Origin of the sequence: Streptomyces iranensis (assembly GCF_017874715.1) — a bacterium.
Classification (GTDB): Bacteria; Actinomycetota; Actinomycetes; order Streptomycetales; family Streptomycetaceae; genus Streptomyces; species Streptomyces iranensis.
Genome location: NZ_JAGGLR010000035.1, coordinates 1 through 54,235, shown reverse-complemented (window position 1 = coordinate 54,235; position 54,235 = coordinate 1). Strand labels below are relative to the sequence as shown.

The window sequence follows — 54,235 nt, the reverse complement described above, 5'->3', positions numbered from 1 at the left end:
GCTCAGGCGCAGGCTCAGGCGCAGGCTCAGGCGCAGACCCCGGCGCAGGCTCAAGCAGCGACCGCGACCGCCGAGCCGCCCGCCCCGCAGCCGGACCGGCCGCTCACCGCCGCCGAAAAGGCCAGGGCCGAGGGCCGTCCGCAGATCCTCCATCCGGGGTTCGTCCCCGCCGCCCTGACCTCCGTGCTCGCCGCCCTGCTCGCGGCCACCGCGCCGCTGGGCCGCCCGGCCGTCGCCGTCGCGGTGGCGGCGCTTCAGGCGGTCACGGCGGCGGGCTGGTTCCGGCTGAACGGCATGTGGCCCGCCCGGCAGGGCATCGCGCTCGCCTTCGCGGGCGGTCTGGCCGCCGACATCGGCCTGCTCGCCACCGAGCCGTCACACGCCCCTACGGTCGTCATCGGCACCATCGGCGTCTGGCTGCTGCTGGTGCTGATCCTCCAGCTCCGCAGCCACGCCTCCCCGGACGAGCGGCTGTACGGCCTTACGGCCGCCGTGGCGGCCACGGCCCTCGCCGTGCTCGCGGCCGGCCATCTGGCCGCCGTCGCCGAGTCCTCGGACGCCGTGGTGGTGGGGGCGGCCGCCGTCGCCGTGGCCGTGCTCGTCCGGGCCCTGCCGCTGCCGACGGCCGTCGCGGTCGTGGTCGCGCTGGCGGCCGCCACGGGGGCCGGGGTCGGAGCCGGGCAGCTCACCGGAACGGGCACGTCCACCGCCGCCCTGCTCGGGTTCGCGGCCGGGGCGTGCGCGCTGATCGGCCACCGGGTCGCCAGCTACGACTACCCCTCGCGCTTCGTCCACATGACGGCCGGCGTGGCGCTGCCGCTCGCGGCCGCCGCCCCCGTGGTCTATGTGATCGGCCGCGCTCTGGGCTGACTCCCCGGCTCCCGCTCACCCGCTCCGGATAGGCTCGCAGCCTCAGGCGCGAGGGCCTGAGCGAGAGCCTGGGGGACCCACTCACATGCGCGCACTACGCATCACACTGATCGTCGTCGTGATACTCGGCGGCCTCTTCGTGGCCGCCGACCGCATCGCGGTGTACATGGCCGAGTCCAAGGCGGCCGACAAGATCAAGAGTTCTCAGGGCCTGACCACCACGCCCAATGTCTCGATCAAGGGCTTCCCGTTCCTCACCCAGGTCGTGGGCAAGGAGCTGGACGAGGTCGACGTCGGCGTGGACGGGCTGACGACGGACGCGGGCGACGGCCGCAGCGTCCGGGTCACCGAGCTCGACGCCCAGCTGCACAACGTCCGCATCTCGGGGAACTTCTCGTCGGCCAGCGCCGACCGCGCCACCGGCTCGGCCCACATCAGCTACGCGGATCTCTCACAGGCCGCCGGTCCGGGCATCACGGTCGCCTACGACCCCTCGGGCACCAACAAGGTCAAGATCACCGGCAGCCTGCTGGGCTTCAGCCTCACCGCCCACTCCCAGGTCACCATCGTGAACGGCAACACCATCCGGCTGCACGCCGAGTCCATCCCGGGCGGGAGCATCCCCCAGTGGGAGGACAAGGTGCGCGAGAAGGCCGACATGGAGCGGAAGATCGAGGGACTGCCCACCGGTATGCGGCTGGACAAGGTGGAGACCTCCAAGGACGGCATAGACGTCTCGGTCGCGGGAAACAACGTCCAGCTGACGGGCTGACGCGACCAGTACCAGGGGCGTCGGATCCCGTCCCTGGTCCATTCACTGAGACGATCATGTCCGCGTATATGGATGTTCCTGCCCACCGCGAACCCCTCCGGCCGCGCCTCCCGGCCGTTCACGCGTCTCTCATCTCACACTCCGGACGATAACGTCTCATCATGCGACACACCGGTGACATGCCCGCCTGTCCGTCCCTACGATCGGACCCATGAAGCGACAGGCGGATCTCACGAAGCGGCGGGCAGTCGACCTGTGCCGCGTCGCCGCCATGCTCTGTCGCCCCGTCTGAATGGGACGCGGTCCGTACACGCCACGGACCGGCCCCCTCTTCGGCCCGTCAGCCGGGCCTTCCCGCACCTTCGCTCGTACGCTCGCCGCACGCCCCCGCGCGGCGCCGCGTCGTGAGCGTGCCCGTACCGCCGCAACTGCCCCGGAGGAGAGAAACATGAGCCGCAGTGACGTCCTGGTGGACGCCGACTGGGTCCAGGCCCGTATCGACGACCCCAAGACGGTCATCGTCGAGGTGGACGAGGACACCTCGGCCTACGACAAGAACCACATCAAGAACGCCATCCGGATCGACTGGAAGCAGGATCTCCAGGACCCGGTGCGCCGTGACTTCGTCGACCAGGACGGCTTCGAGAAGCTCCTGTCGGAGAAGGGCATCGGCAACGACGACACGGTCGTCCTCTACGGCGGCAACAACAACTGGTTCGCGGCGTACGCCTACTGGTACTTCAAGCTCTACGGCCACCAGGACGTCAAGCTGCTCGACGGCGGCCGCAAGAAGTGGGAGCTCGACTCCCGCGACCTGGTCGCCGAGGTGCCGACCCGCGCGCAGACCGAGTACAAGGCCAAGCCGCAGGACACCGCCATCCGTGCCTTCCGCGACGAGGTCGTGGACGCCATCGGCTCGCTGAACCTGGTCGACGTGCGCTCCCCCGACGAGTTCTCCGGCAAGCTGCTCGCCCCGGCCCACCTCCCGCAGGAGCAGTCGCAGCGTCCGGGCCACGTCCCGAGCGCCCGCAACATCCCGTGGTCGAAGTCGGCCAACGACGACGGCACCTTCAGGTCCGACGACGAGCTCAAGGAGATCTACGAGGGCGCGGGCGTGGACCTGTCGAAGGACACCATCGCCTACTGCCGCATCGGTGAGCGCTCCGCTCACACCTGGTTCGTCCTGCACGAGCTCCTGGGCCAGGCCAACGTCAAGAACTACGACGGCTCCTGGACCGAGTACGGCTCGCTGGTGGGCGTGCCGGTCGAGCTCGGCTCCGACAGCTGACCCCTCTCCCCCGAACGTAAGGACAGACATCCATGTGTGGAGCCAAGGCCGGCGGCCCCGACGCCTCGACGATCAAGCCCGGTGAGACCACGATCCAGGGTTCGGTGACCCGCGACGGCGAGCCCGTCGCCGGTTACGTCCGGCTGCTGGACAGCACCGGCGAGTTCACCGCCGAGGTCCCCACCTCCGCGACCGGGCAGTTCCGCTTCTACGCCGCGGAGGGCACGTGGACGCTGCGCGCCCTGGTTCCCGGCGGCACCGCGGACCGCACCGTCGTCGCCCAGAAGGGCGGGCTGGCGGAGGTCGCCATCGCCGTCTGACGCGCTACGACGCGTCGTGACTCACGGCCGGAGGGCCGCACCCCGGGGTTGGACGCCTCGGCGGGGTGCGGCCCTCCGTACTGTCGGTGCGGGGGCTTTCGTCCGTCGGCGCCAGGGTCTTCCGTCTGTCGGTGCGGCGGTCCCGGACGTACGCTGGACATATGTACGCGCGACGCCGCCACGCATACTTCTTCCTGATGGGCGCGTGTCTGACGCTCTTCATCTCGGCATGGGCCTTTGTGCGCCTGTGGTCCGTCCCCGCCGCGGTCGCGATGTGCATCGTCGCCATGGTGATACCGCCCCTGGCGGCGATCGTCGCCAATCGCCGGGGCCCGGACGACCGGTGGTGGGACGAATCGGGGGACGAGGAGTCCGACCGGTGGTGGCGGGAGCTGGACGAACACAACCACCGGCATTGACCTGCCCGCAGCATCGATATGCGGCTCCGCCGCGTGGCCCGCCGCAGGCGCCAAGACCCGCCGGACACCCCCTGGTACACGGGCATACCCGAGCTAGTACACGAGCGCCTGGACGCCGTCCGGCATGATCTCGCTCACGAAGACCTGAGCGCCCGCGATCCGGGCACCTTCGATCAGATCCTTCTCCTCGATCTCCCGCCGCGCGGCGCACTGTGTGCACACCGTGATCGTTCCGCCGCCCGTAAGGATGCCGTCGATCAGATCCGGAAGCAGCGCGGCATGCGGAAGCTCGAACTCCGCGGCCCGGCCCGGCAGCGCGAACCACGTCGACTCCCCGGTCAGCCAGAGCGAGACCTCGACCCCGCTCGCCGCGGCCACCGCCGCCACCGTGAACGCCTGGGAACAGCGCTCGGGAGCGTCCGCGCCCGCCGTCACCTTGATCACCAGCTTCTTCGCCATGCGTCAACCTTAGGCTCGGCACCCGGGGCCCGGCGCCGCACGGCCACCTGTCTCCACCGGCCGCCCCGGCGGCGACTAGACTCGGTGCCGTCCGTCATCTGTTCCGAGGAGCGCGCTCGTGCTTGAGGCAGTCTTCACCACCCTGATGATCCTGGTCGCCGTGGCCACGCTCGGCTTCGCCGCGCTGACCTGGAAGAAGCTGTACCAGGGCCAGCGCTGAACCGCTCCCGCCCCGCCACCACGGCTCGACTCTCGACAGATCGCCTGAATTCATGATCCAGATTCCGTCCGACCTCCACCCGGACCTCGTGCCGCTCGCCTTCCTCCTGGGCAACTGGGAAGGGGCCGGCGTCTCGGACTTCCCCGGCGCCGAGAAGTGCAACTTCGGCCAGGAGGCCACCTTCACGCACGACGGCCGTGACTTCATCGAGTACATCTCGCACACCTGGGTGCTGGACTCCGAGGGCAAGAAGGTCCGCCCCCTGGAGACCGAATCCGGCTACTGGCGGATCGGCAAGGACCGCAAGGTCGAGGTCGTGATGAGCCGGGACCAGGGCATCATCGAGGTCTGGTACGGCGAGCTCGCGGAGGGCAAGCCGCAGATCGACCTGGCGACGGACGCGGTGGCGCGCACCGCCCACGCGGCGCCGTACTCGGGCGGCAAGCGGCTGTACGGCTACGTCAACAGCGATCTGATGTGGGTCGGCGAGAAGGCCACCCCCGAGGTCGAGCTGCGCCCGTACATGTCCGCGCATCTGAAGAAGGTCGTGGACCCCCGGGAGTGGGCCAAGGACCTCAAGGACCTGCCGGACGACGGGATCGCCTTCTTCCGCTGAGCTCCCCCGGCTTCCGCCCTCCGCCCTCCGCCCTCCGCCCTCCGCCGAGTCAGGCTCTCGCGTACCGCGTCCGGTTCTCCCCCGTGCGTCCGGCCGGTCACCGCGGGCCCGCCTACACTTGCACCGTGGCGACCACCGACTGGAAGAGCGATCTGCGGGAGCGCGGCTACCGTCTGACCCCGCAGCGCCAGCTCGTACTCGAAGCCGTCGATCATCTGGAGCACGCCACTCCGGACGAGATCCTCACCGAGGTGCGCCGCACCGCGAGCGGCGTCAACATCTCCACGGTCTATCGCACGCTGGAGCTGCTGGAGGAGCTGGGCCTGGTCAGCCATGCCCATCTCGGCCACGGCGCCCCCACGTACCACCTGGCCGACCGGCACCATCACATCCATATGGTGTGCCGGGACTGCACGGATGTGATCGAGGCCGATGTCTCCGTGGCCGACGCCTTCACCCGGCAGCTCCGGGCGGACTTCGGCTTCGACACCGATCTGAAGCACTTCGCGATCTTCGGCCGGTGTGCCTCCTGCTCCGCCCGGCAGCGCGCCGGAGAGGCCGGTGGAGACCCCGGACAGCTCGCTGGAGACGGTGCCGGGAACCGCTCCGGTGAGGGCCGAGCCCGCAGGTCGTAGGCTGAGTTCATGAAGAGCCCTTTGCTGTCGCTGCCCGGCGCCGTCCCCGGCGAGGGCCCCGACGAAGGCGTCGCCGCCCACTACGGCGACCTGTTCCGCGAGCAGCGCGCGCTCGCCGACGGCACCGGCTTCGTGGACCTCTCGCACCGCGGAGTGGTCACGGTCAGCGGTGCCGACCGGCTCAGCTGGCTGCATCTGCTGCTCACCCAGCACGTCAGCGAGCTCCCGCCGGGCCAGGCCACCGAAGCCCTGATCCTCTCCGCCCACGGCCACATCGAACACGCGCTCTACCTCGTCGACGACGGCGAGACCACCTGGGCCCATGTGGAGCCCGACAGCCAGGGCGATCTGATCGCCTACCTGGAGAGCATGAAGTTCTTCTACCGGGTGGACATCGCGGACCGCACCGACGACTACGCGGTCGTCCATCTCCCGGCCGGCAGCATCACCGAGGCCCCCGAGGGCGCCGTCGTCCGCGAGACCCCGCACGGCCGCGACCTCTTCCTGCCGCGTGAGCGCCTTACCGCCTTCGCCGAGGAGAGCGGCCCGCCGATCGGGGTGCTGGCGTACGAGGCGCTGCGGGTCGAGGCCCACCGGCCGCGGGTCGGCCTGGAGACCGACCACCGCACCATCCCGCACGAGCTGGGCTGGATCGGCTCCGCCGTCCATCTCCAGAAGGGCTGCTACCGCGGCCAGGAGACCGTCGCCCGGGTGCAGAACCTGGGGAAGCCACCGCGCCGGCTGGTCTTCCTCCACCTCGACGGCAGCGAGGTGACGCTGCCGTCCCACGGCGCGCCCATACGGCTGGCCTCGGAGGGCGAGGAGGGCCGCCAGCTGGGGTTCATCACCTCCTCGGCCCGCCACCACGAGCTGGGGCCGATCGCACTGGCGCTGGTCAAGCGCAATGTGCCGGTGGACGCGGACCTGATCGCGGACTCCACGGCCGCCGCACAGGAGACGGTCGTGGAGCCGTGAACCCGCTGCCGGTCCGCCGGGCCCCGCGGTTCGGCTAGACCTCGACGAGCACCGTGAACGGGCCGTCGTTCGTGAGCGAGACCTTCATGGCCGCTCCGAACCGGCCCGTTTCCACGTGTGCGCCCAGCTTCCGCAGCTGGGCCACCACCTCGTCGACGAGCGGTTCGGCGACCCCGCCGGGCGCCGCCGCGTTCCAGGTGGGACGGCGCCCCTTACGGGCGTCGCCGTAGAGCGTGAACTGGCTGATGACCAGCAGCGGAGCATCCAGGTCCGAGCAGGACCTCTCGTCGTGGAGCATCCTTACGGACCACAGCTTGCGGGCGAGCTGGGCCGCCTTCTCCGGGGTGTCGTCATGCGTCACCCCGACCAGTACGCACAGCCCCTCACCGACGATCTCGCCGACCGTCTCGCCGTCCACGACGACGCTCGCCCCGTCCACTCTCTGTACCACAGCACGCATGGCGACCATCATGCCGTGCGTCCATCCGGGGCCGATCGGGTGGAGAGCCGCTGCACAGGGAGCATCACTGGTGGCACGATGCGTGCAGGCGGTGCAGGCGGGCAGGAACTGCGGGAACGACGCATCGCTGGAGGGGACGGACATCAATGACCACATCGGGCACCGGCCAGCCCATGGCCACCGAGGGCCTGCTGCCGCCACGGCCGCCGAGCCAGCGCGGCGGGCGGCTGGCCGACTCCGCCGCCGTGACGGCGTCGGCCGTGACGTCCACGTCGGCGGCGGCGGCGGCGGCGAGCGATCTGAACGCATTGCGGCTGCCGGAGCTGCGGGCGCTGCGCCGCTCGGCACAGCGCGAGGAGGCGGATCTGAGCTATCTGCGCAGACTGCTCCAGGGGCGGATCGACATCCTCCGCGCCGAGCTGGGCCACCGCCGTGACCCGGCGCCCGCGGCGGCCGCGGCCCAGCCGCCCGCCGCGCTGGTGGACCGGCTGCCGGAGATCCTCGCCGATCTCCCCTCACGGCACCGCTCCTCGGCCCGGCATGTCACGCTCGGGACGCCACAGGACGCGGAGTACGAGCGGCTGGCCGAGGAGATGCTGGCCGAGGTGGGCCTGTCCGATCTGCGGGCCCGTACGGACGAGGAGCTGCACGGCGCGACGGCTCGCCTCGTCGGCCATGAGCAGCAGGTGTCGCGGCGGCGGCAGGAGCTGCAGCGCACGGCGGACGGCTGCAGCGCGGAGATCGCCCGCCGGTACCGCGAGGGAGAGGCGCAGGTGGACGATCTGCTGGCGTAGCCATCCGCAGGGTGCGGTGTGATGAAAGTACCTGGTCCGAGGGCTGTGGAAATCGGCGTGCGGCCGGTGGCGGCCGACGCTTAGCGTGTGCGCATGGCCCTCGAACTCCGCACCCCACTCCCCGATTCCGACCTCGCCAACTGGACCGTCGCGCTCAACACCGGCTTTCTGCGTCCGCCGGAGGCGCCGAAGGAGGAGGTGGAGCTGCGGCGGGAGCACATCGATCTGTCCCGTACGCAGGGGGTCTTCGACGGGGACCGCTGCGTGGCCACCTTCCGCAGCTTCGCACAGCGGCTGACGGCGGTCGGCGGGGCGGATGTCCCGGCCGACGCGATCAGCAATGTCGCGGTGTCGGCCACCCACCGCCGCCGGGGCCTGCTCAGCCGGATGATGGAGCACGATCTGCGCGCCGCCAAGGAGCGGGGCGAGGCGGTGGCCACCCTGATCGCGGCCGAGTACCCCATCTATGGGCGGTACGGCTTCGGACCGGCCACCTGGATCACCGAATGGCAGGTGGACGTCCCCCGGGCCGGTCTCGACCCGCGCCACTCGGCTCCGGTGGACGGCGGCCGGGTCGACTTCGCGGACGCCGACGAGGTGCGGAAGCTGGGCCCCGCCCTGCATGAGCGGCTGCGCGCCACGCAGCACGGCGTCATCGACCGCCCGGACCACTGGTGGCGGACCAACACCGGTCAGCGGCAGTACCCCAACCGCCCCTGGACCGAGCCGTTCTATGCGCTCTACCGCTCCCCCGACGGCTCGGTGGACGGGCTGCTCGCCTATACGGCGGACGACCGCTGGGAGGGCAACAAACGACCGCACAACACCGCCACCGTGCACGAGCTGACCGCGGTCACCCCGGCCGCCGAGCGGGCGCTGTGGCACTTCCTGCTCTCGGTCGACTGGGTGACCCGGGTCAACACCGGCCAGCGCGCCCCGGACGATCTGCTTCCGCTGCTGCTCGGCGATCCCCGCGCGGCCCAGGTCACCATGTATGCCGACTGGCTGTGGCTGCGCCCGCTGGATGTGCCCCAGCTGCTGGAGACCCGTACGTACCCGGCCGAGGGCTCGCTGGTGCTCGAGCTGCGCGACGCCGCCGGGCTGGCCGGGGGCCGCTACTTCCTGGAGGCGGGCCCCGACGGCGCGGCATGCGCGACCACGGGCCGTACGGCCGATCTGACCATGGACATCGGCGAGCTGAGCACCCTGTGGCTGGGCGACGAGTCGGCGGTCCGGCTCGCCTCGCTGGGCCGGATAGCCGAGGAGCGGCCGGGCGCCGCGGCGCTGGCGGACCGGCTGCTGAGGACCCCGCGCCGCCCCTGGTGCCCCGATGTCTTCTGAGGCGCCGGGTGTTCAGCAGCTGGACTTGAGCAGCCGGCGGGCGCCCGTGCCCTGCTCGCCCAGCCGGTCGTAGGGGTTCGCCAGCGCGCACTTGTCGATCGACAGACAGCCGCAGCCGATGCAGTCGGTGAGGTGGTCGCGGAGGTTCTCCAGCTGTTCGATGCGCTCGTTGAGGTCCGCGTGCCAGCACTCCGAGATCCGGGCCCAGTCCTCCTTGGTCAGGACGTGGTCCTCGGAGAAGAGCCCGAGGACCTCCCGGATCCTCGCCAGCGGGATGCCGACGCGCTGCGAGGAGCGGACAAAGGCCACGCGGCGGAGGGTGTCGCGGGTGTAGCGGCGCTGATTGCCGGAGGTGCGGCGGCTGTGGATCAGCCCCTCGCGCTCATAGAAGCGCAGCGCGGAGGCGGGCACCCCGCTGCGCTGCGCGAGATCGCCGACCGTGAGCTCATGGGTCTTCCAGGTCAGTTGCGTCATAGCGCCGAGGGTAGCTTGACTTCAACCTTTGTTTAAGTCCGAGGCTCGTCCCATGACGACAGACACCGCCGTCGTGACGGCAACCAACACGCCCGCATCCGCCACCGACACCGACTCCCCCATCCGGCTCGCCATCATCATCGGCAGCACCCGCGACGGCCGCTTCGGGCCGAAGGTCGCGGACTGGTTCGCCGGCCATGCGACGCTTCGCTCCGATATGACCGTCGACATCGTGGACCTGGCCGAGACCCCGCTGCCCACGGCCCTCACCCACCGGCCCGGCCCCGAGGACGTCGCGGCCCTGGAGGCCGTGGCACCCCGGCTGGACGCGGCCGACGCGTTCACCGTGGTCACGCCCGAGTACAACCACAGCTACCCCGCCTCCCTGAAGAACGCGATCGACTGGCACTTCACCCAGTGGCAGGCCAAGCCGGTCGGCTTCGTCTCGTACGGCGGCATCTCCGGGGGGCTGCGCGCGGTCGAGCATCTGCGGCCGGTCTTCGCCGAGGTCCACGCCGTGACCGTCCGGGACACCGTCAGCTTCCACAACGCGGGCGGGCTCTTCGAAGAGGACGGCCGGCTGAAGGACCCCGAGGGCCCGGACACCGCCGCCGGGGCGATGCTCGACCAGCTCACCTGGTGGGCGCGGGCCCTGCGCACGGCCCGCACCACCCACCCGTACGGCAGCTGATCCGCCCGGCGGCGCCGACCCCCGTTGACGGCGCCGCCGGAACGCGGCTCAGCGGCTCAGCAGTTCAGCCGGTGCGGTGGCTCCGCGGCTCAGCCGGTGCGGCGGCGGAAGAGCGCGCCCGACAGTCCGGTCGCCACCACCAGGATTCCGCCGCACCAGACCAGGGCCTGCCAGGCGCTGTCGCCGACCGGCCGGTCCAGCAGCAGCCCTCGCAGGGCCTCGATGACCGGGGTGACCGGCTGGTGCTCCGCGAACCCGTGCAGCCAGCCCGGCATGGTGTCGATGGGCACGAACGCGCTGCTGGGATACGGCAGGAACATCATCATGAAGGTGAACCCGCCCGCCGCCTCCGGTGACCTGGCGATCAGGCCGAAGCAGGCCGACAGCCAGGAGATCGCGAGGATGAACATCAGCAGGATCCCGGCCACGGCCAGCCAGTCGAGCGGACCGGCGGCCGGACGGAAGCCGATGAGGAAGGCCACCCCGAAGACGATCGCGGTCGCGACCGTGTTGCGCAGCACGCTCGCGGCCACATGGCCCGCCAGGATCGGGGTGCCGCCGATGTCCAGCGACCGGAAGCGGTCGATGATGCCACCGGCCATGTCATTGGTGACGGTGACCGCCGTATTGGCCGAGCCGAAGCCCGCGCACAGCAGCATCACCCCGGGGACGACATAGGTGACGTACTCGGTGCCGGTGTGAATGGCGCCACCGAAAAAGTAGACGAAGACCAGCATCAGCATGATCGGCAGCAGCATGGCGGTGAGAACCGCGTCGAGATTGCGCCTGCTCAGCCGGATGGTGCGGCCGGTCAGAACGATCGCGTCAGACACCGGCCGTCTCCCTCTCTCCCGTGTTCCCGCCCGTAGCGGTACGGCCCTCCCCCTCGCCGGTACGGCTCCCGCCCCCGGCGTCATGGCCGGTCAGGGCCATGAAGACATCGTCGAGCGTGGCGCTGTGGACGGTGAAGCGGTCCACAGCGCGGCGCTCGGGGTCGATCTCGTCGAGCAGGGTCCGCACATGGGCGGCGCCGCCGTCCGTCGCGACGCCCAGCGTCAGCCGGTCGGCGTCGCTCCAGACGAGCCGTACACCGAGTTGGCGCGCGACCGCCTCGTACGCCGCGACATCGCCGAGCGTCAGGTCCAGCCGCTGCCCGGCCACGCGCTCCTTGAGCTGGGCCGGGGTGCCCTCGGCCACCACCCGGCCGCCGTCCACCACGGCGATGCGATCGGCGAGTTGATCGGCCTCCTCCAGGTACTGGGTGGTGAGGAAGACCGTCACCCCGTCCGTCACCAGCCCCTTGACCACCTCCCACATGGCCTGTCGGCTGCGCGGGTCGAGTCCGGTGGTCGGCTCGTCGAGGAAGATCACCTCGGGGTGGCCGACCAGGCCCGCGGCGAGGTCGAGTCGGCGGCGCATCCCGCCCGAGTAGGTGCCCACGGTGCGGCGGGCGGCGCCGGTGAGGTCGAAGCGATCGAGCAGTTCGTGTGCTCGGCCGCGGGCCTCGGCACGGCCGAGCCGGGTCAGCCGCCCCATCATCCGCAGGTTCTCCTCGCCGGTCTGCATCTCGTCCACCGCGGCGTACTGGCCGGTGAGGCTGATGGCGCGGCGGACCCGGCGGCGGTCGGCGACGACGTCGAAGCCCGCGACGCGGGCCCGCCCGGCGTCCGGTGGCGTCAGCGTGGCCAGGATCCGCACGGTCGTGGTCTTGCCCGCCCCGTTGGGGCCGAGCAGCGCGAAGACGCTGCCGGGCGCGACCGACAGATCGACGCCCCTGAGCACCCGCACCGCCCCGTAGGACTTCTCGAGGCCGCTCGCCTCGATGGCTGGTCGATGGGCCATGATTCCCCCGCTCCTCTTTCTGCGTATGCCATACACGCTACTGCGTAGGGTATACACAACTCTAGGATGGCGGTCAATCAAGCCACCATCAGCGCACGTAGATACGGAGGGCCCCGAGGCCATGGCCACCGAGGACAGCGGCACCGGCCTGCCGGCGAGCATCGAGGCCGCCTGGGGACTGCGGGAACGCGCGGGCAAGGGGCCCCGCCCCGGCCTGACCCTGGGCCGGATCGTCGACGCCGCCGTCGGCATCGCCTCGGCGGACGGCCTCGGCGCCGTCTCCATGAGCCGGGTCGCGTCCGAGCTGGGCGTCTCCACGATGTCCCTGTACCGCTATGTCTCGGCCAAGGACGAGCTGCTGACGCTGATGGAGGACGCGGCCTACGGCCCACCCCCGCCCGGCGAACCGGCGAAGGACTGGCGGACCGGGTTCACCGACTGGGCCTGGGCACTGCGCACCAGCGTCGCCCGCCACCCGTGGGTGGTGAACGTCCCGATCAGCACCCCGCCCTCGACACCCAACTCGGTGGCCTGGATGGAGCGCGGACTGGCCTGTCTGCGCCGCACCAACCTCAGCGAGGGCGAGAAGATCTCCGTGCTGATGCTGGTCAGCGGCTTCGTCCGGAACGAGGCGCGGATGACCTTCGACATTCTGGCGGCCCACCGGCGCAAGGGGCAGAGCCTCGAGTCCTCGATGGCGTCCTGGGCCAAGCTGCTGGAGAAGCTGACCGACGCCGAGCGCTTCCCGGCGGTGACGGCGGCGCTGCGGACGGGTGATCTCGATATCCCGGGCGGCCCCGACGACGAGTTCGTCTTCGGCCTGGAACGGATCCTCGACGGTGTGGAGGCGCTGATCAGCGCGCGGAGCTGACCACCCGGCTCAGGGACTGGCCAGATTCTTGTACATCCTGGCCATCCGGCCACTCGTCGGCCCCGGGGCCGGTTTCCGAGCATGGTGGGCATGAACGTGCTGTGGATATTCGCCCACCCCGAACAGCGCTCCCTCAGCGGGGCGTTGCGCGACGAGGGGCTGCGCGCCCTGCGCGAGGCGGGCCATGAGTACCGGCTGTCCGATCTCTACGCGATGCGCTGGAACCCCGTGGTGGACGGCGCGGACTTCCGGCATGACGCGGACGAACGCCTCATCGTCGGGGCCGCCTCGCGACGCGCCCATGACGCGGGGACGCTCAGCGAGGACATCCGCGCCGAGCAGGAGAAGATCGCCTGGGCTGATGCGCTCGTCGTGCAGTTCCCACTGTGGTGGTACGGCATGCCCGCCATCCTCAAGGGCTGGTTCGACCGCGTCTTCGTCAAGGGCTTCGCCTACGGGGTCATCGGGCCGGATGGCCGCACCCTGCGCTACGGGGACGGCAAGCTGGCCGGTAAGCGCGCCATGGTGGTGCTGACCGCCGGGGCGCCCGAGGCCACCATGGGCCCGCGCGGCGTCAACGGCGAGCTCGGCGACCTGCTGTTCCCCCTGCACCACGGCACCTTCTGGTACAGCGGGATGTCCGTGCTGCCGCCGTATGTGGTGTACGGCGCGGACCGGGTCCCGGCCGAGGCCTACGAAACCCATGCCGCCGAGCTGCGGAAGCGGCTGGCCGCCCTGCCGACCGAGGAGCCGATTCCGTTCCGCCGGCAGAACGGCGGGGACTACGACGAGCGCCTGGTGCTCCGCCCCGACCTCCTGCCGGGCCGCACCGGCCTCTCCGTGCACTACGTACCACCCCGCACCCCCGCCGCCGAAGGCGCCCAGGACACCGAGAGCGCCCTGAACGGCTAGGAGGCGGGCCACAGCTCCAGCCGCCAGTCGTTGCACCGCATCATCGTCCCCACCGGATACTCGAACTCGCACTCGCCGAGCAGCGTGAACCCGGCCTTGCGGCACACCCCGTTCGACGCGGGGTGGCCGACGGACGGATAGGCGTGCAGATGCCGATGGGTCCGCTGCGCCGCGGCCGCCCGCGCCACCTCCCTCGCGGCCGCGGCCGCGATCCCCCGCCCCTGGAACGGCGGCAGCACGGCCCAGCCGGTCTCGTACACCGACTCACCCCGCCACTCCCGCTCCCAGTACCCGATGCTGCCCGCCGTCTCGTCCTCCTCGTTCCCCTCGTCCCTCTCGTCCCCCTCCGGCAGCACGATCCGGTACATCCGCCCGGCGCCCGGCCCGGTCAGCTCGGCATACCGCCGGTGGCGGACCAGGATCTGCTCCTCGCTCTCCGGCCCGCCCAGGTGGCTCGTCATCTCCGGGCTGTTGACGCGGCGCAGCAGCTCGAGGCAGAGCGCGCTGTCCTCCCACGGCTCGAGCCGCACCCGCACCCCGCTCACCCCACCGGACATCGGCCACCTCCCGCCGTCGGCGCACTCCGCGCCCGCCTTCCGTCATTCGACCACGGGGGTACGACAACGGCCCCGCGCCCAGGTCACGGCCCGTCCCACCCGTCCCACCCGTCCCGCCCGTCCGCCCCGGCCACAAGATCAGCCCAGCCCGGCGAGAACGGACCAGCCCCACAAGGTCGGCTCAGCCCGACGACCGCTCCAGCAGCAGCGCCCGCTCACGGGCGTTACGGGTCAGGGCCGCCGCACGGGCGAACTCCGCCCGTGCCTCCTCATGCCGCCCCAGCCGTTCCAGCAGATCCCCGCGGACGCTCGGCAGCAGGTGGTAGTCCCTGAGGGCCGGTTCCTCCGCCAGCGCCTCGACCAGTTTCAGACCCGCCGCGGGCCCCTCCGCCATCGCGACGGCGACCGCCCGGTTGAGCTCCACCACGGGGGACGGGGCCAGCGCCATCAGCCGGCCGTAGAGGGCGGCGATGGCCGTCCAGTCGGTGTCCGCGTACCGGATCGCCCGTGCGTGACAGGCGGCGATGGCGGCCTGGAGGGAGTACGGGCCCTGGCCCGCCCGCTGGAGCGCCTCGACACCCCGGCGGATGAGCAGGCGGTTCCACTTGGTGCGGTTCTGGTCGGCGAGCAGCACCGGCTCACCGCCGGGGCCGGTGCGGGCCGCGGTCCGGGAGGACTGGAACTCCAGCAGCGAGACCAGCCCGTGCGCTTCGGGCTCCTGGGGCAGCAGCCCCGCCAGCACCCGTGCCAGGCGCAGCGCGTCCTCGCACAGGGCCGGGCGCACCAGATCGTCGCCCGCGGTCGCGGAGTAGCCCTCGTTGAAGACGAGGTAGATGACCTCCAGGACCGAGGAGAGCCGGGCGGTCCGGTCGTCGCCGTACGGCACCTCGAAGGGGACCTCGGCCTTGGCGAGGGTCCGCTTGGCCCGGACGATGCGCTGGGCGACCGTCGGCTCCGGGACCAGGAACGCGCGGGCGATCTCCTCCGTCGTCAGCCCGCCCAGCAGCCGCAGCGTGAGCGCGACCCGGGCCTGGGTGGACAGCACGGGATGGCACGCGGTGAAGATCAAGCGCAGCAGATCGTCGTCGATGTCCTCGGTGGTCCCGGCGAGATCCGCCGGGTCGGGCGGTGAGACGTCCTCCAGGGCCCGCCCGACCTCCGCCAACTTGCGTGCGTAGGTCTCCTTACGGCGTACGAGATCGATCGCGCGGTGCTTGGCGGTGACCATGAGCCAGGCGCCCGGATTGTCCGGCACACCCGACTCCGGCCACCGCTCCAGCGCGGTGACCAGGGCGTCCTGCGCGAGTTCCTCGGCCATTCCGACGTCCCGCACGATGCGGGCGACGCCTGCGATGATCCGCGCGGACTCGATCCTGAAGACCGTTTCGACCGTTCCGGCGATGTCGGCTGTTTCGCCACTGCGGGCGCTTTCAGCCGCTTTCGCCGCATTGGCCGGGCTTGCTGCCGTCACGGCCACCATCAGAGCAGCCGTAAGGGGACGGAGCAAGCGTTACCGGCTCAGGGCTCGACAACCTCACGGACCTCGCAGGTGATGGTCCAGTGCTCCTCATGGACCCGCAGGAACCGCTTGGTCCACTCCACGGCCTCGGCCTTGTCCTTGGCCTGGAGCAGGGCGTAGCCGCCGATGACCTCCTTGCTCTCGGTGAAGGGACCGTCGGTGCAGCTGATCTTTCCGCCGGCCCAGGTGACCCGGGTGCCGTCGGAGGTCGGGGTGAGCCCGGCCGTGTCCAGCATGACCCCGGCCTTGGTCATCTCCTCGATCAGCTCGCCCATCCGCTCCATGAGCTCGGGGCTGGGCCCCTCGGCGGGGGCGTTCTGCTCGTCGACGCGGATCATCGACAGATAGCGCGGCATGGTGACTCCTTGCGAAACGAGGTCGGGATTTTCGGAGTGGAGAGCAGGGGCTTGCCCTGCCTCTCACCCCTGCGTCGAACGGGCACCGCCCGGATCGACAGACCTCACGGAATTTTTTGACGAGGTCCACCGACGAGGTCACACCCGACGGGGGACGGTGGTCATGTAGCGGGCTGGACGAAGCGTATTCCCCCGTACAACCCATGTCCCGGACTGCGGCCTCGGCCGGGGGCCTGTGGTCGCATAGCTGCCGGTGGGAGGAGCTGTTACATTCCCAACGTGGGCCCGACGCTCTCGCCGATCGTTCAGCGCTGACGCAGACGGACTGAAAAGGTTGGAATATCAGCTGAGTGCTTGAATCTCGGTCGCTAGCCTCTCCTGGCTAGCCGCCCACGACGTCAATAGGGCTAGACCGTCCGCGGTCGCCGTGCCGGCGGGCGCGGTGTAGACGTTCAGGAGCAGGCCGGGTTCGGCAGGCATCTCCATCGACTCGACGTCCAGGTCGAGCTGGCCCACTACCGGATGGTGCACACGCTTGCGTCCGGACCGGTGGAGCCGAACGTCCTGAGATGCCCACCGCTGCCGAAATAGTTCACTGCGTGTTGACAATTCACCGACTAGGGCGATCAGCTCCTCGTCGTGCGGATTGCGACCGGCTTCCATGCGTAGCTTCGCGGCCACATCGCAGGCGATTCGGTCATAGTCGACGAAGAATGTTTTTGCCGCTTCGGGATCTAGATACACGAACCGCGCGGTGTTCGCCGGCCGTCGCGTGTCGGCCAGCACCGGTGAATACAGCGCACGGGCAAGTTGATTCATGGCCAGGACGTCATAACGGCCGTTGCAAATCCAAGCCGGCGCATCGGTGATGGCGTCGAGCACCTGATGAAGCGCCGGACGCACCGTCACGGCGGGTCGCCGGCGGCGTGGACCGCTGGGCGCCCTGGACTGCCGCGCAAGGTGGAATAGGTGATCGCGCTCGGCCTCGTCAAGTTGCAAGGCAGAGGCCAACGCGTCGAGCACCCCGTCGGAGGCGCCGCTGAGGCTGCCGCGCTCCATACGCACGTAGTAGTCGACCGATACCCCTGCTAGTAGAGCTACCTCTTCGCGACGCAGACCTTTGACCCGGCGGTTGCCGCCGTAGGCGGGCAGTCCGGCCCGCTCGGGCGCGATCCGCGCGCGACGCGAGCTCAGGAACTCCTTGATCTCAGTGCGCAGATCGATCGTGGCCATCCCTTCACCATAGGCCCTGTCCGCAGGCGAAGGGAGGTTCTGCTGGTACCCCGACTGCTACGCACCCCCTCACACGCGGCATGCGCCCAGCGTCGTAGCGGGAAAAGGCCCGCGTCGAGACCTGGATACCCGAAGCAGTCGTGGCAATGCCACCGTCGACCGGGATAATGGCGCCCTCAGGTAGGACCCGGCCCGACTGGCGAGGAACACGGCGATGCCCGCCATGTCGTCGTCGCGGCCAAGCCGGCGTAGAGGGACCGACCCCGCGATCGCGTCGCCGATCGCATCGATTCATTGTCACCCTTGATGCCGACCCGAGATGCCGGCCCGACAAGTGGCTCAATCACTTTCGTGACGATCCGCGAGCTCAAGCACGAAGAATTCCACGTGGACAGAGTGTCAGCCCGCCGGACAAGGGTGGCATCGACAGTACCTGTACCAGGAGGGCCTCCCCGCCGCCCGCAAGGCGGGCCTAACCTGCTGTGACCGGTTCCGGCTGAACAGCGGGAGCAATGGGTCAGATGACCTGTACCGAAGGAGCATTCTCCAGTGCAGAAACGCAAACTTGGACAGCACCTCGAAGTTTCAGCCCTGGGACTCGGTTGCATGGGCATGAGCTTCTTCTACGGTCCGCCCCCGGACCGAGCCGAGATGACGAGGCTGCTGCGGGCCGCGGTTGACCGCGGCGTGACTTTCTTCGACACCGCCGAAGTCTATGGCCCTTTTACCAATGAAGAGCTGGTCGGTCAGGCGCTGGCGCCGGTCCGCGACCAGGTGGTGATTGCCACCAAGTTCGGTCTCAAGCACGGAGAGCACGGGCCGACCCCGGCGTCGGGGCTCGATAGCCGACCCGAGCAGATCCGTCGAGTGACCGAGGCCTCGCTCCAGCGTCTGCAAACGGATTGCATTGACCTTCTTTACCAACACCGCGTCGATCCCGACGTGCCCATCGAAGACGTAGCAGGCACGGTCAAGGAGCTGATCACCGAAGGTAAGGTCAAGCACTTCGGTCTATCGGAGGCCGGTGCGACGACGATTAGCCGAGCCCACCGCGTGCAGCCTGTGACGGCACTGCAAAGTGAATACTCGCTCTGGACGCGAGACCACGAAGCCGAGATCATTCCGACCTTGGAGAAGCTGGGCATCGGTCTAGTGCCATACAGCCCGCTGGGCAAGGGCTATCTGACCGGCACAATCGACTCCCGTACATCGCTGGCCGACAACGACCTCCGCCGCATGCTGCCGCGCTTCACTCTTGAAGCACGGCAGGCCAATCAAACACTGGTCGACTTGCTGCAGCAGATCGCCGACGAAAAGGGAGCCACACCAGCCCAGATCGCTCTCGCCTGGGTGCTGGCGCAGAAGCCGTGGTTCGTGCCGATCCCCGGCACAACCAAACTGCATCGCTTGGAAGAGAACCTGGGAGCACTCGATGTCGAATTGACGTTCGGCGACCTGCAACGCATCGAGGCGGCCGCGGCCCAAATCCAGATCCAGGGTGAGCGCGTCCCCGAACGGTTGAAGTCTCTGTTCGGCCGCTAATACTGCAACGGCGCTCAGATGATGTAGCCGTGGCGTCGGTAGTGGCAGAGGCGGGCTTGGTGCTGTCGTCGGCGGCGCCATCGGGACCAGGACCAGACGCGTTCGGCGGGAGGGCGTGTCGCCAGCAGAAACGCGGCGGTCAGCCGCCGCAACTCGGGCAGCGTGTAGTTGATCACGCCTTCGAGCTGGGCGTGGTGTTCGCCGAGGCCGTCTGCGGGGCGACCGCGGCGCGGGTGCCGGCCGGCCATGCGGCGGCCAGCATGGACCAGGCCAGGTTCGACAAGGTGGCTCGTCGGGGCCCGAAGCAGATGTAGTAGGCGATCTCGCCGCTCGAGGTGGACCGTCGGGCGAGCAGCCAGTGCCCCCGGCCCGGCGCGCAGCAGATACGGATCGGGACCCGGGCCCAGACGTACTCCCGCGGGCCCTGGGAGCCCGCGCCCACCGGCCGCGGTCGTCGGTCCACGACTTCGGTAGGTAGAGCTCCCGGTCGATCAGCGCGTGACCGCGTGCTGAGCGGTAGGCCAGGAACGTGCCGATCTGGCAGTTCTCCACCCGACCGGCCGTGCCGGAGTACTGGCGCTGCACACCCGCCGACCTGTTGCCCTTCTTGAGGAACCCGGTGTCGTCGACGATCAGCACCCCGCCCGGGTCACCGAGCCGCTCGACCACATGGGCCCGGACGTCGTCGCGGACACCGCGATGTCCCAGTCCGCGCGACGCAGCAGCCGCTGCGTCCCGTCCGGGGAGACCTCCCCGGCCTGCTCAGCCAGGGTCCATCCGTTCGACCGCGGCAACCCCGCCACCAGCCCGGAGACGTACTCCCGCACCCGGCGCCGCGGCTCAGCCCGCCCGAACCGGCCCGTCACCCGCCCCACCAAGGCCTCCAACTCCGAGGCCACCACATCCAGCACCACAACCCAAGGCTAGGTACCTGATGCGGTCGTGGCGATGCCGCCGTCGATCGGGATGATGCTGCCCGTGAGGTAAGACCCGGCCCGGCTGGCGAGGAACACCGCGATACCTGCCATGTCGTCGTCGCGGCCGAGCCGGCGCAGAGGGGCCTTCGCCGCGATCGTGTCGCCGATGGCATCGAGCGTGGACGCCATCATCTGCGACGGGAACGGTCCTGGGGCTACCGCGTTCACCGTGACGTGCTGTGGGCCCAGTTCTCTGGCAAGCACTCTGGTGAGTTGATGGAGTGCCGCTTTGCTGCTGGCGTACGAGTAGTTGGGCGAGTCGGCGACGTGGATGGCGGCGATACTGCCGATGTTAATGACCCGCGCGGGATCATCGGCGGTGCCCGCCCTGCGAAGTGCCGGGAGCAGCGCCTGCACCAGCCAGAACGGCGACTTGAGGTTGAGGTCGATCACTGCGTCCCAGGCCTCGTCCGGGAACGTCTCCAGCGGCTCGCGCCACATCGCCCCCGCGTTGTTGACGAGGATGTCCAGGCGTTCCGAGTCGACCTTGACAAGATCAGCGAGGCGCTGACACTCGTCGTACCTGGACAGGTCGGCGGGGATTGCTTGAACGTCGCCGAATTCGGACAGTAGATGCTGTGCCTCCGCACACGTGTCTGCCTTGCGTGAGCTGATAATGACGCGGGCGCCCGCCTGCAGAAGGCCGCGCGCTATCATCATCCCAATGCCCCTGGTGCCGCCAGTGACAAGTGCGTACTTCCCACTCAGATCGAAAAGGTCTGTGTGAGTGGTGAACCGGTTGTCCGCCATTGGTCTTCGTCCCTTCTATGGTGGAAGCATGTGCTGACACGGTCGCGCGTCCGGTGCAGCTGAATTGAACTGATGGGGGATAAAGCTGCGGTGCGTGTCCATGGAGTGTTGTCGGCGCTTTCGTTCAGGGCGCCTGGGACGGGTTCTCGGGCGGCCGCCGTACGCGCCTCCCGTGAATCCATTGCTTCTCCGCTGTGTAGCTGGGAGCCGACTCAAACAGGTTGACAGGCGTCCTGGACGTCTGGGAGACCCTGGTGATACAGGTACTGTGAGAGCCACCCTTGCCTGGTCCGCTGGCTCACGCTGCAACAATCCCCTCCTGCACAGTCATTTTCTTGATTGCTTTGATTTGTATTGCGACCCGGCATCGTCGTCGTGAATCGACCACCATCAGCACTACCCAAGTGCCGTTGCAGTACTAAGCCCCTCTAACTCGTCGGCCAGTACACCGCGCTGAGCCCGCTCGGCGAGCAGCAGCTGCGCGGGGACTGCCCGTTCTGTCGATCGCCGTACCTTCGGATTCGCCCTGGGCTCGGCACGTACCACTGCTTCGGATGCGGGGCCGGGGGCGACGCCCGGATGTTCGCCGCCAAAGTCGGCCACCGCCCCTGAACACCGGCAAGTTCAGGCCGCGGGGCCGGGATATCGCTCGCCGCAGGCGGGACAGGGCATCAGGGTGGCTTCGGTCGGGGACGGTGAAGGCGGTGTCGCAGCGGCGCCAGAACTGCAAGCACCCGAACCGGACAGTGCAGGTCATCGTCCCCGTAGCCACGTCCGGGGCGCCAGGGTCGAGCTGTTCGCCCAGCACCCGCGGCGAGAAGCCCCCGCACAGCGGGCACTCGTGCTCGGCCGGTGTGGTGTAGCCGGTCCCGTCGCTGCTCCACACACCGTGATGGCGGACAATCGTCCCGGGCGCCACCTTGCCACCGGCGCCGCAGCGCAAATACGGCACCGGATACGGCTTCGGCCGCCGCGTGCTGTCGACCAGCACCTCCGAGGTGACCCGGATTTCCCGCCATACCCGTGTCCCCAGCCGCTCCTCCGGTCCCTCGCCACCGATCACCCCGCCCACGGGTAGAAGACCGAGCCTGGATCGGCACCGAGGCCAGAAGTCGGCCTCCCCCTCCTCCACGGTGGCCGGATCGCGCAGCGGCCGCAGGCCACGGGCGGGCTGGGAGGGGTGATCGCGTACCGGCCCAGGACGTCGACGTGTTTGTCCTTCAACGGCGAGAGCCGGGCTTTGTCGGCCTCGTCGATCACGTAGCCCTCGGCCTCCAGCTGGGCCGGCGCGGCGTCCAGGTACCGGGTCGTCCAGAGCACGACCGCGTTGAGCACCAGGCCGAGCGCGGCCGGCTGGACCTCCTGGCCTTCGCGATAGGCCTGCATGATCTGGCCGCGTTTGCCGTGGCAGATCTCCCGTGCCAACCGGTGCCGGGATTCCTGCAGCGTGAGCTGCCGGTTCATCCGCCGCCGGTAGGTGTCGTCCACGGGGTCGCACACGGCGAGCAGGTGCATCGTCTTGTCGATGCGCCCGCACTCGGCGAACGCCTGCCCCAGCGGTGTCATCCAGCCTTCCCTGCCGAACACTCGCAGCAGGTCGTAGGCGCGGACCCGGTTGGTGATCAGCGATCCGGCGACGCGGAGCATGTCCAGCCAGTGCGTGATCATCTTGTCCAGGTTGGCCTTGTTGCGGGCGATCGCGTTCAGCGGCCCGTAGTCGGCCTGGCGGCACCAGATCGGCGTCGATGTCCTTGGCCGGCGGCGACTTCGAGGCGCCCTTGCGCCGCGACAGCCGCGGCAGCGTGCGCACCGCGGCCAGCGCAGCCACGCCACCGCGTGATTGAACAGCGCCACCGGCCCCTCGGCGTGCGTCCACGCCCGGCCGTAGAGGAAGGTACGGAACTTGCGGCCCCACTCCAGATCCACATAGGCGTGGTAGCCGAACGCCTCCTGGATCTCCCAGGCGTGCTCGTAGGCAGTCCTCTCCCGCTCGGTGTGGCGCCTTACGCACGGAGGATCGCCGATGCCAAGCTGCTCGGCGAGGTACACCACCACCGGCCACGGCACCGCGAGCGGGTCTCGCAGGAACAAGCCCACATGGCGAACGGTGCAGACCTGAAGAGCGAACCCCAAGCGCGAGTGATCACCACGACGCTTACCGATCAGCCGCCGGTCCTCATCGTCCAGGAAGAAGAACCGCTCCAGCTCCGGGCGGGCCGGCTCCTGGGTGAACGTCCCGTAGGACTCAGCCTGCTCATCGGTCAAGAACTCAACGGGTACCGGCCGGAACCTAGTCGATCAGCCCTGACCTGCGGATCTTGGCTTAGCGCCAACCGCTGTACCGCTGCTACTCAACCCCGGGGAGGCCCGCGCGTTCGCGGGAACTGAAGGTTCTTCAGTGCGAACCCACGGGTCCAGTGGTGTGCGTCAGGCTGATGCATCGGTGAGTTCGGGTGGAATACGAGGATGGTGAGCGGTCCGCAGGCTTCGGCGGTGATGTCGGCGGATGGCCTCGGCTAGGACGGGCGCCCGCCGAACTGCCAGTTGTGCACCTCAATGTCGGCGTACCGGTCCAGAGTCAGGATGGCGCGTGCCGTGTCCGGGTCAGGCGCTCGGACCAGCGCCGCGGTGCCCAGCCAGGTGGCGCCGTTGTCGGACAGCAGCGGTCCGTAGGCGATCAGCTCGTTCCGGTCTGGCGGCACTTCGAGGTCGGCGGCCTGTCCTGTGCCGAGGCCGATCACCAGGTACCGGTTGCCGCCGGTCCGGCCGCCGGGGAAGTCCCACATGGTGCGCCCCAGCGTGTTGCGCCACCGTCGTAGCAGCACGTCCCGGTAGACGCCGGCCTGGTAGTTCGGCTCGTCGAAGGCGAATGTGCGGGCAGTGGCGGGATCGGGCAGGTCGAGGATGTGAACGCTTCCGGTGGGTGTGTCGCCGTCGTCGGCGAGAGTCGGGCCCCGGGCGATCATCTCCTTCGCGTACCGGTCCATGTAGGACCAATGCTCTTCCCCCAGCTCGTAGCGCAGTGGCAGGGAGGCGGGCCGGTCGCGGTGGTAGCAGAGGAACTCCATGCCTAAAGATCTCTTCTAGGAGGTGACCAGGTCGAGCGGGTTTCACGGCGATTGCTGCTCGGCGGCCTGTTCCAGCAGGGCCCGTGCGGAGTCCGCGTAGCGCATCGCGGTCTTCTCGTCGAGCCCGAAGACCTCCGCGAGGTGGAGTGGGTCGGGGCCTTTGACCATGGCTTCTTCGAGCTGCCGGTCGACGCGGAGTCTCTCCAAGGTCGCGTCCTGCCCGCGCATCGCAGCGCTGATCCAGTGGTTGCTGGCCCAGCTGGTGGCGTTGGCGGTCTGGTTGTTGATCAGCAGGTGGAGGTTCGCGGTGTTCGGCCACCGGCTGCGCCGGTGCTCCAGCCAGTCCAGCAGCAGCTGCAAGGTGAGATCGTCAATCGGGCGGACATGTCCGGCGACGGTCAGCCGGCGGTTGCCGAGGTCGACGTCGTCGAGCATGAGGGTGGCGACCCGGGCGGCGTGGACCGCCGCGAGGGCGAGGATGAGCCGGGTCGCCGGGGTGGTGGCCGCGGCGACGGAGCGGTCGACCTGCTCGGGAACGAGCGGTTGCAGCACGGCGTACTCGTATTGTCCGGCCCTGATCCGGCTGGCGGGGTTGCGGAAGATCAGCCCGTTCCGCTTGGCCCAGATGAACAGCGAGCGCAGGGCGACGAGTTGGTCATGCCGACGGTGACCGTGCAGTGTCTTGATGTAGGTGAGGACGTCGTCGCGGGTCACTTCCCGCAGATGGTCGTAGCGGTTCGACCATTCCAGCAGAGCCGGGCGGACCCAGTTGAGGTAGAGCCAGACCGTGCCCTCCCGTCGCGGGAGGCTGCGCGGGCTGCCGTCGCGCAGGACCCGGGTCCAGCGCTCGGTCTCCGAGCGGATGCCGGGTGCGAGACCATCCAGCCTCTCGGCAAGCCAGCGTTCGAAGGAGGGTTCGCTGTCGTCTTCGAAGATCCCCATCTCCTCCAAGACCGTGATGGTGTGGCCGACCGGCAGGTCCAGGGCCCGCGGTGGGGCGAAGATCTCCGTGTGCCGGATGACGTCGCCCTCGACGTAGCCGGTGAGGACGAGGGCCAGGCCCCGGTTGACGGCGAAGCGGATGTTGCGGCCCCAGCCACGGGCCTCGGCGAGCCGGTGGGCGAGGTACTTCGCCCAGGTCAGCCAGGGACTGGCCAGGTCCGCGTCGGCCAGGGCGAGCCGACTGTAGGCGCGGGGGATCTGCTCGAACAGCGGTGGCTGCGTCCAGCCGGGATCCGGGGCCAGGCCGTGGCGGGCGGCGGCTTACGCGGGGCTCCCCGCCGGGCCGAGGGCGTCGGTCTGCGGTAGTGCATCCCGACGAAGAACAGCTGATGGTGCCGGACGGCGGCGAGCCGCTCCCGCACGTCCGTCTCATCCGCGAGCCGGCCGGCGGCGGCCTTCGCGCTGAGGCGGGCCTGGCACCAGCACAAACGGCAGTACTTCCACTTCAGCGGCTGGATGCGGCGGCAGCCGTTGCATCCAGCCGCGTCGTGGGCACGGCCGAACATGTAGCAGGTGAGGCAGAGGCGGCCGCTGAAGCTTCCCCAGGCCAGGCAGCTGCCACAAGAGTCGGTGGGCTTGACGTAGCCCTTCGGGAACCGTGCCACCGGCTCACTACGGCGGCAGCGACCGGCCGTCCCGGCGCTTGGGAACCACCTTCGGTGCGGCGGTCCCCGCGCCGACAGCGGCCCGTTCCGTCGCCTCCGCCTGCCCCGGGCGGTGGACCTTCTCCGGCTCGGGGATCAACAGGTCACCGATCTCGCAGTCAAGGACCACGCAGATGACGTCCAGGTCCTCCAGCTTGAGCGAGACCGGCTGGCCGGACCACAGCCCGGACATTTTCCCCGCTGAGATCACCAACCCGTGCTCGGCCAGGCTCCGCTGGAGTTCGGACGCCTTCCAGACACCCTTGTTCGCGGCCGTCAGCCGCAGGTTCCACTTCATCGGATCAGCCCTTCCAGCCGCATCGCGGCCCGCTCGGTCCCGGCGGCCCAGGCGTCCTCGACCCGGGTCTGCTGGACGTGGACGTACCGCATCGTCGCGGCGATCCAGGAATGCCCCAAGACCTCCTGAATTGCGAGCAAGTCCAGCCCGGTCTCATAGAGTTGGGACGCGCAGAAGTGCCGCAGGACATGCGGCGTCAGCTTCTCGCCCCACCCCGGCAGATGTGCCTTAGCCGCGTCCTTGAGCCCGCCCCGCAGGGCGTCGTCGCCCACCTGGCGCGAGGAGCCGTCGGCGTTCTTGCGCTCGGAGGGAAACAGCGGGGCAACCGGGCGGCTGTGGTCATCGTCGAACTGGCCCCACACGTCCTCGGTGAACCACCGCAGCGTCCGGTCGGCACCGTTGATCAGCGGAACCATCGGCTCACGCGGGCCCGAGCCGCGGGCGCCCTTGCCGTGGCGGACGTGGAGCTTGCCGAAGCGCCCCAGGTGTCCCACTTGATGTCTGTCAGGTCGAGCTTGCACGCCTCACTGACCCGCAGGCCGACCTGGGACATCAGCTTGGAGGCGGTGTAGTTCCGGGCGGTCGGGGCGAACTTGCGGCAGGTGGCCAGCCCGCCGCCCCAGCCTTTGAACAGCGTCCCGACCTCCGGCCCGGTCGGGGGAATCCGCAGCTGGGCGTCCTCGGCCCCGCGCGGCCGGTTCATCTCGTCGATCGGGCACTCGACCACCCGGCCGGTCATCCGGTGACGCTCGACCTTGTGCCGCAGCTCCAGAATCAGGAAGTACGTCGTCAGGGCCTTCGACCGGCCAGCCGGGTACCGCTGGGAGAGTTCCGCAGCGTCTTTCCGAAGTACGCGTCGGCGTCAGCTGGCTCCATGTCCCACAACGGTCGGCCGAACCAGGTCCTGATCTGCTCCAGGTGCCCGACGTTCCCGCGGATCGTGCCGTTCGCCAGGCCCGCCGAGGCCCGCGCGAGGACGAACCCGGACAGCACGTCGGTCTCGAAGCGCTCCAGCTCCTCCGCCGACGCGGGCGCCCAGTGCTCACGCAGGTCCCGCACGACCGCCAGCGCCGCCAACCCGAGCCTCCTCGCCTTCGGCCATCGAGTCCGGTCAGCAGGCCATCGAAGCCATGCGCGGTGGGGGCAACCATTCGGGCGACACGGCCCTGGTAGCGGCGAGTCGCCATGACGAGCGGATCCTCCGATCCTCAGCCAACCTCGGCACATGGACTGGGACCTCTGGGCACGTCGTCTCGACCGTCTACGACATGGTTACCGAGATCTACCACGAACTCCTGGTTCAGCGAGCTCCAGGCGAGTCTGTTCGCGGACACCCAGGAGAAGGTCGACGGGTCGTTGGCGGCGGCGAGCGGGACTGCGCTCGAAAAGATCGAGCGCATCTCTGACCGCCTTCGGGACGGCGACCCCGAGTCTGTCAGCCAGGCCCTCACCACCTGCCGCCGGTTGATCGACTCCTCTGCGGACTACGTGTTCCCGGCCCGGGACGAGCTGTACAAGATCGGGGACGAGGTCGGCCTGAAGGTCGGACCGCAGCAGGTGCTGAACCGGCTCCAGGCCCACACCCACGCCTGCGTGGCGTCCAAGAGTCGCAGGGACCGGCTACGTCGGACCCTGTCCGATCTCTACGCCCGGTGCTCCGCAGGCACTCACGCCGAGGTCACCATCGACGAGGCCCGTTTCATCTTCCTGCAGACCTGCAGACCTACATCGCCCTCGGCGAGACCCTGACCCTGAGCGCGCCCGAGGACGGCGACTCCTGATTTCGGCTACCCGCCACATGCCGCGTAGGGACCGCTGGTGACAAGAATCGCTGGAAGGTGACATCTACCGCGTGAAGTCACACGCCGGGCCCCGCATGACGCGCGCCACTATTGCAAGCAAATGCTTGCAATAGTTAGCACACCTGTTGCAGCATCGAGGCATGGCATCACTCAACGTCGGCAACCTCGGCGGGTTCCTGCGCGAGCAGCGGCGCAGTGCGCAGCTGTCGCTGCGGCAGCTGGCCGATGCGGCCGGGGTGTCCAATCCGTACCTCAGCCAGATCGAGCGCGGGCTGCGCAAGCCGAGCGCCGAGATCCTGCAGCAGCTGGCGAAGGCGCTGCGGATATCCGCCGAGACCCTGTACGTACAGGCGGGGATCCTCGACGAGCGGGACCGCGAAGAGACCGAGGTGCGCAGCGTGATACTCGCCGACCCCTCGATCAACGAGCGGCAGAAGCAGGTCCTGCTGCAGATCTACGAGTCCTTCCGCAAGGAGAACGGGCTCCAGACCGCCTCGGACGACGCCTCCGACACCCCCGACACCGGCGCCGACGTCGCCGCACCCTCGAACTGATCCGGGAGGACCATCACCATGGCCATCACCGACGACGTACGCAAGACCCTCACCGACCCGACCCCGCTGTACTTCATGGCGGGCACGGCCGACATCGCCGCCCAGAAGCTCAAGGAGGTGCCGTCGCTCGTCGAGAAGATCGTCGCGGAGGCCCCGGAGCGCCTGAACGCGGTGCGCAACACCGACCCCAAGGTCGTGCAGGAGCGGGTCTCCGAGCAGGCCAAGGGCGCCCAGGACAAGCTCACCGAGATGCTGGGGACGCTCGACACCGACATCAAGCGGCTGCGCGACACGGCGCAGGACCTCGCCCTGCAGGGTGTGGGCCGGGCCGCCGAGCTCGCCGTGAAGGCGCGGGAGCGGTACGACGAGGTGGCCGAGCACGGCCAGGAGGTCGTACGGACCTGGCGTGGCGAGGCGGCCGACGAGGTCGTCGACATCGCCGACGCGATCGAGCCCAAGGGGGAGCGGGACGGCCACGCGGCCCAGTCCAAGGCGCCGGCGCAGTCGGTCGCCATGGACTCGTCCAAGGAGGCGCCGAAGTCCCCGGCCAAGCCGGCCACCCCGGCCGCGTCGAGCGGCTCCGGCCACTCGGGCGCTCAGCCGTCCGCGGCCTCGCCGGCCTCCCAGGCCAAGAAGGCCCCGGCCCGCGGAAACAAGCCCGCCACCGCCGCCAAGAAGCCGGAGCCGAAGTCGGCCGGCTGACGCGCGCACGTCCACGACCGGGCCGGGTACGCCGGGTATACCCTGCGTGCCCGGCCCGGTGGGCGGGTACGGTGGCCCGCAGAGACGCTTCCCATACATATCTTCTAGGCGGTGGACGGCGTGCTGGTTGAAGGCTTCGGCAAGCTGATGTACTGGGTCTCCTGGGCCCTGCTCCTCTTCAGCCTCTTCGCCTTCGTCGACTCGGCGATCCGCCGGGAGGACGCGTATCGAGCGGCGGACAAGCAGACCAAGGCATTCTGGTTGATCATCCTCGGTCTCGCGGCCGCGGTGAACTTCTTCATGGGGATCCTGGACTTCCTGCCGATCATCGGGCTGATCGCGACGATCGTGTACATCGTCGACGTCCGGCCCGCGCTGCGGCAGGTCTCCGGTGGTGGCCGCCGCTGGCCGCGCGGCCGCGGCTCCAGCTCCGACGGCCCTTACGGCCCCTTCAACGGCCGATAGCGGGCACGAGCGACCCGATAACGGGCCGCGGCCGGTCAGCCGCGGTCCAGCAGCAGCACCGCCAGATCGTCGGTCAGCTCCCCGCCGTTCAGCGACCGCACCTCGGTGACGGTCGCGTCCAGCAGCTCCTCACCACGCCGTCCCTCCGCGACCTGGCGCGCCACGATCTCGACCATCCCCTCCTGGCCGAGCCGCTGCACCCCCTGCCCGACGCGGCCCTCGATCAGCCCGTCGGTGTACATCATCAGGCTCCACGCCCCGCCGAGCTCGACCTCGTGGCGCGGCCAGCGGGCGTTCGGCACGAGCCCCAGCGCCGGGCCGTTCTCGTCGGTGGGCAGCAGCCGGGGCGCCATGCTGGGGCGGATCGCCAGCGGTGAGGGGTGCCCGGCCAGGCAGACTCCGGCCCGGCGGCCGTCCGGGGAGATATCGATGGTGCACAGTGTGGCGAAGATCTCATCGTCGGCGCGTTCGTTCTCCAGCACCTGCTGAAGGGTGCCGAGCAGCTGATCGCCACAGAGCCCGGCGAAGGTCAGGGCGCGCCAGGCGATCCGCAGCTCCACGCCGAGGGCGGCCTCGTCCGGGCCGTGGCCGGACACGTCGCCGATCATCGCGTGGACCGTGCCGTCCGGGGTGCGGACGGTGTCGTAGAAGTCGCCGCCGAGCAGGGCGCGGCTGCGGCCGGGCCGGTAGCGGGCGGCGAACCGCAGCCCCGAGCCGTCCAGCAGCGGGGTGGGCAGCAGGCCGCGCTCCAGCCGGGCGTTCTCCTGGGCGCGCAGCCGTGACTCGGTGAGCTGGCGCTGGGCGAGGTCGGAGCGTTTGCGCTCGACGGCGTAGCGGATGGCGCGGCTGAGGATCCGACCGTCCAGCTCGCCGCGGAAGAGGAAGTCCTGGGCGCCCACCCGCACCGCCTCGGCGGCGCGCTCGGCGTCGTCCTCCGCGGTGAGCACGAGGACGGCGTGCGAGGGCGCGAGCTTCAGCACCTCGCGCAGCGTGGCCAGCGAGTCCGCGCCGTCGTGGCACGGGCCCGGCAGGGCCAGGAGGATGCACTGCACCCCGTCGGTGAGCAGCCGGGTGGCCTCGGTGAGGTTGCGGGCCGTACGGATACGGACCCGGTTACCCTCGGTGTCCAGCATCTCGGGAACGTTGAAGGCACCGGACGGATCGTCCTCGATCACCAGCAGGGTGAGCCCGTTGTCGGGCAGGGTGGCGGGACCGGCTGACTGGGCCGGTGCCTCCCGTTGCCTCGGCACGGGTACGGACATCGCTCGATTCCTTCCCTCCCCCCGAGGGCGCGCCCCGCCGAACGGCGGAGCGCACATGGGATCCCGGTACGCACACCGACTGGTCGGTTTCAGCAATGTCAGGGCGCGGGTACCGGATACTGCCAGGCGACCTTAGCGCTAGGCGGCCGTTTCACGGAATGACCTCCAGGCATCGACTTTTGTCATATGCCCCACGCCATGCGGCACTTGATTACCCGGGAGACAATCCCGGGATGACGAACATCACGCTGGTGCTGGGCGACATCACCGAGCAGAGCGTCGACGCGGTCGTGAACGCGGCCAACTCCTCCCTGCTGGGAGGGGGTGGCGTCGACGGAGCCATCCATCGACGGGGCGGACCCGACATTCTGGATGAATGCCGCGATCTGCGCGGATCTCGCTACGGCAAGGGACTTCCGGCCGGTCAGGCGGTCGCCACTACGGCCGGCCGGCTGCCCGCCCGCTGGGTGATCCATACGGTCGGACCGGTCTTCTCCGCGACCGAGGACCGCTCGGCCACCCTCGCCTCCTGCTACCGCGCGTCACTGCGGGTCGCCGATGAACTGGGCGCCCGTACGGTCGCCTTCCCGGCCGTCTCCACCGGCGTCTACCGCTGGCCCCTCGACGACGCCGCCCGGATCGCGCTCACCACCGCGCGCGATACGGACACTTCGGTCACCGAGGTCCGTTTCGTCCTCTTCGACCAGCGCGCGTACGACGCCTTCGAGACGGCCCTGAACGAGCTTCCGCCGGCCTGAGCCCTGGGCGGCCGGCGCTACCTCGCGTCCGGCCGCACCACGCCCAGGATCGGCATCGAGCCCGCGCCCGCGACCGTCACCTGGCGGCCGGGGCGCGGGGCGTGGATCATCGCGCCGCTGCCCACGTACATCCCCACATGGCTCGCGTCCCGGAAGTAGATGATCAGATCACCCGGGCGCATGTCCTTCACGCTCACCTTCGGCAGCAGCCGCCACTGCTCCTGCGAGGTCCGCGGGATCGCCCGGCCGGCCGCCGCCCACGCCCGCTGGGTCAGCCCCGAACAGTCATAGGTGTTCGGGCCCACCGCGCCCCACACATAGTCCTTGCCGAGCTGGTCCTTCGCGAAGCCGACCGCGCGGCCGCCCCTCGCGGTGGCACCGTCGCCGAGCTCCCGCAGTATCCCGGTGTCCAGCCATTTCGCCTGTGCGCCACGGGCCTTGTCCTCCTCCAGCCGGCGCAGCCGCTCCCGCTCGTCCTTCGCCAGCCGGGACTCCAGCCGCTGCGCCCGGCCCAGCTTGCGCAGGATCTCCTTCTTCGCGGCCGCCTTCTTCGCCCGGCTCCGGTCCAGCCGCTCCCACTCCTGGGAGGCCGACTCGGCGTAGCGGTCCAGCGCCACCTGGGTGCGCGCCAGACGGCCGATCAGACCGTGGGTCGCCTTCTCACCCTTGCGCGCGAGCGTGACGCCGTCGAGGAAGTCACCCGGGTCGCCGTTGAGGAACAGCCGCGCCTCCGCCGGCATCCCGCCGCCGCGGTACTGGGCCCGCGCCATCGCCCCGGCCCGCTTGCGCAGTCCGGCCATCTCCTTCTGGGCCTTCACCACGGCTCGGGCGATCCTCAGGATGGACTTCTCCTGCCGGGCCTGTTTCTCCCGCGCCAGGTTGTACGCGTCGGTGGCGGACTCCGCCTTGCGGTAGAGCCCCTCGACCTCCTTACGGACCGCCTCCAGGCTCCGGTCCCCGGTCCCGCCACCACCGGTCCCACCACCGGTCCCGCCACCTGGCGTCGGCCCCGGTTCGCCGGGTGCGGCGTACGCCGTCTCCGGCATGGCCGACAGTCCCAGCGCGCAGACGAGCGCGGTGGCCGCGGCGACGCTCACACCCCTTCCTCTCCCGTCCCGCCTCACCCGCGGTCTCCTCTCGTTCCGCTCCGGCCGTGGGCGCTCCTGTCCCTCTCGCGCGCCAGACCTGACGTACCGGCACGTAGGGACGGATAGTGACATGCCGCACCGCAATCCGACAGAGACACGCGGCGGTTACGCCGGCAGCCACCCCGAACCGGTTCACCGGACGGGTGCCGCACAGGTGTCCGACGGGCCCCGGGCGGCCTCCGCGAGGAGGTCGCCCACGCCGCGATCCAGCCGTGACCTGGCCGTGACATGGCCACCACACTGACGGCCGAGGTTCACCGTCCGTTAACTCACCCCCTCAGGCCGCTTCACCTGATCTGCCTAATTTCGGCCCTACTGAGCGTGAGCCGAGAACGGCTCCGGCGCACGCCGCAACAAGTGCGCTCCACCCATCTCGCGCGCCGTCCCCCAACCGGCGGCTTCTGGAAGGAACCCCCGAAAGTGAAGCTTCAGCGCAAGAACCGGCTTCGCGCCATCGCCGCCGGTGCCCTCGCCGTCTCCGGCGCCCTTGTCCTCACGGCGTGCGGCTCCGACGACAACAGCGGTGGTGGCGGTGGCGACTCCAAGGCCGCCTCCAACATCAAGTGCGACGGCAAGGGGCAGCTGCTGGCCTCCGGCTCGTCCGCGCAGAAGAACGCCATGGACCTGTGGATCAAGACCTACGGCGAGGCCTGCAAGGACACCAAGCTCAACTACAAGGCCACCGGCTCGGGCGCGGGCATCCAGGAGTTCCTGCAGGGCAAGACCGCCTTCGCGGGCTCCGACTCGGCACTGAAGCCCGAAGAGGTCAAGTCCTCGGAGAAGGTCTGCAAGGGCGGCAAGGCCATTGACCTGCCGATGGTCGGCGGCCCGATCGCCGTCGGCTTCAACGTGCCCGGCGTGGACAAGCTGACGCTGAACGCCGAGGTCCTCGGCAAGATCTTCAACTCCGAGATCAAGAAGTGGGACGACCCCGCGATCAAGGCGCTGAACAAGGACGCGAAGCTTCCGAGCCTCAAGATCCAGGCGTTCCACCGCTCCGACGAGTCGGGCACCACGGACAACTTCACCAAGTACCTCAAGGCCGCCGCGCCCAAGGCGTGGCCGCACGAGCCGGGCAAGGCGTGGGAGGGCGAGGGCGGCCAGTCGGCCGACGGCTCCTCCGGGGTCTCCTCGCAGGTCAAGCAGGTCTCGGGCTCGATATCGTACTTCGAGCTCTCCTATGCGACCGCGAACAGCATCAAGACCGTCGACCTGAACACCGGCGCCTCCGCCCCGGTCCAGGCCACCGTCGAGAACGCCTCCAAGGCCATCTCCGAGGCCAAGGTCAAGGGCACCGGCAGCGACCTGGCCCTGGATCTGGCCTACGACACCAAGGCCGACGGCGCCTACCCGATCACTCTGGTCACCTACGAGATCGCCTGTGACAAGGGCAACAAGGCGAGCACCCTCGCCGCGACCAAGTCCTTCCTGACCTACGTCGCCAGCGAGGACGGCCAGACCTCGCTGAAGGAGCTGGGCTACGCCCCGCTGCCGGCCGAGATCGCCAACAAGGTCCGCGAGAGCGTCAAGAGCCTCTCCTGACCCGAGTGCGGCTGACTCCGTCGTAGCGATCGCCACGTCGGAGTCAGCCGCATCGTCCGGTGCACCGCCGCGCCAGGAGCCTCCTCCGCAGCAGGCTCCGCAGACCGGAGAACCCATGAAAACGGATATAGCACCCACATCATCAGCCGCAGGGTCACCACCGAAGGTCAGGACCCGCTCCACCGGCCGCGCCGGTGACAAGATCTTCCTCGGCCTGTCCCGGGGTTCCGGTATCGCTCTGCTGGTGATCATGGCGGCCATCGCGGCCTTCCTCACCTACCGCGCCGCCATCGCGATCTCCAAGGACGAGGCCAACTTCCTCACCGCCTTCGAGTGGAACACCAGCTCCTCGCCGATGCGGTTCGGCATCGCCGTCCTCGCCTACGGCACGGTCGTCAGCTCGATCATCGCCATGCTCATCGCGGTCCCGATCGCGGTGGGCATCGCGCTGTTCATCTCGCACTACGCGCCGCGCCGGCTGGCCACCACGGTCGCGTACGTGATCGACCTGCTCGCCGCGGTCCCCAGCATCGTCTACGGCCTGTGGGGCGCGCTCTTCCTCGTGCCGCATCTGACCGGCCTGTACACCTGGTTCGACGACTACCTGGGCTGGACCGGGATCCTCAGCTACCAGGGCGGCGCCGCGCGCTCCCTGTTCACCGTCGGCATCCTGCTGGCGATCATGATTCTGCCGATCGTCACCAGCGTGAGCCGCGAGGTCTTCCGGCAGGTCCCGAAGATGCACGAGGAGGCGGCGCTGGCGCTCGGCGCCACCCGCTGGGAGGTCATCCGGATGGCCGTCCTCCCGTTCGGCCGCTCCGGCATCATCAGCGCCTCGATGCTGGGCCTGGGCCGTGCGCTGGGCGAGACCATGGCGGTCGCCACCGTGCTGTCCCCCAACTTCCTGATCGAGACCAGCCTGCTGGACCCGGGCGGCGGCACCTTCGCCCAGAACATCGCCAGCCGCTTCAAGGAAGCCGGCAACGACGGCCGCGACGCGCTGATCGCCTCCGGTCTGGTGCTGTTCGTCATCACCCTGCTGGTGAACGGCGCCGCGCGAATGATCATCGCCCGCCGCAAGGAGTACTCGGGGACCGCCGCATGAGCACTGTCGTTGACAAGAACGCGCGCCACGGTTCGAGCCTCCAGCAGGCCCGGCTGCCCGGATGGGCCCCGTACGCCCTGGTCGTGGTCTCGCTGGCCCTGGGAGCGGGCATCGGCACCGCCCTCGGAATGGGCAACCCGTTCCAGATGGGCCTGCTCGCCGCCCTGGTCTTCATCGTCGCCTCGTACGCCCTCGGCGCCGTGGTCGAGGGCGGTCGGCAGGCCAAGAACCGGCTGGCCACCAGCCTGGTGTGGGTCTGCTTCCTGCTCGCCGTCGTCCCGCTGCTCTCCCTGATCTGGGAGACCATCGACCGGGGCCGGACGGTGCTCGACGGCTACTTCCTGGCCCACTCCATGGAGGGTGTGCAGACGATCCTGCCCGGCGGTGGCGCGTACCACGCGATCATCGGCACCCTGGAGCAGGTCGGCCTCGCCGCGCTCATCGCCGTGCCGATCGGGCTGCTGACCGCCATCTACCTGGTGGAGTACGGGCGCGGCCGGCTCGCCAAGGCCGTCACCTTCTTCGTCGACGTGATGACCGGCATCCCCTCGATCGTCGCCGGTCTGTTCATCCTCAGCTTCTGGATCATCATTCTCGGCTTCAGCTACTCGGGCTTCGCCGGTGCCATGGCGCTGGCCATCCTGATGATGCCGATCGTCGTCCGCTCGACCGAGGAAATGCTCAAGCTGGTCCCGGACGAGCTGCGTGAGGCGTCCCTCGCGCTCGGCGTGCCCAAGTGGCGCACCATCCTCAAGGTGGTGCTGCCCACCGCGATCGGCGGGATCACCACGGGTGTGATGCTCGCGGTCGCCCGTATCGCCGGTGAGTCCGCGCCCATCGTGCTGCTGGTCTTCGGTGCCACGGGGATCAACAACAACCCGTTCGAAGGCGCCCAGTCGTCGCTGCCCTACTACATCTACGAGCAGTGGCAGCTCGGCAACGAGGCCTCCTTCAACCGGGCCTGGGCAGCGGCGCTCGTGCTCATCGCCTTCGTCATGATCCTGAACCTGGTGGCCCGCGGCATCGCCCGCTGGAAGGCCCCGAAGTCCGGCCGCTGAGGCCAAGAAGAAGAGAAGTGATTCACATGGCCAAGCGCATCGACATCAGCGGGCTCACCGCCTACTACGGCACCCACAAAGCCATCGAGGACATCTCGATGACCGTCGAGCCCCGCTCGGTGACCGCCTTCATCGGCCCGTCGGGCTGCGGCAAGTCCACCTTCCTGCGCACCCTCAACCGGATGCACGAGGTCACCGTCGGCGGCCGGGTCGAGGGCAAGGTGATGCTCGACGACGAGAACCTCTACGGCTCGGGCGTGGACCCGGTCTCCGTGCGGCGCACGGTGGGCATGGTCTTCCAGCGCCCCAACCCGTTCCCGACGATGTCCATCTTCGAGAACGTGGCCGCCGGGCTGAAGCTCAACGGCTCGTACAAGAAGAGCGAGCTCGGACACGTCGTCGAGAAGTCCCTCAAGGGCGCCAACCTGTGGAACGAGGTCAAGGACCGGCTCAACAAGCCGGGCGCCGGGCTCTCCGGCGGTCAGCAGCAGCGGCTGTGCATCGCCCGCGCCATCGCGGTCGAGCCCGATGTGCTGCTGATGGACGAGCCCTGCTCGGCGCTCGACCCGATCTCCACGCTCGCCATCGAGGACCTGATCGGTGAGCTCAAGGAGCGCTTCACGATCGTCATCGTGACGCACAACATGCAGCAGGCGGCGCGCGTCTCGGACCGTACGGCCTTCTTCAACCTGGCCGGTGTCGGCCAGCCGGGCAAGCTCATCGAGATCGACGAGACCGAGCGGATCTTCTCCAACCCGTCGGTGCAGGCGACCGAGGACTACATCTCCGGCCGCTTCGGCTGACCCAGGCCCCTCGCACGACCGGCGAGGACAGAACGTCCTGCGGTGCTGCATGGCGGTGCCACCGCAAGACGAAGGGCCCGCCCCTGGCTCCCGGGGGCGGGCCCGCTCTCATTGGCCCGCTCATGGGCCCAGCCTTGTTGTGCGGCGGTCAGCTTGCGCCGGCAGTCAGCTTGCGCGGCAGCCAGCGGCGGTCAGCTCGTGCGTGCGGTCAGTTTGTGCGGCGGTCAGCCGAAGGCCAGGTTGACGATCCAGTAGCTGAGCGCGGCGACTCCGGCCGCCGCGGGCATGGTGATGAACCAGCCGAGGACGATGTTCTTCGCGACCCCCCAGCGGACCGCGCTCACCCGCTTGGTCGCCCCCACGCCCATGATCGCCGAGGTGATGACATGGGTGGTCGAGATGGGCGCCTGGAACATGAACGACGCCGTGTACATGACGCCTGCCGCCGTGGTCTCCGCCGCGAAGCCCTGCGGCGGGTCCAGCTCGATGATCCGCCGTCCCAGCGTGCGCATGATGCGCCAGCCGCCCGCGTAGGTGCCGAGCGACAGCATCGCGGCGCAGGAGATCTTCACCCACACCGGAATCGCGTCGCCTTGGTCCTCGACACCCCCGATGACCAGGGCCATCACCACGACACCCATCGTCTTCTGGGCGTCCTGGAGGCCATGGCCGAGCGCCATGCCCGCCGCCGAGACGGTCTGGGCTATCCGAAAGCCGCGCTTGGCCTTGTGCGGGTTCGCGTTACGGAAGATCCAGAGGATGACCACCATCACGAAGTAGCCGAGCACCAGGCCGACGATGGGCGAGAGGACCATCGGGATGACGATCTTCTCCAGCACTCCGTCCCAGTGGACCGTGCTCGCCCCGGCGAGCGCCGCGCCGACCAGCCCGCCGAACAGCGCGTGCGAGGAGGAGGACGGCAGACCGTAGTACCAGGTCACCATGTTCCAGGTGATCGCGCCGACCAGTCCGGCGAACAAGATCATCATGCCTTGGTCGCCGGTGGGGGTGGCGATCAGGCCCTCGCTGACGGTCTTGGCGACGCCGCTGCCCAGGAAGGCACCCGCGAGGTTCATCACGGCGGCCATCGCGAGCGCCGCCCGTGGGGTAAGCGCCCGGGTGGAGACCGAGGTCGCGATGGCGTTGGCCGAGTCGTGGAAGCCGTTGGTATAGGTGAAGAACAGCGCGACCGCGATGGTCACGACAAGCGCGAAGGTGTCCATGCCCGAGCTCAGGACTCCTTGACCGCGATGGTCTCGACCGTGTTGGCCACATGCTCGAAGGCGTCGGCCGCCTCCTCCAGCACATCGACGATCTGCTTGAGCTTGAGCACCTCCATGGCGTCGTACTTACCGTTGAAGAGGTGCGCCAGGAGCTTGCGGTGGATCTGGTCCGCCTGGTTCTCCAGCCGGTTGACCTCGATCCAGTACTCCGTGAGGTTGGTCATGGTGCGCAGATTCGGCATCGCCTCGGCGGTCAGCTCGGCCGCCCGCGCCAGCACCTCGATCTGCTGCTCGACCCCCTTGGGCAGCTCGTCGACCTGGTAGAGGACGACCAGGTCGACGGCCTCCTCCATGAAGTCCATGATGTCGTCGAGGGACGACGCGAGGGAGTAGATGTCCTCGCGGTCGAACGGCGTGATGAAGGAGGAGTTCAGCTGGTGGAAGATCGCGTGCGTGGCATCGTCCCCCGCGTGCTCCGCGGCCCTCATCCGCTCCGCGATCTCGGCACGAGCGGAGGAGTCCGCCCCGAGCAGTTCCATCAGGAGCTTGGAGCCGGTCACGATGTTGTCCGCGGACGCGGCGAACATGTCGTAGAAGCTCGTCTCCCTGGGGGTCAGACGAAAGCGCACTGGGGATCCTCGGAATGCAGCGGATGGGGACTCGACGATGCTAGGCGCATCTTCCGGCCACGGTAACCGGCGGTCCCAGTGTCGCCCATTGGGCAGAGTGCTCAGCACGGGGGCCCGGTTCGACCGGAAAAGGCGGTACCATATACCCACCGGGGGTATATGCGGACATAGCGCAATCAACGGGAGGAAGCCATGACGACCTCGGCGGCCGACACCACCGCGCCCACCGACGGCGACGAGCGGGGCCAGGCGTCCGGGCACACCTCCGCCCAGGACTCCGTACCCCACCGTGGGCATGGATACGCCAAACAAAAGGATCAGCATCTGAAGCGGCTGCGCCGGATCGAGGGCCAGATCAGGGGACTGCAGCGGATGGTCGAGGAAGACGTCTACTGCATCGACATACTCACCCAGGTCTCGGCGAGCACCAAGGCGCTCCAGTCCTTCGCCCTCCAGCTGCTCGAGGAGCATCTGCGCCACTGTGTGGCCAGCGCGGCCGTGGAGAGCGCCGCCCAGGGCGATGCGGAGGGCGCAGGAGAGGTCGACGCCAAGGTGGCCGAGGCCACGGCGGCCATCGCCCGGCTGCTGCGGACCTGAGCGGCGGTACGGGCCGCCTGCGGGGCGGCGCCGCCGCGGACCCGCACCCGGGCGTGGACACGACCGTCCGCTCGCCTCTCGCCGGACGGGGCCGCTGGGCACCCGCCGGCGAGACGGCGGCGTCGACGTTGCCGGAGGGCGTCCGCTACGGGGCGTCCGGGCTCCCGGCGCCGGACTCCGGGGCGGCCTTCGCCTCCTCGGCGCGCTTCGCCTTCTCCGCGCGCTTGACCTTCTCGGGCCGCTTGACCTTCTCGGGACGCTTCCTGTCCTCGGCGCCCTTCCCGTTTCCCTTGGCGCCCGTGGCCCCCTCGGCCGAATCTGATCGGTCAGCCTGCACCCGGAGCACCTCGTCGATACGGTCCGTACTGAGCCTGTCCTCGTCCGCGCTCGACGCAGCGATCATCAAGTCACCATAGAGATCGATTTCGACGAGGGCCACGGGGTCCGGGCCCGACGAGCCGCGACGCGCAACCACGTGTTTCACCTCCTCCAGCGAGCACCTGCGAGCACTTTCGAGCAGCGGCTTCCCAGCGTAGGGATCGGTACACACTCCGCGCATGGCACGGATGGGCCATTTCGAAGGGCAAAGCGGGCCCCTCCGACTACTTCTGAGGTGATCCGACCTTTCCTGTGTAGATATCCGTGGGCTTGGGGAGCTCGACCTCGGCGGGGGCCCCGAAGTCGTACAGCTCCGTGGTCGAGGCGACCCCCAGTTCGCCGCGCCGCCGCCCGGCGGCTTCCGGGCTCTCCGCCGCCTCCTGGCCGTCGGCCCGGCTGGTCACCGTGAACCGGTGGCGCACCTCGCGCAGCCGGCCGAGCCCGTCGAGATACGCGTCGAAGCGCACCGTGCTCTCGTCGAACCCCCTGGCCGCGGCCACCAGTGATCCCCGCGCGCCCTCCGACGCGGCCCGCGCCGCCCGGCCGATGTCGGTGGTGCCGCGGTAGTGGCGCACCAAGTCTCCGCCGAGTCCTTCCTCGCCGACCAGGCTGGCCTCCCGCACCCCGCGCAGCAGCTCGGCGGCGGTCAGTGGATCCGTGGCACCGCCGGTGACCAGATTGCCGTCGGGAATGTCCGTCGTATCCACCCGCACCCATTTGTCGCGGGGAATGCCCGCACCGCGATTGCGCATGAAAAGCGCCCCGGAGGTCAGGAGTTCGGTGATCGGCGCATGCTCGGCGGTCCCCATCGCATCCCTCGGCAGCAGCAGCCGCAGCCGTCCCAGCCGCTTCTCGAAGTCGTACGCGCCGGCGCCCCGGATGGACACGCGGGTGCCGCCCGTCGCCGTCTCCATGGTCGTACGGACCCGTGAGCTGCCCGATTTGACCAGCACATCCGCGGCGCGGTGCAGGACCGTGACCGCGCTCTCGCGTGCGGTGCCGCCCGGCCGCTCATCGGCCGCCGTCTCGGTGGAGCAGCCGCTCACGGTCGCCAGCGACACGGCCAGCAGGCCACCCGACACGACCGCGGCGACCGCTCTCACCCGTCTCCGTACGCCGAGCCCGCGCTGCTGGAACACCATCGACCGCCGACCCCCTGGCCACGCTCGTCCCGCTTGGTACTTGTTCGTTTAACGATTCACACCGGTGGCTCGTCACGGCCCGGTAGCGTGGTCATGTGCTCGACTCAGGCGACATAGGCCCCGGCCAGAACCGCACCACCACCGTGGAGCGGGGCTCGTTCTCTCTCGCCCGCTGCACCTGCGGCTGGTCCGGTCCGGCCCGTCGCGCCAGAGCCCTCGCCCGCGATGACGCGGCGGACCATGCGACGGCCCGTCACACCCGGTCCGGTACAAGCGATTCACCGGACTCATCCGATTAGTCCGGATCAGGCTCATCCGATGAGCCCGGATCGGGCTCGTCCGATTGGCGCGGGTTGTCCGTCCCCCGACAACTCTTCGGCCACGAGCGGAACCACACCCCCCGGTCGACCCCTCTGACCGAAAGACCGGGCCGGCTTCGCGGTGGCCCGGTCGACGGTTGAGAGCAGCGTCGACAGGGAGGGGACACCGCCATGAACCGGCGGACACTGCTGGCAGCGGGCACGGGGCTGGCGGCCACCGCCACAGGGGTCACCGCGTGCAACGATGACGCGGGGAAGGCCGGCGGTGACACGGGCCCGGTCGGCTCCTCCTCCGCGTCGGACGCCCGTTCGGCCTCGGCGAGCGGCAGTCGCCGCGCCGTCGACGGCAAGCCCAAGTCCGCGGACTGGAGCGCGCTCGGCAAGGACCTCCAGGGCGACCTGGTGCGCCCCGGAGACTCCGACTACACCTCCGCCAGCCGGCTCTACAACACCCGCTTCGACCATCTGCGCCCCGCCGCCGTCGCCTATATAGGGAACACCTCGGACATCTCCGCCTGTCTGGACTTCGCCCGGCGCCATGGCGCCCCCGTCGCGATCCGCAACGGCGGTCACTCCTACGCCGGCTGGTCGAGCGGCGACGGCCGTCTCGTCATCGACGTCTCCGCGCTCTCCTCGATCCGTACGACCTCCGGCGAGGCGCGGATCGGCGCCGGCGCCAAGCTCATCGACGTCTACACCACACTGGGCGCCCACGGGGTCACCGTCCCCGGCGGCTCCTGCCCGAGCGTCGGCATATCCGGACTGACGCTCGGCGGCGGCCACGGCGTGGTCTCCCGGGCGTACGGGCTGACCGCCGACAGCCTTACGGGGGCCACCATCGTCACCGCGGACGGCAAGGCCCTGGAGGTCTCCAAGAGCCGCGAGGCCGAGCTGTTCTGGGCGCTGCGCGGCGCGGGCAACGGCAACTTCGGCGTCGTCACCGAACTGCGCTTCCGTACGCATGACGCGGCCGACGGCGTGACCTGTTACATGTCATGGCCATGGTCCAAGGCCGCGAAGGTGCTGAGCGCCTGGCAGAAGTGGGGCCCGGAGCAGCCGGACGAGATCTGGTCGGCGCTGCATCTGTCGGCCGCCCCCGGGCGCACCCCCACCGTCTCCATCAGCTGCTTCTCGCTCGGCACCTACGGCGCGCTGCAGAACGCGGTGGACAGGCTCGCCGACGGGCCGGGTGGCCCCGGCCCCGCCGCGCAGGTCAGCCTGCGCCGCCGCGGCTACGTCGACGCCATGCGGATGTACGCGGGCTGCGGCGACACCTCCACGGCCAACTGCCATCTGCCCGGCGACGAGCCCGGCCGCAGCACCTCCGGGACGCTGAACCGCGAGACCTACGCGGCACGCTCGGACTTCTTCGACCGCTCGCTGAGCCAGGCGGGCGTCCGGGCGATGCTGGACCAGCTGGAGCGCTACGGGCGGCGCACCGGCGGCGGGGGCGCGGTCAGCATCGCGCTCACCGCGCTCGGCGGGGCGGTCAACCGGGTCTCGTCCACGGCCACGTCCTTCGTTCACCGGCGCTCGCGGTTCCTCGCGCAGTACACCGCGTCCTGGACGGCGGGCGGCTCGGGCACCGCGGGCAACGCCTGGCTGGACGGCGCCCATGAGGCGATGCGGCGATACGCCTCCGGGGCGGCGTACCAGAACTACACGGACGCGTCGCTGAAGGACTGGCGCTCGGCGTACTACGGCTCGGCCGCCGACAAACTGACGCGGGTGAAGAAGCGTTACGACCCGGACCGGCTCTTCGACTTCCCGCAGGCGTTGTGAGGTCTTCCCTCCGCCGGGGACTCGCGGGGCCTCGGAGGTTCAGCGGCGGCTGATCCGTGGAGACGGCAGAAGGCCCGGCAGCCGCCGGGCCCTCTGCGCATCCGTGTTCGTGGCGCATCCGTGTTCGTGGCGTCTCCGTGTTCGTGGCGTCTCCGTGTTCGTGGCGTCCGTAAGGGTGCCGCTAGGCCGCCAGATCCTTGTTCCCGTGGTCGCCGCCCACCGAGCGGGACTCGGCGAGCTCCGCGCGTGCCTCGTCCGCGTCCTGGTCGGCGGCGGCGGGCTCGGCCCGTATCAGGCGGCCGACGCGCGAACCCGCGACGGCCGTGGTCAGCGGGGTCAGCAGCATCATCGCGAGCGGCGCCAGCAGCAGTGTGACCGCCGTCCCCAGGGCGAACCCGCCGATCACATCGGTCGGGTAGTGGACACCCATATAGACGCGGCAGAACCCTTCCAGCAGCGCGAGCCCTATGGCGGCAACCCCATAGGCGCGGTGGGCCATGAAGACGCCGACGGCGACCGCCATGGTCAGCGTCGCGTGGTCGCTGACGAACGAGAAGTCGGTCTTGCCCGCCACCAGGACGTCCAGCCCCTGATGGTCCTTGAAGGGCCTGGGCCGCTCGACGAAGCCGCGGATGGGGATGTTGGCCACCAGCGCCAGCCCGGCGGCCAGCGGGGCCCACACCAGCCCGGCGACGGCGGACGGCGCCTCCTGCCGCCGCTTCCGGACGCTCCACCAGGCGGCCAGGGTCACCAGGGCGAGCCCGATGATGATCCCGTACTCGCCGACGAACTCCATGACGCGGTCGAACCAGTGCGGGGCGTCCTTCGCAAGCCCGTTGATGTCGTAGAGAAGGCTGACATCGGGGTTCGACCCGTCCAGTGCGAGTCCAGCCATATGCCGTGGCCCCTTATCTCTTGCCTGTCACTACGTGCAGCTGCCGACCCCCCGTAACGCCCTGCGAGCCGTGGCAACGCGACCGGCGCCGGAGAGTCCGCCGTCGATCCACGCTGATCCACGCCTCGATCCACCTCCAGGGAACGCCCTCTTCTCGCCAGGGGTTCCGTACTCCACCCAACGATCACCGGGACGTTATCGAAGGGTGACCGATCGTCGCAGCTCAGGGGGAATCCTTACGCGGGGTTCGCCCGCGGCAGCGCTTTCGCGCCATCCTGAGTCACCCGTGTAGCACCGATGTAGTCCGGCGAGTCGATCTTGTCAAAACGGATCACCGCACCGGTGTAGGGCGCGTTGATCATGTAGCCGCCGCCCACATAGATCCCCACATGGTGGATCGATCTCGGATCGTCGAGGTCATAGGCGAAGAAGACCAGATCCCCGGGGAGCAGCTCGCTCCGCTTGGGGTGCGGTCCGGCGTTCCACTGGTCGTTGGCGACGCGCGGCAGATCGATGCCGACCGTCTTGTACGCCGCCTTCGTCAGCCCCGAGCAGTCGAACCGCCCGCCCTCCTCCGGGGTGCCGTTCCCGCCCCAGAGATAGGGCTTGCCGAGCTGCTTCTGCGCGAAGTAGATCGCCCCGGCCGACTGCTGGGAGGGCTGGACCTTCTGGATCGGCGCCTCGAAGCTCTTGGCGAGGGTGGTGATGGTCTTCACGTAGTTCTGGGTCTCGCGGTAAGGCGGCACCCCGCCGTACTTGATCACGGCATAGGCGCCCGCGTTGTACGAGGCCAGCATGTTGTGCGTCTGATTGCCCGGCACATCCTTGACGTACTTGGCGAGCGAGCAGTCATAGGCGGCCGCCGACGGGATCGCGTCCTGCGGGTCCCAGATGTCCTTGACGCCGTCCTTGTTGCCGTCGACCCCGTGCGAGGCCCAGGTGGCGGGGATGAACTGCGCTATCCCCTTGGCGTTGGCCGGGCTCTGCGCCTTCGCGTTCCAGCCGCTCTCCTGGTAGAGCTGCGCGGCGAGGAGCGCGGGGTTGATGGCCGGGCAGGAGTTCCCGTACCGCTGGATGAGCGGTTCGTACGTGGCGGGAACGGCGCCCTTGGCCAGCCCGACGGCCTTACCGCCGGCACCGCCGACGAGGTCCGCCGCGACCATGTAGGTACCGACGACGAGCAGCGCGACGAAGGAAAAGGAGACTCCGAGACCGACACTGACACCCAGCCAGACCTTACGCACCCGGCCATCCTCCCCCATCCACCCGCCATGCGAACGCGTTTCCGCTCGCACGGCGAAAATCAGCCGCTCCCCAGCCGAAACCATACGATCGCCGTCGGCGCGCGCCCCCTTATGCGCCGCCGCCCGCCCCGCACGCCTCACCGCCCCATCTCGGCCGCCTCTCGCGGGGGCGGGGAGCGCGTAGAGTCCAGCCGTCCGAGCACCACGACCCTGGGGACCGCAGATGACACGGCTCGACTGGCAAGAGCTCGACTGGCAGCGGGCCGCACCCGCCGACCTCCCGGAGGGCGCCGCCTACCTCGAGGTGGCCGTGGGCCCCGACGACCAGATCCTGATGCGCGAGAGCAACGACCCGGAGACCGTCGTCGTCACGACCCGGGCCAAGTGGGACGCGTTCATCAAGGGCGTCAAGGCGGGCGAGTTCGACGACTTCGCGGACCTCGTGGAGGACGACTTCGCGGACCGCACGGAGACGGACGAGCCTGCGGAGAAGTGAGAGGACGGGGACGCTGGGCGCAGGCGCACTGACGACCTCCACCAAGGGGCGTACCGGTCAGTCCCCTCCACCAAGGGGCGTACCTGTCATCCCCTCACGGATCGTTGCCCCACGCTCACCCGCGTGATACACAGAGTGACCATACGACACTCCGTTGACATGCCTCCCACAGCCGTCGGACGGGCGTGTCCCACAACACGCACGAGATCCGCCAAGAAATGCCGCCAAGTCGACATGCGGAAGCGGATTCATCAGCGAAGATAGAGGCTGACCCACGCCATGCCGGCGAAGAGACACAACAACCCACAAGGGGCGGTGAGTTCATCATGTTCCTAGCGGCCGAAAAGGGCGACATCAACACCATCATCGGCGGAATCGCCCCAGACTGGGGTCCGTTCGGCAGCCTGGGCAGCGAGGCCCGCGTCATGATCGAGGTCGTGATGGCGGTCGCACTGCTGCTGTGCTTCGGCATCGCCATCTGGGGCGCGGCCAAACAGCGGATCGGCGCGACGGCCCTGCGGGACACCTTCAGCGCGGAGCAGGGCAAGGGGCTGATCGTCGCGGGCCTGACCGGTGTGTTCATCATCGGATCGCTGGGCACGCTCTTCACGATCGTGTATGGCATGGCCATCTAGCCGCGTCCCGCCCGCCCCCGAGCCGCCCCTCCGCGCGGGGCGCACACCCCTGGCCGCAAGCCTCCGCTCCCGATTCCCCCTACCGGCCCCTCACCCCGTACCCGAGGCTGCTCCCTGATGCCCGCTCCCGCTCACCACGCTGAGGTCGTGTCAGCTTGATGTCCACTCACACCAGCGCGCCCGAGCGTCAGTCCTCGCCGTTACCGTCGTATGCGGGTGACGGAAGAGGGACCATGGATGACGCGGTCGCCGGAATCGGCGGGATCGGCGGAATCGGCGGGATCGGCGGGATCAGCAGGCTTGGCAGACTCGGCACGGGTGAAGGGGCGTACGCAGGATGAGTCTCGGCGGCGACGACGGATACGGCGGTGACTACGAGGGCCATGAGGCGCGCCGCGGACGCGGCGCGCCCCCCGAAGGCCACCTGACGCGCACCCGCCTGCCCGAGGGCGACGGCGACCCCTACGGCCCACCCCGCCGAGCCCCCGGCCGCGCCAAGCCCAGCCGCAATCTGATCACCGTGGTCGGCGTCATCGTCCTCCTCCTCGCGGCCATCGCCTTCGTCAACCGCGGCGACGCCAAGGACAGCGACTCCAGCGGCGGCGACACCGGCGGGGGCGGCACCGAAGCCCACCCCACCGCCCCCACCGGCGAGCGCCCGGTCGACGGCAAGAACGCCACGACCGACATCGCCTCGGGCTTCGCCAAATCGGAGCAAGGCGCCCAGAGCGCGGCGGCGAACTACGCGGTGGCGCTCGCATCCGCCGACATGACCAAGTCGGACCGCCGTCACCAGCTCGTTTCCCAAATCTTTACGAGCGACAGAGTGAACGGGCTGCAGAAGAAGCTGGACCGGGCCTACTCCAAGAGCTTCCTGGAGAAGCTCGGCCTGGACGCGAACGGCAACGCCGGCGACGGCATGACCTATGTCTCGCGCGCCGCCCCCATCGGCACGAAGACGACCACTTCCACGGATACCGCCGCCACCGTCGAGGTCTGGTGCACCGGCGTGTTCGGCACGGCAGGAGAGGGATCGAAGAACCCGGTAGCCAACGACTGGTTCACCATGACCGTCAAGCTGCGATGGGTGAACAAGGACTGGAAGGTCGAGAGCTACTCCCAGAAAGACGGCCCTGCCCCGGTCAACAGCGACAACACCGCATCGACGGCTGATGAGATCGCCAAGGCTGTGCAGCAGTACGGAGGGTTCACGTATGCCCGGTAAGCCGCGCAAGCGCATCGTCACGCTCGCTGGGGTGGTAGCGGCGGTCCAGACCTCTGCTGTGCTCCTCGCCACGCGGGCCGCCGCCGCACCGTCGCCGAGCCCGTCCGACGACAGCGACTGCGATCTGCTCACAGGCTCGGCCAAGAAATACTGTGAAAAGGGCGACAAGGGTGGCGGCCCCCCCGACCCCTCCAACCCCCTCGACCCCGCCGCCTCCCTCGCCCGCGGCTGCGCCGACGCCGCCTCCTGGCTCGTCGGCAAGCTCTCCAAGCTCGTCAAGGAGACGGCCAACGTCGACTTCACCAACGAGGCCTTCCTCCGCCAGTACGCCGTCGTCTTCGCCGCCTCCACCGTCCTCACCCTCATCCTCTGGCTCCTCGCCGTCGCCAAGCGCGCCATCCGCGGCGTCCCCCTCGGCGAGGCGCTCTCCGAGGCCATAGGTTTCCTCTGGCTGACGGTCCTGGCCTCCGCCTTCACCCCCCTCATCCTCTATACGGTCGTCACCGCGACCGACGCCGTCACCGACGCCATCGCCTCCGGCACCGGTGCGGACAATGACGCCTTCTTCGGCTCCTTCTCCCAAGCTCTCAAGCAGGACGAGGACATCGGCGGCGGCCCGATCATGCTCATCGTCGTCTCGCTGGTGACGATCCTCGCCGCCGGCGTTCTCTGCCTCGAGCTCGTCATCCGCGCCGCCCTCCTCTACGTGGGCGCGCTGCTCGGCACCGCCGTCTACGCGGGCCTCGTCGACAAGAACATGTGGGGGCATGTGCGCCGCTGGGCGGGGATCATGATCGCCGTGATCCTCGTCAAGCCGGTGATCATCACCGTCCTGGCCCTCGCCGGCGCGCTCTCCACCAACGGCGACAAGCCAGACGCCTTCTCGGCCGTCGTCTCCGGCCTGTCCATCATCATCCTCGCCATCTTCGCCAGCGCGATGATCTACCGTTTCGTGCCCGGCTTCGGCGATGAGATCGTCAAGGCCCGCAGCGCCAGCGCCGACCCCGCGTCCCGCCAGGCCGCCGCCGTCATCACTTCCCCCGCCGCCCTGGTGAAGCAGGGCATCAACACCCACAGCGCCCGCGGCGGAGGCGAGACCGGCGGGGGCGGCGCCGCCCCGGGGCAGGCCAAGCCCGCCAACCCCGTCTCCGGCGGTGTGGCAGCCCACAGCACCCGCACCAGCGGCAGGGGTGGCGGGGGCGGCGGAGGCGCCTCCCCCTCGCCCGCCAGCCGCACCGGCCACACCGGAGGCTCCGGCGGCGGCTCCGCCACGAACCGCAGCTCCGGCAACAACTCGGGAGGTGACCGGCGGTGACGATCGACGCCCAGTCGCACCCCATCGCGCCCCGTCGCACATATCTGATCGGGCGCCCCCGTCCGAACGCGATCGTCGGCAAGAACCGCGAGACCGGCGAGATCGGGCTGATCATCGCGGGGGCGTTCATCGGGATGATGTGCGGGCTACTGGTGCCGGTGCTGATGTTCCGCATCACCGCCCTGGTCGGCTTCCCCACCCTCGCCCTCGCCGCCGTGTACGTCCCGTACAACGGGCGGACGTTCTACCGCTGGTTCGAGATCAACCGTTCCTACAAGCGCAGCGTCCGTAAGGGCACCACCGCTTACCGCTCCGGCGCCGCCGAGGCCGGCACCCGCCTGGACGGCCGTGAGATCGAGGTCGGACCGCCCCCCGGTATCGGCCGGATCAACTGGCTGGCCGCTCCCTTCGGCCCCGACGAGATCGCCGTGCTCCTGCACGCCGACCGCCGCACCGTCACCGCCGCCATCGAGATCGAGGGCCCCGGCGTCGGACTGCGCGACAGCGAGGACCAGGAGGCCCTCGTCGACCGGTTCGGCACCCTGCTCAAGCATGTGGCCAACGGCGACGGCTTCGTGACCCGGCTGCAAATGCTGGCCCGCACCCTCCCCGCCGACCCCGACGCGCACGCCAAGGACGTCGAGCGGCGCGGCGACGGCCAGGCCCCCAACTGGCTCAAGGACTCCTACGACCAGCTGCAGTCCATGGTCTCCACCTCCTCCGAACAGCACCGCGCCTATCTCGTCGCCTGTATGCACTACACCCGCGACCTGGCCGCCGAGGCCCAGGCCATCGCGCGCGCCGCCCGCCACAGCGGCGGCGGCCGGCGGCTCGACAAGGACGCGGGCCTCGCCGTGGTGATGGCCCGTGAGCTGACCGACATCTGCGCCCGGCTCGCCGAGGCCGACATCCGGGTGCGCCAGCCCCTGGGGCAGGGGCGGCTGGCCTCGCTCATCCACTCCATGTACGACCCGGACCACCCCATCGACCACATCCAGGCGATGACCAAGCGGAACGCCTGGCCCGCCGAGCTGGACGCCATGGAACCCACCTACCTCCAGGCCAAGACCCGGGAGTCGAGCACCCGTGAGCCCTGGTGCCACTCCACGGCCTGGGTGAAGGAGTGGCCCATGACGCCCGTCGGGGTCAACTTCCTCGCCCCGCTGCTCGTCCACACGCCCGATGTCATCCGTACGGTCGCCGTCTGTATGGACCTCGAGCCCACCGAGGTCGCCATCGAGCGAATGCTCACCGAGAAGACCAACGACGAGGCCGAGGCCAGCCGCGCCGCGAAGATGAACCGCACCGTGGACCCGCGCGACATCGCCGCCCACGGCCGGCTCGACCAGCGCGGTGAGGACCTCGCCAGCGGTGCCGCGGGCGTCAACCTCGTCGGCTACATCACCGTGTCCTCCCGGTCGCCGGAAGCCCTCGCGCGCGACAAGCGGACCATCCGCGCCTCGGCGGGGAAGAGCTACCTCAAGCTGGAGTGGTGCGACCGCGAGCACCACCGGGCCTTTGTGAACACGCTGCCGTTCGCGACCGGCATCCGCCGATAAAGCTGATAAAGCCGATAAGGCAGACAGAGCAGATAGAGCAGCCAGAGCCGATACAGCCCATAGAGCTGATAGACACGACTGGGACGACAGGGACGATAGGGGCTCCGCCGTGGCCGATCCGATGAGCGCCATCACCGATGCGTTCACCAGCTTTCTCTTCGGAAAGGTGGAGACGACTCGGCTGCCCGTACGCACCTCCACCGGCCAGGCCCAGGCGGTCTATCTCCCCACCGCGGCCCCCGGCCTCGGCGACTCCGGCGTGGTCATCGGCCGTGAGGTCTACTCCGGCAAGGGCTATATCTACGACCCCTTCCAGCTCTACGGCCAGCAGCTGCCGGCCCCCCACTGGCTGGTGCTCGGCGAGTCCGGTAATGGCAAGTCGGCCCTGGAGAAGACCTATGTCCTGCGCCAGCTGCGGTTCCGCGACCGCCAGGTGGTGGTGCTGGACGCCCAGGGCGAGGACGGCGTCGGCGAATGGAACCTCATCGCCCAGGAGCTGGGGATAACGCCCATCCGGCTCGACCCCATGGCGGCCCTGGACGGCGGTATCCGTCTGAACCCCCTGGACCCGGCGATCACCACGACCGGTCAGCTCGCCCTGCTCCGCACGATCATCGAGGTCGCGATGGGGCACGGGCTCGACGAGCGCTCCGGGTTCGCCCTGAAGGTCGCGCACGCCTATGTCAACGAGACCGTCGTCGACCGCCAGCCGGTGCTGACCGACATCGTGGACCAGCTGCGCCACCCCGAGGAAGAGTCGGCGGCGGCGATGAACGTCGATATAGACGACGTACGGGCCTGGGGCCTCGATGTCGCCCTGGTGCTGGACAGGCTGGTCGACGGTGATCTGCGCGGTATGTTCGACGGCCCCACCACGGCCGGAATCGATCTGGACTCACCCCTGATCGTCTTCGACCTGTCCCATATCGATCGCAACTCGATCGCGATGCCGATCCTGATGGCCATCGTGGGCGTCTGGCTGGAGCACACCTGGATCCGTCCCGACCGTAAGAAGCGCATCTTCCTGGTCGAGGAGGCGTGGCACATCATCAACTCGCCCTTCGTCGCCCAGCTCTTCCAGCGGCTGCTGAAGTTCGGGCGGCGGCTCGGCCTGTCGTTCGTCGCCGTCGTCCACCACCTCTCGGACGTGGTCGACGGCGCGGCGGCGCGGGAGGCCGCGGCCATCCTCAAGATGGCCTCCACCCGGACGATCTACGCGCAGAAGGCGGACGAGGCACGGGCCACCGGCCGCGTCCTGGGCCTGCCCCGCTGGGCCGTCGAGATCATCCCCACGCTGTCCCCCGGTATCGCAGTATGGGACGTCAACGGCAACGTACAGGTCGTCAAACACCTGATCACCGAGGCCGAGCGGCCCCTCGTCTACACCGACCGGGCGATGACGGAGGACGCGCTGGCCGTACAGATGGCGGCCGAGGCGGAGGCCGAGGAGCGCGCCGCCGCGGCGGTCGAGGCGGCGGAGGCGGACACCTACGGCGGCCCGTCGTACGGATCCACGGTGGCGTGAGATGGCAGCGGGACAGAATCACGGCGAGCCCACGGAACGTGGCATTCCGGACGGCCTGCTGATCGGCGCCATCGCCCTCCTGCTGGGCACGCTCGGCCTGATGTGGTCGGCCACCGGGCTGGCCGGGCTCTTCGCCCGCGGCGCCTGGCCGGACAACCTGACCTTCATGCGCGCACCGGTGGCGCTGCGCCATCTGCTGCAGGAACCCCAGGATCTGGCGACGGCCTGGCCCGACACCCCGGAGGACCAGCTGTCGGGATACGGGCTGTTCTGGGGCATCTTCATCAGCGAGCTGATGGTGCTGATCGTCCTGACCATCTTCGTGATGGGCACACTGGCCCGCTACCGGACGGTCCGCGCCCAGCGCCGCGTCGCCCGCGCGACCGCCCGTGCGGAGGCGGCGGAGGCGAAGCGGCTCGGCCTTACGGACACCAGGCCCGCGAAGGACAGCACCGAGCCCGCGCCCGTCAACGGTACGGGCGTGGAGGCGCCCCCTGGCGTCGAGGCGGCGCCTCCGCCCGTCCCCGGCCCTGGAAGCGCCTCAGCGGCCCCAGGGGCCGCCTCCACAAGGCCTCCTGAGGGTCCGCCCGGCACCGCCACTCCAGACCACCCCAGCGGGCCCCCCGCACCGGTCCCGGCCGAGGCGGCCCCCGGCGACGGCGTCATCGCACCCGTCGCCGGTCACCGCCACCCGTCCGAGGCCGTCGCCGCCGAAGCGTCCGCCGGAACGGGCCCCGAACCGCACCCGTACATCGCCGAGCAGAGAGCCGACACGCAGACCGCCCCCGCCGGGGGCGCGGCCACTCCCCCGGCCCAGAACGATCTGTACGCCCCGCTCGACCCGGCATCCGCACCACAACCGCTCCCCACCCCCCGCAGCGGCCCGCTGACGCCGACCCCTCTCCCCGACGGCGAATTGGCCCGGTCTCGCGTCCTCTTCGGCGCCCAGCGCGGGGAGTCCGCGGCCCACACCGTCCTGGAGGCCGTCGGCCCCGTCCTCGTCGTCACCAGCGATCCCAAGCTCTGGGCCACCACCAAGGACGCCCGCGCCAAACTCGGCCCCACCCATGTCTTCGACCCGTCCCATCTCCTCGACACCCCCGCCCGGCTGCGCTGGAACCCGGCGGCGGACTGCGGCTCCCGCGATATCGCGGCCGCCCGCGCCACCGCCCTCCTCGCCCCCGTACGGCCCATGCACGCCATGGACCGGCCCCTGGCGGAGGCCGCGGAGACGATGCTCCGCTGCTGGCTCCACGCCGCCGCGGTGGACGGCCGGCCGTTCCGCCATGTGCACCGCTGGGCGCAGGGCAGCTCGGCCCACGAGCCCGTGAAGATCCTCCGTACGCATCCCAAAGCGGCGGGCGGCGCGGCCGGCGAGCTGGAGGCCACGCTCACCGCCCACCGCGAACGCCGCGACATGGCCCAGGAACTGACCGCCCGTGCCCTCGGCGCGCTCTCGTCGATCCACATCCGGGACGCCTGCAACCCGGGACGCGCCGACACGCTCGCACTGGAGTCATTCGTCGCCGAAGGGGGAACCCTGTATCTGATGGGTGAATCCATCGAGGACCCCCGAACGCAGCCGGGTGCGATGCCGCTGTTGACCGCACTCGCCTCACACGTGGTCGAGCACGGCCGGCGCATGGCCGAACGGTCATCCTCCGGTCGGCTCGACCCACCACTGACCCTCGTCCTGGACGACGTCGCAGCCGTGGCCCCGCTCCCGGCACTCCCCGACCTCCTCGCCCAGGGCGCGGACCAGGGCCTCCCCACACTGGCCCTGATGCGCTCCCAGGAACAGGCCCGAGCCCGCTGGCCGCACCGCTCCCTGGTGGGCCAGGAGTCGCGCTGACGGCCCGCACACCACACCCCGCCGGGTCTTCCGGTCCGGTAGGCCGTCCTCTGGTGCTTGGTCAGGGAGCGGCTGATGTGCGCCTTGACGGTGGTCTCACTCAGCCGGAGCTCGCGGCCGATCGTGCCCACCGGGGCGACTCTTTCGTACACAGTTGGGCCCGGCAACGGGAGCTGAACGCAAAAATGCCTCTGTCCCGAGCACATAGTGCTCGGGACAGAGGCTAAAGATTGTTCGGCGGCGTCCTACTCTCCCACAGGGTCCCCCCTGCAGTACCATCGGCGCTGAAAGGCTTAGCTTCCGGGTTCGGAATG

Annotated in this window: 60 protein-coding genes, 1 rRNA gene and 5 pseudogenes (1 of these 66 cut by a window edge); 35 read left to right on the top strand and 31 right to left on the bottom strand. The window is 69.7% G+C overall.

Translation table 11 applies throughout. The features are described 5' to 3' along the window. The 6 genes from J2Z30_RS44770 to J2Z30_RS44750 all read left to right on the top strand — a co-directional run. A protein-coding gene (locus J2Z30_RS44770; protein ID WP_044581609.1) for a hypothetical protein crosses the window boundary here: on the top strand, positions 1-870 show its 3' portion. Its footprint begins 549 nt before the window's first position; 870 of the gene's 1,419 nt are visible here — the last part of the coding sequence; the start codon falls outside the window, past its left edge; it ends in the stop codon at positions 868-870. 85 nt (positions 871-955) lie between these two features. After that, a complete protein-coding gene (locus J2Z30_RS44765; RefSeq protein WP_044571987.1) occupies positions 956-1,642 on the top strand; it encodes an LmeA family phospholipid-binding protein in 687 nt (228 codons plus the stop codon). A gap of 211 nt (positions 1,643-1,853) precedes the next feature. Then, positions 1,854-1,934, top strand: coding sequence for an Ms5788A family Cys-rich leader peptide (locus J2Z30_RS52000; RefSeq protein ID WP_351229977.1), 81 nt, complete (start codon positions 1,854-1,856; stop codon positions 1,932-1,934). 156 nt (positions 1,935-2,090) lie between these two features. After that, entirely contained in the window at positions 2,091-2,930 is an 840-nt protein-coding gene (locus tag J2Z30_RS44760) for a sulfurtransferase (protein WP_044571989.1), read from the top strand. 32 nt (positions 2,931-2,962) lie between these two features. Further along, positions 2,963-3,250 carry a DUF1416 domain-containing protein gene (locus tag J2Z30_RS44755; protein WP_020869513.1) on the top strand — a complete coding sequence of 96 codons (288 nt, stop codon included), beginning with the start codon at positions 2,963-2,965 and terminating at the stop codon, positions 3,248-3,250. Between the two features lie 161 nt (positions 3,251-3,411). Beyond that, complete coding sequence (locus J2Z30_RS44750; RefSeq protein ID WP_014053929.1) at positions 3,412-3,669, top strand: DUF3099 domain-containing protein; 258 nt, start codon at positions 3,412-3,414, stop codon at positions 3,667-3,669. Between the two features lie 93 nt (positions 3,670-3,762). Here J2Z30_RS44750 and J2Z30_RS44745 read toward each other — a convergent pair whose 3' ends face one another. After that, positions 3,763-4,128: a DsrE family protein gene (locus tag J2Z30_RS44745; protein WP_044571991.1), complete on the bottom strand. Its 366-nt coding sequence runs from the start codon at positions 4,126-4,128 to the stop codon at positions 3,763-3,765. Positions 4,129-4,400: 272 nt separating this feature from the next. On the opposite strand from J2Z30_RS44745, the gene J2Z30_RS44740 reads away from it, so the two are divergent. The 3 genes from J2Z30_RS44740 (at position 4,401) to ygfZ (ending at position 6,574) form a co-directional block, all read left to right on the top strand. Beyond that, the gene (locus J2Z30_RS44740) at positions 4,401-4,964 is read left to right on the top strand and encodes a heme-binding beta-barrel domain-containing protein (RefSeq protein WP_044571993.1); all 564 of its coding nucleotides are present in this window, start codon (positions 4,401-4,403) and stop codon (positions 4,962-4,964) included. A 125-nt stretch (positions 4,965-5,089) separates the two neighbouring features. Beyond that, positions 5,090-5,599: a Fur family transcriptional regulator gene (locus J2Z30_RS44735; RefSeq protein ID WP_044581610.1), complete on the top strand. Its 510-nt coding sequence runs from the start codon at positions 5,090-5,092 to the stop codon at positions 5,597-5,599. A gap of 9 nt (positions 5,600-5,608) precedes the next feature. Next, positions 5,609-6,574: a CAF17-like 4Fe-4S cluster assembly/insertion protein YgfZ gene (gene ygfZ / locus J2Z30_RS44730; protein WP_044571995.1), complete on the top strand. Its 966-nt coding sequence runs from the start codon at positions 5,609-5,611 to the stop codon at positions 6,572-6,574. A 34-nt stretch (positions 6,575-6,608) separates the two neighbouring features. On the opposite strand, the gene dtd is transcribed toward ygfZ, so the two are convergent. After that, the gene (gene dtd, locus J2Z30_RS44725; RefSeq protein WP_044581611.1) at positions 6,609-7,034 is read right to left on the bottom strand and encodes a D-aminoacyl-tRNA deacylase; all 426 of its coding nucleotides are present in this window, start codon (positions 7,032-7,034) and stop codon (positions 6,609-6,611) included. A 146-nt stretch (positions 7,035-7,180) separates the two neighbouring features. Here dtd and J2Z30_RS44720 point away from each other — a divergent pair, with 146 nt between their 5' ends. Next, entirely contained in the window at positions 7,181-7,828 is a 648-nt protein-coding gene (locus J2Z30_RS44720) for an RsiG family protein (RefSeq protein ID WP_044571997.1), read from the top strand. Positions 7,829-7,921: 93 nt separating this feature from the next. Next, a complete protein-coding gene (locus tag J2Z30_RS44715) occupies positions 7,922-9,169 on the top strand; it encodes a GNAT family N-acetyltransferase (RefSeq protein WP_044571998.1) in 1,248 nt (415 codons plus the stop codon). A 12-nt stretch (positions 9,170-9,181) separates the two neighbouring features. On the opposite strand, the gene soxR is transcribed toward J2Z30_RS44715, so the two are convergent. After that, positions 9,182-9,643, bottom strand: coding sequence for a redox-sensitive transcriptional activator SoxR (gene soxR / locus J2Z30_RS44710; protein WP_044572000.1), 462 nt, complete (start codon positions 9,641-9,643; stop codon positions 9,182-9,184). 52 nt (positions 9,644-9,695) lie between these two features. On the opposite strand from soxR, the gene J2Z30_RS44705 reads away from it, so the two are divergent. Next, entirely contained in the window at positions 9,696-10,334 is a 639-nt protein-coding gene (locus J2Z30_RS44705) for an NADPH-dependent FMN reductase (RefSeq protein ID WP_044572002.1), read from the top strand. 89 nt (positions 10,335-10,423) lie between these two features. Here the strand turns inward: J2Z30_RS44705 and J2Z30_RS44700 are convergent, their stop codons facing one another. Further along, a complete protein-coding gene (locus J2Z30_RS44700) occupies positions 10,424-11,167 on the bottom strand; it encodes an ABC transporter permease (protein WP_044572004.1) in 744 nt (247 codons plus the stop codon). Beyond that, entirely contained in the window at positions 11,160-12,176 is a 1,017-nt protein-coding gene (locus tag J2Z30_RS44695) for a daunorubicin resistance protein DrrA family ABC transporter ATP-binding protein (RefSeq protein ID WP_044572005.1), read from the bottom strand. Before J2Z30_RS44695 ends, J2Z30_RS44700 begins: the two co-directional genes overlap by 8 nt. 121 nt (positions 12,177-12,297) lie before the next feature. Here J2Z30_RS44695 and J2Z30_RS44690 point away from each other — a divergent pair, with 121 nt between their 5' ends. Both J2Z30_RS44690 and J2Z30_RS44685 read left to right on the top strand, forming a co-directional pair. Further along, complete coding sequence (locus J2Z30_RS44690) at positions 12,298-13,047, top strand: TetR/AcrR family transcriptional regulator (RefSeq protein ID WP_044572007.1); 750 nt, start codon at positions 12,298-12,300, stop codon at positions 13,045-13,047. A gap of 90 nt (positions 13,048-13,137) precedes the next feature. After that, positions 13,138-13,959, top strand: a complete 822-nt coding sequence (locus J2Z30_RS44685; RefSeq protein ID WP_044572009.1) for an NAD(P)H-dependent oxidoreductase — start codon at positions 13,138-13,140, stop codon at positions 13,957-13,959. On the opposite strand, the gene J2Z30_RS44680 is transcribed toward J2Z30_RS44685, so the two are convergent. The 5 genes and pseudogenes from J2Z30_RS44680 to J2Z30_RS51995 form a co-directional block, all read right to left on the bottom strand. Continuing rightward, complete coding sequence (locus tag J2Z30_RS44680; protein ID WP_044572010.1) at positions 13,956-14,516, bottom strand: GNAT family N-acetyltransferase; 561 nt, start codon at positions 14,514-14,516, stop codon at positions 13,956-13,958. The two genes, J2Z30_RS44685 and J2Z30_RS44680, sit on opposite strands and share 4 nt — an antisense overlap. Positions 14,517-14,697: 181 nt before the next feature. Continuing rightward, the gene (locus J2Z30_RS44675) at positions 14,698-15,987 is read right to left on the bottom strand and encodes an RNA polymerase sigma factor (RefSeq protein ID WP_308280265.1); all 1,290 of its coding nucleotides are present in this window, start codon (positions 15,985-15,987) and stop codon (positions 14,698-14,700) included. A 47-nt stretch (positions 15,988-16,034) separates the two neighbouring features. Then, the gene (locus J2Z30_RS44670; protein ID WP_044572012.1) at positions 16,035-16,391 is read right to left on the bottom strand and encodes a YciI family protein; all 357 of its coding nucleotides are present in this window, start codon (positions 16,389-16,391) and stop codon (positions 16,035-16,037) included. A 342-nt stretch (positions 16,392-16,733) separates the two neighbouring features. Further along, a complete protein-coding gene (locus J2Z30_RS44665; RefSeq protein ID WP_044572014.1) occupies positions 16,734-17,624 on the bottom strand; it encodes a helix-turn-helix transcriptional regulator in 891 nt (296 codons plus the stop codon). 127 nt (positions 17,625-17,751) lie between these two features. Further along, positions 17,752-17,915 (bottom strand): annotated as a pseudogene (locus J2Z30_RS51995) (SDR family oxidoreductase); the annotation flags it as partial. A 258-nt stretch (positions 17,916-18,173) separates the two neighbouring features. Here J2Z30_RS51995 and J2Z30_RS44660 point away from each other — a divergent pair. After that, positions 18,174-19,166: an aldo/keto reductase gene (locus J2Z30_RS44660; protein WP_044572016.1), complete on the top strand. Its 993-nt coding sequence runs from the start codon at positions 18,174-18,176 to the stop codon at positions 19,164-19,166. A gap of 14 nt (positions 19,167-19,180) precedes the next feature. On the opposite strand, the gene J2Z30_RS44655 is transcribed toward J2Z30_RS44660, so the two are convergent. The 4 genes and pseudogenes from J2Z30_RS44655 to J2Z30_RS44645 all read right to left on the bottom strand — a co-directional run bounded on the left by J2Z30_RS44655 (position 19,181) and on the right by J2Z30_RS44645 (position 20,893). Further along, positions 19,181-19,342: a hypothetical protein gene (locus tag J2Z30_RS44655; protein WP_209469110.1), complete on the bottom strand. Its 162-nt coding sequence runs from the start codon at positions 19,340-19,342 to the stop codon at positions 19,181-19,183. Next, positions 19,339-19,629, bottom strand: a complete 291-nt coding sequence (locus J2Z30_RS52185) for a hypothetical protein (RefSeq protein ID WP_443732398.1) — start codon at positions 19,627-19,629, stop codon at positions 19,339-19,341. The genes J2Z30_RS44655 and J2Z30_RS52185 overlap by 4 nt, the downstream gene beginning before the upstream one ends. Then, positions 19,608-20,080 (bottom strand): annotated as a pseudogene (locus J2Z30_RS44650) (IS701 family transposase); the annotation flags it as partial. The gene J2Z30_RS52185 and the pseudogene J2Z30_RS44650, both read right to left, overlap by 22 nt. 9 nt (positions 20,081-20,089) lie before the next feature. After that, entirely contained in the window at positions 20,090-20,893 is an 804-nt protein-coding gene (locus J2Z30_RS44645; protein ID WP_044572021.1) for an SDR family oxidoreductase, read from the bottom strand. A 444-nt stretch (positions 20,894-21,337) separates the two neighbouring features. Between J2Z30_RS44645 and J2Z30_RS44640 the strand changes: the two are divergent. Next, positions 21,338-21,505: pseudogene (locus tag J2Z30_RS44640) on the top strand (CHC2 zinc finger domain-containing protein); the annotation flags it as partial. Positions 21,506-22,028: 523 nt separating this feature from the next. Here the strand turns inward: J2Z30_RS44640 and J2Z30_RS50460 are convergent. From J2Z30_RS50460 to J2Z30_RS50450, 4 genes and pseudogenes are all read right to left on the bottom strand, one after another. Beyond that, positions 22,029-22,618, bottom strand: a pseudogene (locus J2Z30_RS50460) (Tn3 family transposase); the annotation flags it as partial. Between the two features lie 105 nt (positions 22,619-22,723). After that, a pseudogene (locus tag J2Z30_RS50455) lies at positions 22,724-23,158 on the bottom strand (DUF4158 domain-containing protein); the annotation flags it as partial. 251 nt (positions 23,159-23,409) lie between these two features. Continuing rightward, complete coding sequence (locus J2Z30_RS44630) at positions 23,410-23,961, bottom strand: YciI family protein (protein WP_044572025.1); 552 nt, start codon at positions 23,959-23,961, stop codon at positions 23,410-23,412. 42 nt (positions 23,962-24,003) lie between these two features. Next, complete coding sequence (locus J2Z30_RS50450; RefSeq protein WP_245389179.1) at positions 24,004-24,903, bottom strand: site-specific integrase; 900 nt, start codon at positions 24,901-24,903, stop codon at positions 24,004-24,006. 69 nt (positions 24,904-24,972) lie between these two features. On the opposite strand from J2Z30_RS50450, the gene J2Z30_RS50445 reads away from it, so the two are divergent. Beyond that, on the top strand, positions 24,973-25,269 hold the full coding sequence (locus J2Z30_RS50445; RefSeq protein WP_245389178.1) for a hypothetical protein: 297 nt from the start codon (positions 24,973-24,975) through the stop codon (positions 25,267-25,269). A gap of 306 nt (positions 25,270-25,575) precedes the next feature. Here J2Z30_RS50445 and J2Z30_RS44620 read toward each other — a convergent pair whose 3' ends face one another. Genes J2Z30_RS44620 through J2Z30_RS50430 form a run of 4 tightly spaced genes read right to left on the bottom strand, consistent with a single transcriptional unit; the run spans position 25,576 to position 26,982 of the window. After that, complete coding sequence (locus tag J2Z30_RS44620) at positions 25,576-25,905, bottom strand: helix-turn-helix domain-containing protein (RefSeq protein ID WP_044572027.1); 330 nt, start codon at positions 25,903-25,905, stop codon at positions 25,576-25,578. Continuing rightward, positions 25,902-26,321 (bottom strand): tyrosine-type recombinase/integrase, encoded by a 420-nt coding sequence (locus J2Z30_RS50440; protein WP_245389177.1) that lies wholly within the window; start codon positions 26,319-26,321, stop codon positions 25,902-25,904. Before J2Z30_RS50440 ends, J2Z30_RS44620 begins: the two co-directional genes overlap by 4 nt. Then, a complete protein-coding gene (locus J2Z30_RS50435; RefSeq protein ID WP_245389176.1) occupies positions 26,309-26,644 on the bottom strand; it encodes a site-specific integrase in 336 nt (111 codons plus the stop codon). Before J2Z30_RS50435 ends, J2Z30_RS50440 begins: the two co-directional genes overlap by 13 nt. A 50-nt stretch (positions 26,645-26,694) precedes the next feature. Further along, the gene (locus tag J2Z30_RS50430; protein WP_245389175.1) at positions 26,695-26,982 is read right to left on the bottom strand and encodes a hypothetical protein; all 288 of its coding nucleotides are present in this window, start codon (positions 26,980-26,982) and stop codon (positions 26,695-26,697) included. Between the two features lie 279 nt (positions 26,983-27,261). Between J2Z30_RS50430 and J2Z30_RS50425 the strand changes: the two genes are divergently transcribed. From J2Z30_RS50425 to J2Z30_RS44595, 4 genes are all read left to right on the top strand, one after another. Continuing rightward, on the top strand, positions 27,262-27,654 hold the full coding sequence (locus J2Z30_RS50425; RefSeq protein WP_245389174.1) for a hypothetical protein: 393 nt from the start codon (positions 27,262-27,264) through the stop codon (positions 27,652-27,654). 193 nt (positions 27,655-27,847) lie between these two features. Then, positions 27,848-28,261: a helix-turn-helix domain-containing protein gene (locus tag J2Z30_RS44605; protein ID WP_044572029.1), complete on the top strand. Its 414-nt coding sequence runs from the start codon at positions 27,848-27,850 to the stop codon at positions 28,259-28,261. 18 nt (positions 28,262-28,279) lie between these two features. Further along, entirely contained in the window at positions 28,280-28,963 is a 684-nt protein-coding gene (locus tag J2Z30_RS44600) for a hypothetical protein (RefSeq protein ID WP_044572031.1), read from the top strand. Positions 28,964-29,083: 120 nt separating this feature from the next. Then, positions 29,084-29,428, top strand: a complete 345-nt coding sequence (locus tag J2Z30_RS44595) for a DUF2516 family protein (RefSeq protein WP_037955086.1) — start codon at positions 29,084-29,086, stop codon at positions 29,426-29,428. Positions 29,429-29,463: 35 nt separating this feature from the next. Here J2Z30_RS44595 and J2Z30_RS44590 read toward each other — a convergent pair whose 3' ends face one another. Then, positions 29,464-30,690, bottom strand: a complete 1,227-nt coding sequence (locus tag J2Z30_RS44590; protein WP_044572033.1) for a PP2C family protein-serine/threonine phosphatase — start codon at positions 30,688-30,690, stop codon at positions 29,464-29,466. A gap of 233 nt (positions 30,691-30,923) precedes the next feature. On the opposite strand from J2Z30_RS44590, the gene J2Z30_RS44585 reads away from it, so the two are divergent. Then, positions 30,924-31,448, top strand: coding sequence for an O-acetyl-ADP-ribose deacetylase (locus J2Z30_RS44585; protein WP_044572034.1), 525 nt, complete (start codon positions 30,924-30,926; stop codon positions 31,446-31,448). A 17-nt stretch (positions 31,449-31,465) separates the two neighbouring features. Here the strand turns inward: J2Z30_RS44585 and J2Z30_RS44580 are convergent, their stop codons facing one another. Then, positions 31,466-32,572: a C40 family peptidase gene (locus J2Z30_RS44580; RefSeq protein WP_044572036.1), complete on the bottom strand. Its 1,107-nt coding sequence runs from the start codon at positions 32,570-32,572 to the stop codon at positions 31,466-31,468. A gap of 444 nt (positions 32,573-33,016) precedes the next feature. On the opposite strand from J2Z30_RS44580, the gene pstS reads away from it, so the two are divergent. The 4 genes from pstS to pstB all read left to right on the top strand — a co-directional run bounded on the left by pstS (position 33,017) and on the right by pstB (position 37,104). Next, complete coding sequence (gene pstS, locus J2Z30_RS44575; protein ID WP_044572038.1) at positions 33,017-34,138, top strand: phosphate ABC transporter substrate-binding protein PstS; 1,122 nt, start codon at positions 33,017-33,019, stop codon at positions 34,136-34,138. A gap of 115 nt (positions 34,139-34,253) precedes the next feature. Beyond that, entirely contained in the window at positions 34,254-35,243 is a 990-nt protein-coding gene (pstC, locus tag J2Z30_RS44570; protein ID WP_044572040.1) for a phosphate ABC transporter permease subunit PstC, read from the top strand. Further along, positions 35,240-36,301, top strand: a complete 1,062-nt coding sequence (gene pstA, locus J2Z30_RS44565) for a phosphate ABC transporter permease PstA (protein WP_044572042.1) — start codon at positions 35,240-35,242, stop codon at positions 36,299-36,301. The genes pstC and pstA overlap by 4 nt, the downstream gene beginning before the upstream one ends. A 26-nt stretch (positions 36,302-36,327) precedes the next feature. Beyond that, positions 36,328-37,104: a phosphate ABC transporter ATP-binding protein PstB gene (pstB, locus tag J2Z30_RS44560; protein ID WP_044572044.1), complete on the top strand. Its 777-nt coding sequence runs from the start codon at positions 36,328-36,330 to the stop codon at positions 37,102-37,104. A 224-nt stretch (positions 37,105-37,328) separates the two neighbouring features. Here pstB and J2Z30_RS44555 read toward each other — a convergent pair whose 3' ends face one another. Both J2Z30_RS44555 and J2Z30_RS44550 read right to left on the bottom strand, forming a co-directional pair. Continuing rightward, entirely contained in the window at positions 37,329-38,327 is a 999-nt protein-coding gene (locus J2Z30_RS44555) for an inorganic phosphate transporter (protein WP_044572046.1), read from the bottom strand. An 8-nt stretch (positions 38,328-38,335) separates the two neighbouring features. Further along, positions 38,336-38,956, bottom strand: coding sequence for a DUF47 domain-containing protein (locus J2Z30_RS44550; protein ID WP_044572048.1), 621 nt, complete (start codon positions 38,954-38,956; stop codon positions 38,336-38,338). A gap of 192 nt (positions 38,957-39,148) precedes the next feature. Here J2Z30_RS44550 and J2Z30_RS44545 point away from each other — a divergent pair, with 192 nt between their 5' ends. After that, a complete protein-coding gene (locus tag J2Z30_RS44545) occupies positions 39,149-39,553 on the top strand; it encodes a metal-sensitive transcriptional regulator (protein WP_044572050.1) in 405 nt (134 codons plus the stop codon). 145 nt (positions 39,554-39,698) lie between these two features. On the opposite strand, the gene J2Z30_RS44540 is transcribed toward J2Z30_RS44545, so the two are convergent. Together J2Z30_RS44540 and J2Z30_RS44535 are read right to left on the bottom strand one after the other, a co-directional pair. Further along, positions 39,699-39,956, bottom strand: coding sequence for a hypothetical protein (locus J2Z30_RS44540; protein WP_209469114.1), 258 nt, complete (start codon positions 39,954-39,956; stop codon positions 39,699-39,701). Between the two features lie 199 nt (positions 39,957-40,155). Next, complete coding sequence (locus tag J2Z30_RS44535) at positions 40,156-41,073, bottom strand: hypothetical protein (RefSeq protein WP_044572054.1); 918 nt, start codon at positions 41,071-41,073, stop codon at positions 40,156-40,158. Between the two features lie 491 nt (positions 41,074-41,564). Here J2Z30_RS44535 and J2Z30_RS44530 point away from each other — a divergent pair, with 491 nt between their 5' ends. Continuing rightward, a complete protein-coding gene (locus J2Z30_RS44530; protein WP_044572056.1) occupies positions 41,565-43,175 on the top strand; it encodes an FAD-binding oxidoreductase in 1,611 nt (536 codons plus the stop codon). A 181-nt stretch (positions 43,176-43,356) separates the two neighbouring features. On the opposite strand, the gene J2Z30_RS44525 is transcribed toward J2Z30_RS44530, so the two are convergent. Together J2Z30_RS44525 and J2Z30_RS44520 are read right to left on the bottom strand one after the other, a co-directional pair. Further along, a complete protein-coding gene (locus tag J2Z30_RS44525; RefSeq protein WP_044572059.1) occupies positions 43,357-44,070 on the bottom strand; it encodes a phosphatase PAP2 family protein in 714 nt (237 codons plus the stop codon). Between the two features lie 236 nt (positions 44,071-44,306). Then, positions 44,307-45,314: a bifunctional lytic transglycosylase/C40 family peptidase gene (locus J2Z30_RS44520; protein ID WP_037954960.1), complete on the bottom strand. Its 1,008-nt coding sequence runs from the start codon at positions 45,312-45,314 to the stop codon at positions 44,307-44,309. Positions 45,315-45,537: 223 nt separating this feature from the next. Here J2Z30_RS44520 and J2Z30_RS44515 point away from each other — a divergent pair, with 223 nt between their 5' ends. The 7 genes from J2Z30_RS44515 (at position 45,538) to J2Z30_RS44485 (ending at position 53,921) form a co-directional block, all read left to right on the top strand. After that, the gene (locus tag J2Z30_RS44515) at positions 45,538-45,810 is read left to right on the top strand and encodes a DUF397 domain-containing protein (RefSeq protein WP_044572061.1); all 273 of its coding nucleotides are present in this window, start codon (positions 45,538-45,540) and stop codon (positions 45,808-45,810) included. A 326-nt stretch (positions 45,811-46,136) separates the two neighbouring features. Then, positions 46,137-46,445, top strand: a complete 309-nt coding sequence (locus J2Z30_RS44510; RefSeq protein WP_009716148.1) for a DUF8827 family protein — start codon at positions 46,137-46,139, stop codon at positions 46,443-46,445. Between the two features lie 337 nt (positions 46,446-46,782). Then, the gene (locus J2Z30_RS44505; protein WP_044572063.1) at positions 46,783-47,670 is read left to right on the top strand and encodes a DUF8175 domain-containg protein; all 888 of its coding nucleotides are present in this window, start codon (positions 46,783-46,785) and stop codon (positions 47,668-47,670) included. After that, positions 47,660-48,985: a hypothetical protein gene (locus J2Z30_RS44500; RefSeq protein ID WP_044572065.1), complete on the top strand. Its 1,326-nt coding sequence runs from the start codon at positions 47,660-47,662 to the stop codon at positions 48,983-48,985. The genes J2Z30_RS44505 and J2Z30_RS44500 overlap by 11 nt, the downstream gene beginning before the upstream one ends. Positions 48,986-48,987: 2 nt before the next feature. Then, a complete protein-coding gene (locus J2Z30_RS44495) occupies positions 48,988-50,544 on the top strand; it encodes an SCO6880 family protein (RefSeq protein WP_044581614.1) in 1,557 nt (518 codons plus the stop codon). Positions 50,545-50,665: 121 nt separating this feature from the next. Further along, positions 50,666-52,069 carry an ATP-binding protein gene (locus J2Z30_RS44490; RefSeq protein ID WP_044581615.1) on the top strand — a complete coding sequence of 468 codons (1,404 nt, stop codon included), beginning with the start codon at positions 50,666-50,668 and terminating at the stop codon, positions 52,067-52,069. Position 52,070: 1 nt separating this feature from the next. Further along, the gene (locus tag J2Z30_RS44485) at positions 52,071-53,921 is read left to right on the top strand and encodes a type IV secretory system conjugative DNA transfer family protein (protein WP_063790924.1); all 1,851 of its coding nucleotides are present in this window, start codon (positions 52,071-52,073) and stop codon (positions 53,919-53,921) included. Positions 53,922-54,153: 232 nt separating this feature from the next. On the opposite strand, the gene rrf is transcribed toward J2Z30_RS44485, so the two are convergent. Further along, positions 54,154-54,235, bottom strand: a 5S ribosomal RNA gene (gene rrf, locus J2Z30_RS44480); the annotation flags it as partial.

Coding starts and splice junctions, on each gene's coding strand:
- J2Z30_RS44765 (WP_044571987.1), top strand. CDS start 956: ATGCGCGCACTACGCATCACACTGATCGTCGTCGTGATACTCGGCGGC.
- J2Z30_RS52000 (WP_351229977.1), top strand. CDS start 1,854: ATGAAGCGACAGGCGGATCTCACGAAGCGGCGGGCAGTCGACCTGTGC.
- J2Z30_RS44760 (WP_044571989.1), top strand. CDS start 2,091: ATGAGCCGCAGTGACGTCCTGGTGGACGCCGACTGGGTCCAGGCCCGT.
- J2Z30_RS44755 (WP_020869513.1), top strand. CDS start 2,963: ATGTGTGGAGCCAAGGCCGGCGGCCCCGACGCCTCGACGATCAAGCCC.
- J2Z30_RS44750 (WP_014053929.1), top strand. CDS start 3,412: ATGTACGCGCGACGCCGCCACGCATACTTCTTCCTGATGGGCGCGTGT.
- J2Z30_RS44745 (WP_044571991.1), bottom strand. CDS start 4,128: ATGGCGAAGAAGCTGGTGATCAAGGTGACGGCGGGCGCGGACGCTCCC.
- J2Z30_RS44740 (WP_044571993.1), top strand. CDS start 4,401: ATGATCCAGATTCCGTCCGACCTCCACCCGGACCTCGTGCCGCTCGCC.
- ygfZ (WP_044571995.1), top strand. CDS start 5,609: ATGAAGAGCCCTTTGCTGTCGCTGCCCGGCGCCGTCCCCGGCGAGGGC.
- dtd (WP_044581611.1), bottom strand. CDS start 7,034: ATGCGTGCTGTGGTACAGAGAGTGGACGGGGCGAGCGTCGTCGTGGAC.
- J2Z30_RS44720 (WP_044571997.1), top strand. CDS start 7,181: ATGACCACATCGGGCACCGGCCAGCCCATGGCCACCGAGGGCCTGCTG.
- J2Z30_RS44715 (WP_044571998.1), top strand. CDS start 7,922: ATGGCCCTCGAACTCCGCACCCCACTCCCCGATTCCGACCTCGCCAAC.
- soxR (WP_044572000.1), bottom strand. CDS start 9,643: ATGACGCAACTGACCTGGAAGACCCATGAGCTCACGGTCGGCGATCTC.
- J2Z30_RS44705 (WP_044572002.1), top strand. CDS start 9,696: ATGACGACAGACACCGCCGTCGTGACGGCAACCAACACGCCCGCATCC.
- J2Z30_RS44695 (WP_044572005.1), bottom strand. CDS start 12,176: ATGGCCCATCGACCAGCCATCGAGGCGAGCGGCCTCGAGAAGTCCTAC.
- J2Z30_RS44690 (WP_044572007.1), top strand. CDS start 12,298: ATGGCCACCGAGGACAGCGGCACCGGCCTGCCGGCGAGCATCGAGGCC.
- J2Z30_RS44685 (WP_044572009.1), top strand. CDS start 13,138: ATGAACGTGCTGTGGATATTCGCCCACCCCGAACAGCGCTCCCTCAGC.
- J2Z30_RS44680 (WP_044572010.1), bottom strand. CDS start 14,516: ATGTCCGGTGGGGTGAGCGGGGTGCGGGTGCGGCTCGAGCCGTGGGAG.
- J2Z30_RS44670 (WP_044572012.1), bottom strand. CDS start 16,391: ATGCCGCGCTATCTGTCGATGATCCGCGTCGACGAGCAGAACGCCCCC.
- J2Z30_RS44665 (WP_044572014.1), bottom strand. CDS start 17,624: ATGGCCACGATCGATCTGCGCACTGAGATCAAGGAGTTCCTGAGCTCG.
- J2Z30_RS44645 (WP_044572021.1), bottom strand. CDS start 20,893: ATGGCGGACAACCGGTTCACCACTCACACAGACCTTTTCGATCTGAGT.
- J2Z30_RS44630 (WP_044572025.1), bottom strand. CDS start 23,961: ATGGAGTTCCTCTGCTACCACCGCGACCGGCCCGCCTCCCTGCCACTG.
- J2Z30_RS50450 (WP_245389179.1), bottom strand. CDS start 24,903: ATGGGGATCTTCGAAGACGACAGCGAACCCTCCTTCGAACGCTGGCTT.
- J2Z30_RS44620 (WP_044572027.1), bottom strand. CDS start 25,905: ATGAAGTGGAACCTGCGGCTGACGGCCGCGAACAAGGGTGTCTGGAAG.
- J2Z30_RS50440 (WP_245389177.1), bottom strand. CDS start 26,321: ATGGTTCCGCTGATCAACGGTGCCGACCGGACGCTGCGGTGGTTCACC.
- J2Z30_RS50435 (WP_245389176.1), bottom strand. CDS start 26,644: ATGACCGGCCGGGTGGTCGAGTGCCCGATCGACGAGATGAACCGGCCG.
- J2Z30_RS44605 (WP_044572029.1), top strand. CDS start 27,848: ATGGCATCACTCAACGTCGGCAACCTCGGCGGGTTCCTGCGCGAGCAG.
- J2Z30_RS44600 (WP_044572031.1), top strand. CDS start 28,280: ATGGCCATCACCGACGACGTACGCAAGACCCTCACCGACCCGACCCCG.
- J2Z30_RS44590 (WP_044572033.1), bottom strand. CDS start 30,690: ATGTCCGTACCCGTGCCGAGGCAACGGGAGGCACCGGCCCAGTCAGCC.
- J2Z30_RS44585 (WP_044572034.1), top strand. CDS start 30,924: ATGACGAACATCACGCTGGTGCTGGGCGACATCACCGAGCAGAGCGTC.
- pstC (WP_044572040.1), top strand. CDS start 34,254: ATGAAAACGGATATAGCACCCACATCATCAGCCGCAGGGTCACCACCG.
- pstA (WP_044572042.1), top strand. CDS start 35,240: ATGAGCACTGTCGTTGACAAGAACGCGCGCCACGGTTCGAGCCTCCAG.
- pstB (WP_044572044.1), top strand. CDS start 36,328: ATGGCCAAGCGCATCGACATCAGCGGGCTCACCGCCTACTACGGCACC.
- J2Z30_RS44555 (WP_044572046.1), bottom strand. CDS start 38,327: ATGGACACCTTCGCGCTTGTCGTGACCATCGCGGTCGCGCTGTTCTTC.
- J2Z30_RS44545 (WP_044572050.1), top strand. CDS start 39,149: ATGACGACCTCGGCGGCCGACACCACCGCGCCCACCGACGGCGACGAG.
- J2Z30_RS44540 (WP_209469114.1), bottom strand. CDS start 39,956: ATGATCGCTGCGTCGAGCGCGGACGAGGACAGGCTCAGTACGGACCGT.
- J2Z30_RS44535 (WP_044572054.1), bottom strand. CDS start 41,073: ATGGTGTTCCAGCAGCGCGGGCTCGGCGTACGGAGACGGGTGAGAGCG.
- J2Z30_RS44530 (WP_044572056.1), top strand. CDS start 41,565: ATGAACCGGCGGACACTGCTGGCAGCGGGCACGGGGCTGGCGGCCACC.
- J2Z30_RS44525 (WP_044572059.1), bottom strand. CDS start 44,070: ATGGCTGGACTCGCACTGGACGGGTCGAACCCCGATGTCAGCCTTCTC.
- J2Z30_RS44515 (WP_044572061.1), top strand. CDS start 45,538: ATGACACGGCTCGACTGGCAAGAGCTCGACTGGCAGCGGGCCGCACCC.
- J2Z30_RS44510 (WP_009716148.1), top strand. CDS start 46,137: ATGTTCCTAGCGGCCGAAAAGGGCGACATCAACACCATCATCGGCGGA.
- J2Z30_RS44505 (WP_044572063.1), top strand. CDS start 46,783: ATGAGTCTCGGCGGCGACGACGGATACGGCGGTGACTACGAGGGCCAT.
- J2Z30_RS44500 (WP_044572065.1), top strand. CDS start 47,660: ATGCCCGGTAAGCCGCGCAAGCGCATCGTCACGCTCGCTGGGGTGGTA.
- J2Z30_RS44490 (WP_044581615.1), top strand. CDS start 50,666: ATGAGCGCCATCACCGATGCGTTCACCAGCTTTCTCTTCGGAAAGGTG.
- J2Z30_RS44485 (WP_063790924.1), top strand. CDS start 52,071: ATGGCAGCGGGACAGAATCACGGCGAGCCCACGGAACGTGGCATTCCG.